We start from the raw sequence: 54325 nt of genomic DNA, 5'->3' as shown, positions 1-54325 counted from the left end.
TCGGGGGACCTGGGCTTGGTTGAGGGGATGGAACTCGACGCGGGTGCCCCGGCCCTGCCGGAGTGGGGCGGCTCGGGCCGCGTCAGCTGTGGTTCAGGGACCACACGACCTGGTCCTCGTACCAGCGGGCGGCGCTGACACCGTGCCGCGAGGCCGCTTCGGCGACCTGGTCCTCGTACCAGCGGGCGGCGCTGACACCGCGCCACGAGGCCACCGCGTCGACCTGGTCCTCGTACCAGCGGGCAGCACTGACACCGCGCCACGAGGCCGCTTCGCCCTCGTGGTCCGCAGCCCGTACGTAGCGCACAGTGTCCCGCCCACGGTGGTCGTCATCCGTGTGGTGGCCGGCTTGCTCGCTGCTGGTCGCGGAGGTGGCGGACACGTACTGCGTGTGCTGCACGGGAACCGCAGTCGTGGCTGCCGACGCCGAGCCGCCGGCTCCGAGAAGGGCTCCGCCGGCCAGTGCCGTGGTGGCGAGTGCGATCGAGACGCGCTTGGTCATGCTGTTCATGGTCATTTCCCTTGCGAGACTGCCGCGGTTTCGCCGAGCTGGCGGCCGCCGCTTCTATGTGAACCGAGATCCGGAAATCCCGGGTCAGTCGGCTTGCCGCAAGGTCATCCGGAGGGGTGCCTCACATTCGGCTCTGCCACCGTACCCGAGGGGTGCCTCATGTTTGCGGTGAAGCTCATCACAGCACGTCGGAGGGGCGAGATTGCGATCGGAAACGTGACAACAACCGAATTCGAGGGGGGCCTCATGTTACGCTCGAGCCATGAGCCACCACCACGCCCCGTCCGCGAAGGAGACTCCGACGAAACCCCTGCGCCGTGACGCACAGCGCAACAGGGACGCGATCGTGGCCGCCGCCCGCACGGCCTTCTCCGAGCAGGGTCTTGGGGCGTCCCTGGAGGGCATCGCCCGCGAGGCCGGCATCGCGATCGGCACGCTCTACCGCCACTTCCCCACCCGGCTCGACCTCGTCGAAACGCTCTTCAACGCGAAGTACGCGGAACTGCTCACCGCTGCAGAAGAAGCCGCGGCCATGGACGACGCCTGGGAGGGGTTCTGCCGCTACCTGGAGAATCTCTGCAAGCTGCAGGCCTGCGACCGCGCCTTCAACGACCTGGTCTCGGCACGACTGCCCCTTCACGTGGCCGGCCGCGAGATGTTCGAACGCACCAAGGACCTCTGCAACCAGATCATGCGCAACGCCCAGGAACAGGGCGTCCTGCGCAGCGACGTCACCGCGCAGGACATCGCCTTCGTGATCTGGTCCCAGGCCGGGATCATCCAGGCAACACGCACCGTCGCTCCCCAAGCCTGGCGCCGCCACCTCCACCTGATGCTCGACGCCTTCCGCACCGAGGGCGCCCACGAACTGCCCGAACCTCCTCTGACCAGCCAGCAGGTCGACCAGACCCTCGTCACTCTCGAGTGCACCGAAGAGGGCTGCCGCGAGCAGTCCTGACCACACGAGGGACGAGGCCACCGACAACAGCTGCGCATCACACCGGACCGGCGCCACACCGGACCGGTACCTCGGCCGACCGGCCGGGAAGACCCCGGACAACACTCCGGGCGGCACGACTACGGGCCGTCCGACCGTCATCTTCCGGCTGCTCCGGCCCTGCGCACCCTGGCGCGGCTCGCAGAAGGCCGAGCACAGCGTCAACCAGCGCCGGCTACGGCTCCTGCCGCTCGACAAGCGGCGCTAGATCGCGCACTTGAATGCGCTCGCACAAGTGCCACTGGCCGTGTGGATGTGGTGGGACGACTACGCGCCCACGCGGCAGGCGCAGCGGGCTTGGGTGACGTGGGTGGGGCGCGGTCGGCGCAGCCAGGAGGCGGCGCACGGGGGCGCGGCCGGTCTGCTGCAGCAGACCGGCCATCAGCTGGCTACCCAGACCGTGCGGACCCAAGGGCTTGCAGAAACAGCATGAACGGCCCCTTCTCCGGAGGGGGCTATTCCATGCCTAAGGCCATCCTAGAGAGGTCTCCAGGGCGTACAGCGGCTGCCGATCAGAGGTCGAGGACGGCGCGTAGGGCCTGGTCGACGCGGGCCATGGTGGCGGGGTCGACGGTGCCTTGGTGGGTCGCCTCGGCGAAGCGGACGGCGCGCAGTTGCTGGAGGTTCACGGCGACTGCGGTGCAGGGGATCGGGGTGTCGATGCCGACGGACATCGCAGTGTCGGGGTAGCGGCCGGCGGGGTGCAGCACGAGTCCGAGGACGGCTCCGTACGCCTCGTCGAGGCCGGACAGGGAGACGACCAGGACGTGGCGCTCGTCGGGCAGGGACCAGACGTCCCCGCGCTTGATCTCTCGGGTCACAGGGTGTCGCCCTCGCCCGCCAGGTCCTGGCCGAGGCCGAGCGCGGCGAGCTGGTGCCCGGCGTCGAGGGTCGCGGCGCGGCGGGCGGCGCGGACGATGTACGCGTTGGTGCTCAGCCCGGCCGCCTTGGCCGCCTGCTTGATCGCGGGCGCGAGCTCGTCAGGGACGCGGAGGGTGATCGGCGTAATCGACATGACACCACACTAGCCACCACAAAGTGGTGTCGCCAGGTAGTGGCAGCGATTGCCCGGCCCGGGTACCTTCGCCCGTGGCGGCCGGGCGGCCTGCGCTGTTTCGTCCTACAGAACGGGCCAACTACGGCGCTCAGTCACAGCCAGGCCCGTGAAGCTCGGGCCGGTGGCACGCGCAGGCCAGCCACTCCGCCACGGGTGAACTCTGCTTCCCCCTCGGACGGGGGTTGAGGCTCCCGGTGCACCGGACTCTGGGGCGGTCACAAGTCGCGGAAGTCCTTGGCGGCGGGATAGGTGACGTGGGTGCAGCCGCGTCGGGTGGTGATGTCGTCGACGTAGGCGCGGAACAGGGAGCTGAGCGCTTTGTGGCCGAGGATGTCGTCGTAGATGTGGTCGGTGCTGAGGGTGTGCAGGGCGGGCTTGCCGTCGCAGATCGAGGACGCCCACCAGGTGCCGTCCTTGCCTCCCGCCGTTCCCGGCTTGAGCATCACGGTGTCGCCGATGTCGTCGTAGCCCACGGACTCTGCCTCGGCACCGAAGTAGGACACCGTGCGTAGCCACCAGGGCGAGTGTGTGAGCGCGCCGTCGGCGTAGTCGCGCTGATCGGGATCCAGGCCGTCGGCGATGGCTCGGACCCGGCCGGGGCTGACCGCCAGCAGGCAGCCTTCGGCGGGGTTCGCCTCACGGGCGGGGATCGTCAGAGCGCGGTCGGGCAGCCGGCCCTGCCTCTGTTCTTTGACCAGGTGGTCGGCCCAGCGGCAGGAGCCGGTGGCCGAGGCGGCCGGGCGCAGCTTCGAGGGGACCGCGGTCATCTGGTCGGGCAGGGCCGGTAGTTGGGTCCGGCAGCCGATCCGTCGGGTGAGCTGCTGCGTGGCCGAGCGAGCTATGTGGGCCAGGCGCCGGAGGTCCTCGGCGGGGACCTCCGGGTACCGGGCCACGGCCGTGACGTTCAGCAGCCTCGGCGCAGCTTTGCCGCTGCCGGGGCCGCACTCGGCACGGATGGTGGTGCGGAAGTTTATGTATGAGCCCAGCGTGCCGTCGCCCAGCGGCCACGCCTCAGGCTCGCGGTCGGCGACTGCGGTGACGTCGTCCTTCGGCTGGTGGCCGTCCGTCGTGGTGAGGAACGGGGAGCCCCTGTCGCCGATCACGTTCACCGGCTCGGAGTCGTCGCTGCTCGCGACGATGAGCCGGAACAGGTCGGTGGTTCGGTGCGAGCCGCTCACCTTGTAGATGGTGCAGGCGCTCGGATGCCGTGCATCGAGCCGGTACTCGTCGTAGTCGCTGGACTTCGCTCGGACCATGCCGCCCTGTAGGTCCATCACCTGCGCCCCCGACACCAGGTGGTCGCAGGCCGCGGCGATGTCACGTTCGCTGGAAGCCCGGTCACGGATGTCGTCGACGGTCAGCATGCCCGCGTACAGGCTCAGCCCGATCCCGCCCACGGCCATCGTCTGCCACAGCCTGCGCCGGCCCGCACCCATCACGTTCTCCCCCGTTGCTCCCGTTCACGGCGGCCGCCGCGTCGAACACCGAGCGTAGAAGGCGCACGCCCGAGGACCACAGCCGGCCCGACCGGGCGCCAACCACAGCGCTCATTCACGCGCCTCCGCGGGGCGATGTGGGCTGCGAGTGTGACTGTGCACCGCAGTTGGCCTGTCCGGCCAACTACAGTGCTCACTTCTGCTGGTGGCCGCGAGCAATCGGTCGCCGTGAGGACGGCGTCGCAGTGGCGGCGTGGCGTGCGCCAGGTTCGGACTACTTGATCGCGGACGGGGCCCGGCCGGGATGTCCGTGAAGTTCATGAGCGTCAAGACCCGCTCGCTACGACCAAGGTGACTGGGGGCTCGGCAGGGTCCCTGATCTCATCGTCCCACCGCGTCGTTGGAGTACCAGGGCGGCAAGCGGGCCGCCCCGTAGCTTCCCAATGGAGAAGTCAACCGTCGTGAGTCAGATCCACTAGCCGAGCCTTCCCTGGTGGGTGGTCTGCACGGTGAGCACTGGGTTCATGGGTTCGATGAGTTGTTCCACGGCGACAGCCACAAGGTGAGCCGGGGCATCGGCCTGAAGCAACGCACTCACGTACTCGAGGGCCTGCGATGGAGACAGCATCGGCAGTCTCCGGCGCAGGATGCGTACCGCTTGCATGTGCCCACGCACGGCGGCAGCTTCGCGTATCTCATCGTGTAGATCGTCCAAAGGGGTGCGGACGGCCAGCCCGCGGATGCGAACGCGGAGTCAGCCTCCCAGGCTCCCTCAACCTCGGAGACCGCTCCAATTTGGTGCAGCCCTCCGTCGATGCGGTCGACCAGGTAGGGACCATGGCCGACCAGCATGGCGGCGTGGTCCCCGGTGCGGGCGTGGCGGGAGGTGTCGGGGGGTGAAAACGGAGTTGCGGAAGAGGCCGGTGATGTAGAGCTGCTGCCCGCCCGCACGGACCTCTTCCCAGGATGCGGCCCGGTTATCGCGGTGGAGCAGGGTGGCCTGTCTGCGGCACAGCCGGCAGATCCCCTCCGCATCCAGGGATGATCTGGCCCGTAATCGCGTGAACCTGAACAAGGTGATCACGCAGTGGCCGGACATGCTGAAGGTCGTCGGTTCCCCGCGTGCGGAGCCCAGCGAGGTCTCGGTGGCCGGAGAGCTGCTGGACGAGGGACGGCACCTCGAGCTCCGCCCGAGGCGGCGCCTGCAGCCCCTCCACGGACACGATCTCGACTGTTGGGCTCAGCACCGCCTGCCGCGTCCGGTTGCCCCGTTCGACCCGTGCGTCCGGCTGTGCCGTGGATATGCCTTTGCCTGCCACGCGGGGAACCTGGTGCGTGGCAGGCAAAGGCTACTCATCCACGGGGATCTGCGCCCACGGGGCACGTCCCTTTGGGGGCCGTTTGCCCGGCCCCCAGAGGTGCCGCTGAGGTCAGAAGTTGAGGAGGCTGCTCTGCCCGACGGTGTTGTTCATTTCGCAGGAGTTCGCAAAGGTGTGTTTCCAGGAGGTGCGGGTGCCCTGCCAGACGCCGTCGACCGTGACGGTGATGGGGGACCACAGTCTCGTGCAGGCCTGGCCGTGCGTGGTGGAGAGCAGGGAGTCAGGCCGGCCATCGGCGGCGCGCAGGTCGGCGCAGGCCGCGGCGGGGTTGGGATGGGTGCCGCTCGCGCCGGGCATGCAGCTCAGTGTGACGGCACGAGCTGCGGTGTCGGTCGATCCGCCGGGCTGGGAGACGGTCAGGACCAGTGCCGAGGGTGCGTACAGACTGGCGGGCGCCGCGGTGGCGGTGACCGAGGTCGCGATGAGTGCTCCGCCGATCAGGGCGGTGGCGGTGGCTGCGGTGGCGGCGAAGCGCATGTTCGTGCGCATGAGGGCTCCTTCAGGAGGGTCGGGGGCCTTGTGGGCCGGGAGCAGCTTCGCCTAAGCAACGGGGCAAGGCCACTTGACTGACCGTGTTTGAGACGTGCCCGACCTGTATGCATGGAGTGAATGCCATGTGTGCAGGTCATGGGGGCTGTGGCGCCTCGTGAAGATTTCCAATCAGTTCGAATAGGTGTGAATCCGACTAGTCTCGAGGAGGTGAAAGGCCAGGTCGCCATGGTCGTCGCACCGCACAGAATGGCCGGAAGCCAGGGGCTTTCTCGCTGGGGCGGCGGTTCGGTTTGGCTGGAGTACGCTCGCCGTTCACCTGATCGCCGGCCGTGAGGATGTGGTGGTCGTGACCCGGCCCCGTGTGGGTGTCGCCGTGCTGACCATGGGCGACCGGATGCCTGAGCTGCTGGCCCTGTTGGGGTCGATTGGCCAAGCAGGACGAACCGGCCGCCCGCATCGTCGTCGTGGGCAACGGCACGACCCTGGAGGGCCTGCCGGACGGTGGGACCGGGGTGGAGCTGGAAGAGAACCTGGGGGTGTCCGGTGGCAGGAACGGGCCAGTGACTCCAGCAGCGCCTGCATGGAGTCAGCAGCGGGCAGCAGCCGGGAGAAGTCGGTGAGCTCTCCGACACGGGCGCGGGCGCCCTCGAGGGACTCCTTGGTGAAGTCGATGCGTGCGGAGGCGATTTGATGCAGCAACATCGCGTGTCCTTTCGGTGGCCCCCGACCGGGCTCTGAACAACGCGGTGTTGTTGATTCGAGATCGAACAAGAAAAGAGAGTCGTCGCGAAGAAGGTTCCCGGCAACGTCCGCAGGTCGGATAAGACACCCGGAACTGGCCCCTCGATCGGGCCAGGCCGAAAGCGACGACAACGTCCCCTGCCAGCCAACTGCTCCCCCACGCCTGCGCACTACCCTCCCGGGTGAAGAACGCACGCAAAGCGTCACGCATCCGCTGCACGTCGAGGAGACCAGCCCTCCAGCCTGCAGGGGACCACTGCGAACTGCGTGAGCGTCACACGGTCATCCGCTACCGACCGGTCCGTGAACCCCGGCTCCCATCCCCGCCAACGCGAACCGGTCCACCAACTCCCTCTAAAGCCCCAGATGCCCCGAAGCCCGGTCGGCCTCCGGGTCGGACAAGGAACGCACCACCCGAAACGCCACACCCACCACCCCTCCCCCAGCCCCGTTTGGCTCTCTCCCTCTCTTCCTGGATACCGCTCCACCCTCAGGAATCCTGAAGCATCCCGAGCCAGGTCAACCGACCGAGTGAACCCCAACACCCCAGGCCAGACGACAGATCGACGTCTGCTACGCCCCCGCGAACCCAAGCCCTTTCCTACAGCTAAAAGCCACATCGATGCCGGCGGCACACTCCCCCACGGGCCCGGTGTCCTGGTCGTGCAGGGCGAAGACCTCGGCGCGTGGGTGCAGGCGCAGCGGTTGGGGTGGGACAGGCTCGGGGTGGCGCAGCAGTGGCTGCTGGAGAGCGTCCTGGGCATCGAAGAGGCGGAGCGGCCGGTACGCCGGACACAGGACGATAAATGGAACCTCAACCTGGCGGCTGCCCGCCGCTTCCACGCCCGGGAGGGGCATCTAAACGTGCCCAGGAAGCACGTCGAAGAAGTCCCGGCCGGGGTCGAGGGAGCCGGGGGCGGCACGAACGGCCAGGATGACGGCGCAGGCGGGGCGCTCGTGCAGCTGGGGATGTTCCTCGCCAACACACGCCGTCGAGCCGACAAACTCACCAAGCAGCGCCGGGCCGAACTCGACCAGCTCGACATGCGCTGGTAAGGGCTTGCCGTCCTCTTGGTGATCCGCGGCTCCTCACCGCGCCGTCTAATCCTACGAAGGGTGCAGCTCCTCTGAAGGGAAGAGTCGGCCAGGCGCTTTGCCAGGTCCGGTGGTTGGGCCCGGTGGCAGCGCCCCGGCGTTTCAGTAGGCGGGAAGCGGCTGCTGAAACGCGATGATCGCCGACGGCGTGCCGGATGGCAGCCGCCGGCCGCGGCGGCCGAGGAGGGTCACCTACCGAGGAGCCGACCGTAGGTAGGTGTAGGTCAAGGTTTCTCTTCAACGGAACTACACCCTTGGGCGTTTGTGGCGATGGCGAGTGCGGCTTGGACCAGGGCCTGCTTGCGAGCGGTGTCATCGGTGATTCGCTGGGCTGCCTGCTCGGCGCGGCGTGGATCGGACTCCATGAGCTCTGAGACGACGTGGGTCAGCAGCGGCTCTTGGTCGGAGCTGGGCAGCTGGTCGAGGAGTTGCTCGGCGGTGTGCAGATCTCTGACAGCCAGGGCTCGGAGAGGCCACCACGTCAGTTCGACGTACTCCTCGACTTCGGGTGGTCGGTGAACTGCCTGCCAGGCCCGTCGTACCAAGCTCTTCGCGTACTGCAGATCCGTGTCGGCCAGCGCCACGGCGGCGGTGACCAAGGCCAAGGCGAGGTGCCGCCGTGGCCCGGCATCGAGAGGCTCGGTGCGCGATTCGGCTTGGTCGACGAGTCGCACCGCTTGGGCCGGATCGACGGCGGCGATGTACTCAGCGACGATGACCAGCGTCCACACCTCCACGTGCTTTCCGAGGCTGGAGACGAGGTGTCGGGTGACCCCAGTGGCCAGGTCGTGGTCGAGGTCCGCGGCCTCTGCGGCGACCGCTCCCAAGGCTTCAGGGCGTCCGCTGTAGGGGCCCTTCGGGATCCCAAGCGCTGCCTCGTGGGCGGTTGCGAGCCACTGCCGTGCCTGGGCGGGGTCGGAGGCGGCCACCTGGCCTGCCATGCCGGTCAGCGCTTTGGCCCGAGCGGCGTGAGTGGTGATCCGCGACGCGAGGCGCTCGGCCCGGGAGCTGTCGGCTGCGGCTGCGGCGACCGCGATCCCCACGAGATCACTGGTGCTGTCCTCTTCCTCCTCTGTCTCGAGTTCTTCGATGAGTTCTTCGAGGTCGGCATCCATCGGATCGGGTTGGCGGGTTCTGCGCAGGCGCCGCCACCAACCGGAGGTGCGCTCCTCAGTCTGTGCCGGTGCCGCAACGGTTGGCACGGGTATCGATGGTGTGGCAGAGGTTGGCATGGCCGCCCGCGCCGGTCCGACAAGGGCCAGCTCAGCCGCGTCGATCAGGTCCGGCACATGTCCGCAGCCGGCCGAGACCGCTGCCTCGATGGATTCCTGCCATGAGTGGACCTGTTCGTACCGCTCGGTGATCATGCCGATGAGGCGTTCGGCCCGGTCGGGGTCGACTGGCGCCACCCCCGCACTGACTCTTCCCAGTGCCCAGTTCCTGTCCTCTTGTTCGTCGAGGCCAAGTGCGCGGTGCTCGGCGAGGTTGATCAGGCGCCGGGAGGCGTGCGGATCCGCGTCGCGGCCCTGCTTGGCGATCTCCACCAATTGATCAGGCAGGACCCATGTGTAGTCGGGGTTGGGGGGCAGGGTGTGGGCGGCCGACTCGACTTGCTCCATCAGCTGACGGGCCCCAGCAGGGTCGACTTTGGACAGCAGCCCAGCCGCTCTGCTCATATCTATGATGTGCTGCTGATGGCTCGCTGCCTGCTCTTCGGGGTCGGGGATCAGCGCGATGAGCGCTCCGGCTTGGTCGAGAAGACGTCGGGCCAAGACGGCGTCGGCCGCCTCAAGGGCCAGTTCCAACTGCAGCCCAAGGCGGTTCTCCGCGGACAGACGAGGCATGATCTCTTCGCGGAGCGATGGAGCGGAGACGCCCACGCTGTAAAGCGCACTCTCTCTTTCATCCGGGTCCCGGATGGATTCGGCGATCTGGATGGCGCGCTCAAACAGTTCACCCTGCGCGGTGGAGAGCGGCGGCCGGGGCGCAGGTGGTTCGGGTGCCGGGGCCGCGGTGCCTGAATCTTGGCCGTCTTCCAGCAGGGCCTTCGCCTGCGCGGTGGTGGGGCGGGCGTGAGCTTCTTTGTCCAGCAGGCGCATGATGGGCTCGGCCATCCAACCAGCCGATGCCGGCCGGGGCAGATCGTCCCTACCGATCGCTTGGATCGTGGCCATCAGCGAGTCACGGCGGAACGGTGATATGCCGCTGACGGCCTCGTACAGGGTCACGCCCAGAGCCCACAGGTCCCCGGTCGGCCCGTCATCGCCGTCGAACCGTTCGGGAGCCATGTACTCCACCGTGCCGACCGCCAAACCCGTCCGGGTGATCCTGGTGTCCGCGTGATGCTTGGCGATCCCGAAGTCGACCAGCAGGATGCTGCCGTCGTCAGCCAACATGATGTTCCCGGGCTTCACGTCCCGGTGTGTGATCCCGATCGCGTGCGCCGCAGCCAGAGCACCGAGGACCTGTAGGCCGATCCGCGCGGCGTGGTCAGGTTCGAAGCGCTCGCCCGCAGCGACGGCCTGTGCCAGGGAGCGCCCGGTGACCAGGTCCATCACCGTCCACGGGATCCCGTCGTCGTCCTCGACCACGTCGTGGACGGCGACGACGTTGGGATGGGCTCGCAGGGCAGCGGCGTGACGGGACTCCTTCTCCGCGTAGGTAAGGGCGGTCCGGCGCTCCTCAATGGTGGCATGCGGGTCCAGGATCAGGCGCTTGGCCGCGACATCAACCCTCAGCCGCTGATCCCTGGCCTTCCACACCTCACCCATGCCGCCGCCACCCAGACGCTCGGCCAGCCGGTAGCGTCCAGCGATCACAGTCCCCTTGGAAACCTCCAAAGCCCCACCCTTTGTCAGCCGCGCCCCATCAGACACTGAAAGCGTAGTTGCACGACAGCCGCCATGAGGTTGGCTTCGTCTACTTCCAGCGACAGCGTTTGTCGGTCTGATTGAGCAGCAGTCAGTGCCCAGCCTCGCCATGATTGTTCACGAGAATTGACGGCACCTCTGTCCGCTGGCGGTCGCCAACGTGTCGTAGCGCCGTGTCAACAGGTGGCGACAGCCAAGCTGGCTACGTAGTGCTCCTCGACCATCCGGTTCGGGAACACCTTGGCCAGGAGGTCGCGCTCCTTGGCAATAAAGGTGTTCGTCGCTTCCTTTCCGAGGACGAGGAAGTCGGAGTAGCTGGCGAGGTTGGCGAGGTGCATGTCGAGAGGAACGCTCCGGGTCCACGGCACGTGCCGGTGCCCGAAGCCGAGCTCGGGCGGCAGTTCGCGGAACCGGGCCGTGGGGTCGTGAGGGCTGTCGTCGGCACCGAAAAGTCGGCGCAAGCGCGCGTCCTGGTCGGCAATCCACGGAACGGTGCTGTCGGAGTCGTTCCACCAGAGGGCGAGTGCACCACCGGGGCGCAGGACTCGGAGAGCTTCCGGGACGGATTTGCGCTGGTCGGTCCAGTGCCAGGCTTGGGCGTATGTGAGAACGTCGATGGAGGCGGAGGCCAGCGGAAGGTTGTTGCCGTCCCCGATCACAAGGGGGACGTCGGGCAGGCTGAGACGGAACTGCGCGGCCATCCCCGGGCCGGGCTCGACCGCGATAACGCTCCCACCGCGAGCCCGGAGTAGCGTCGTCGCCAGTCCGGTGCCAGCCCCGATGTCGGCGACCCGGGCACCCTTCAAGGGGGAGCCGGTGAGTTCCTCGACCGCGTCGAGCAATTCGGACGGGTACGAAGGACGGTTCGCAGCGTAGCTGGCAGCGGCCGTGTCGAACGAGCGGGCCTGCGAAGTGATGGTCATACGAACATTGTTGACAGCTGCAGGTGCTCGGCGCCGTACCTTTATGTCTTTCTTCCGACAGCAGGTAGTCGCCAGAGCGTCGGTGGATGCACCAGCATGACGGCTCGCCGCCCACGTGAGAGCAACGAACGTTGAGACAGGAGCGTCGGATATCAGATGGCCTTGGCTTGCTCTTCGGCGCGAGCTCGTGTGCTGGCGAGACGGTAGGAGTCGGTGCCGGTTTCGATGATGGTGCCGTTGAAGGTGAGGCGGTCGACGATGGCCGCGCAGAGTCGGGGATCGGTGAAGGTCTTGGTCCAGTCGCCGAAGGACTCGTTGGACGCGATGGTGACGCTGTTCTTCTCCACGGCTATCCGGCGCCATCGGCTGAACCGTTGCCGCTTCACGTCCCACAGCCCGTGGCATCATCCGTCCGGCATCCCCACCCCCGGCCGCCCGAACGCCTCAAGGCGAAGGCCCGTCCATGCCGTTGGCCCACCAATCCGACCCGCTGAACCACCCCACACGAACGGCTGAACCACCCACCGTTCCCACCACAACCCGCAGGCCATACCGCTACGCCAGCACAACCCAGCCCAGCCTGCCTACAGAGGCGGCATCAAAACAACACCGGGAAACGACACCGGACTTCACCACGGAAACGACACCTGATACCACTCCCCCACCCCCAAAACCCCCGCCCACACCCCACAACCCACAACCAGCAGTGAAAACCCATGGCGTCACAACACTGAAAAACCCACGACGCCCATCAGGTCATCGCTCTCGTGCTCACCGGCTCCACTGACTACCTCGCACCCGTGATCGCGATCGGAGGCGCCGCGGCCGCCGGCGGCGGGACCATCCATGTCCCCCCACTTTCGCCGGCGTCGGCTCCAGCCCCAGAACCACCGCGATCTCCTTGGCTCGTGCCGACTCTTGGCCCGACCGGTTCGCCAACATGCCCAGGACCCGCTGGTAGTCCGGCGCGAGAACAGTCGCAGGCAGCCCTTCTTACCAGGACGGCACCGCCGTTCCCGGCAACGGCGCGGGCGCGGGCACGGATTCTGCCTCTGCCTCTGTCACGGCGGTGGCCTCGTCAGAGGACACGGCCAGCGCCTCGACAAGTTCTTCCCGCGCGATCACCCGCCGGTCCAGCTCGATCTCCGCGGCCTCCAGCACGGCAGCCGCCCGAGCTGCCACCTCCCGCAGATCTTCGACCCGTACACGAGCAGCCGCTTCCCGTGCCTCCAACAACCCCAGCACCGACGCCATCGCGCGCCCCTCACCGAACAATCGGAACAGAACGTCGGAACTCTCCCTCACCCCGCCCGAAACCATGCCTGACCAGGGAGAATCAAAAGATCACGTTCGGTTGAGATACATTCTGAGGCCAAGTCAGCCCCAGCCCTGGGTCCGGAGCAACTCTCGTACGAGATAGCGGTGTTCCTGACCTGTCACGCATACTCGGGCGATGCCATTTCAGCGTTGACGCGGGGGTAACAGGGCGATGGAACGCGGCGGGAGGATCGCCGACCGGTACGAGCTGGTCAAGCGGCTCGGCAGCGGTGGCATGGGCGAGGTGTGGGCCGGGCGGGACCACGACCTGCATCGCAACGTCGCGCTCAAACTGCTCATCCTCAACCAGGGAACCCATTCTGACCTGCCCAAGCGGTTCGAACGCGAGGCGGTGGCCGCTGCGCAGATCAACCACCCGAACGTAGCTGCCCTCTACGAACGTGGTGTCCAGGGCAACGTGCACTACATCGTTCTGGAGAAGGTCGAGGGCTCCAGCCTCGGCGACGTCATCCTTCACGACGGCCGCCTGGACCCCGCCCGCGCACTTGCCATCGCCGACGGGATCTGTGCAGCGCTGGTCGCCGCACATCGCGCCGGAGTCGTCCACTACGACATCAAGCCCCACAACGTGATGCTCACCGCTGACGGACAGGTCAAGGTGGTCGACTTCGGGATCGCCGGATTCAATCAGACTCCCTTGCCCCTGGCACGAACCACCGTGTTGGCCCCGGCCGGTACCGCCGAATACGCCGCACCGGAACAGTTCCTGGCCGAGCGCGGCGATGAACGCTCCGACCTGTACGCGCTCGGCGGAGTCCTGTTCGCGATGCTGACCGGCCAACCACCGTTCACCGGGGACGGGTTCATGGAGGTACTCCAGCGCAAGCTGGCCGAGGACGCACCGCGACCCGACACGATCCGCCCCGGTCTTCCGCCCGCTTTGACTGCGCTCGTCACCGAACTCCTGGATCGCGTCCCCGACCGGCGCCCACAGACGGCACAGCAGGTCCAGACGTACCTCAGCCGCCTCCAGAGGGGCCCAGGAGCTCCAGAAACCTCCGACCGTCCGCCCATCCAGGACGCCGGACCCGGCAGCACGGTCGCCATCAGCCCCGGCGGTCTTCAGTCTCCCCTCGTACAAGCCCTGGCGTCGGTCTCAGGGCCGCTGGAATTCGGCGCTCAACTGCGCGTGCTGCGGCAGCGGGCGGACGGCACGTGGACCGAAACGCGGATGGCCCATGCGGTGTTCTCGTCGGAGTGGCCCTTAGACCCCAACGACCAGGCGAGAGCCGACACCATCGTGGAGCGCTGGTTCAACGGCGCCAGCCTCCCCGCGCGCTGGGCCGCCCTTGAGCGGCTCGTGACCGCCCTCGGTGCCCGTGACGACGAAGTGTCGGCCGTCCGTGTCGCATGGATCCGTGTCATCTCGTCCCACCCGGACGTCCCGCTCACGCCCGACGGCTCCCTCGGACCGACGGCACCCCGCGCCACCCAGCCCGCACCCCAGCCGCCCTCCCGACCGCGTGGCCGTGTCTGGCGATGGTTGCGGTGAGAAGCCTTATCTCAACCGATCATGGAACGTGCGGTTCGAACAGGCTTCCCGCCCGGGTGATCTTCCCGTTGTACGCGGATGAAGACAGGGCCTCTCGGTAGCTCGGGGATGCGAATCTGACCGAGCAGTGCCGGGAGGCCCTGGTGTCCTTGTTGTACGTGTCCGAGCCGGTCCAGTTCAACTCGGCTGCTCCATCGTGTGATTGCCTCGCGCATGTGTACGGAAATGCGGCCGACCATCCCGACCGGGAACGCCTGTATCCGTCGGACATGACGGACGCGGAATGGGCGGCCATCCGGCCCTTGCTGCCCACGCCGTCCTGGCTGGAGGGCCGGGGCGGGCAGCCCGAGGGCTACTGTCACCGTCAGTCGGCATACCCCATCTCTACGCGCTCGCAAGACATCCGGATCGTCCACAAGGTCAACCATGCGCGACTACAAAACCCGGTCTGAACCACTCCGAGGCGATGCTCATCCTCGCCAGATGAGGAACTCGTGCGTTATCGCGATCAGGGCACGTGCCGCACGACTGGGCGTGCGCTCGGACGGAACGGCCAGGGAAAACGGCCAGTCCAGGTCGGCGTCGTCGATGGTCAGTGTGGCGACGTCTTCCGCCTTGGCGAGGGCAGGCCGTGGCAACAGCGCCACGCCCAGGCCGTTGCGGACGTAGGCCACGCCGGTGGGGACGTCGGTGATCTCGAGGGCGACGCGACGGGTCACGGAGGCGGCAGCGAAGGCCTGATCGGCAACGGTCCGGATGCCATAGCTCACAGGGAAGTCGACGAAGTCCAGGCCGGCTAGTTCGGTGATCGGCACGGTGCGACGTTTCGCGAGCGGATGGTCGGCCGGCACGACGAGGTCGAGCACCGAAGTGACGAGGTCGGTCAGCGTGATGCCCGTCGGGTGCGGTCCGGGCAGGGAGACGAAGGCGAGGTCGAGCCGCCGTTCGAGGAGGGCGTCGATCAGGCCCCGGGAGCCGGAGGCGGCGGCGCTGGTCTGCAGGAGCACACCGGGATGACGCCGGTGGAATTCACTGAGGAGCGCAGGAAAGTCGATGAGCCCCACCGTGGTCATCGTGCCCAGCCGCAGGGTGCCGCGCAGTCCTCCGCGGACCTCGGCCACCGCGTCTGCGGCCTCCCGGGCCGCATTGAGAGCGGCATGGGCGCGCGGGAGCAGGGCAGCACCTGCATCGGTGAGCAGCACGCGTTTGGTGGTGCGTTCCAGCAGCGGCGTGCCGAGTTCTCGCTCGAGGTTCTTGATCGTGGTGGAGACCGCGGACTGGACGACGTGCAGCCGTGCGGCGGCACGGGTGAAGTTCGCTTCCTCGGCGACGGCGACGAAATGCTCGAGCTGGCGCAGTTCCACCCTCCCAGTATCCCTCAGAGAGCCCCCCCACTTATCTCTCAGTGAGATAAGTGCAGTCTCTGACTTTCGTTGGACAGCGACCGTTACGGTCAACGATTATTTTCATCGGAGGAACTGCTCGAAGCAGGAATACTTGCTGGCGGGCACATCGTAACTGGAGGACAAGCACAAGGTGACCGCCACGATCAACAGGCTGGTCGCCGAGGCGCTCGATATCCCCCCGACGACATCTCCATCTCCCTGATTCGAACGAGAATTTCTTGTTCGGACGAGGGGAGCCGCGTTTGGCCAGCCCGAAGGTGCGCCGCGACAGTGAATTCCAAAACCTCCGGACGTCCCGAGCTCGGAAACACGCCGAATCAAATCTAGGAACGAGGAGACGACTGCCATGACCACACCGAACGAGCCCACCGGCAAGCTGAACAACCAGGCGCCGCACCTGGACTACTACCCGGAGTGGCTCGATAGTCTCGCCGCCGACGTCGTCCTCCAGGGCAATTTCGCCAACGGTGAAGTGATCGGCAAGGAAAAGGTAGGGAAGCTGCTGAGCTTCGCTCGAAGCAACTACGCTTTCCAGGACTTCCGCTTCTTCGGCAAGCGCGGCGAGCTCTTCCTGGAGGACTACCGCTCCACCATCCGTGGCAGCGAGACCTACCGTCCGGGTGGAATCGAGATTTACAACTTCGTCGTCGTGTACTTCAACGAGGCAGGCGAGACCAGTCAGCTGGTCATGAACCACCGGCCACAGTCAGCCGCCCTGCTGTTCTCGTCCTTGCTGGCGGAGCACTTCGGTGACGAGTTCGGCTCGGACCTCTTCTACAAGGGCGATGTCAGCGACCGACTGCTCGACCACGACCTGTCCCGCGGTCAGTGGCCCCCGTCGCAGTCCCACTGACTTGCGACGGCCGGGCTGTCCGGTCAAGGACGGGCTGTAACACCCGGGGTGTTACAGCCCGTCGGCGAGGCTTGAGGGCGCCAGCCTACGGCTGTTGTCACCGCGAGGCGGTAGGCCTGGCGGCGCTCGCCGCCATGGCCGCCGAGCGGATTCTCAACCCGCGATGGCCGGCGGGCGCAGTGCGACCAGCTTGTCCGACGCCACCATAAAGACGGTGTCAGCGTGCAGTCCGAGGCCGGGCCGTGCCGGCATGCCTTTGCTCCCGAAGCGCTCGTCCGGGCGGGGCGCACTCTGCCAGACAGCTCGGCGATCTGCTTGGCGTTGCAGCCTGGATCTGGCAGCAGGTCGCCCAGGGCGACGGCGTCCTCTTTGGTGGGCGCGACTGATAGCGCCGTGATCCACAGAGGCGCCCTGGTGTGTGTGGCGAGAGCGTGCGTGGCTGTGGGTAACCGGAGTCAGCAAATGGCCCGCTGAAAGGGGGTATAAGTGGCCCAGATGTTTGGGCTGCTTTCCTCCTAGGGTTGGAGCGTGACTACAACGGCGCCTGTCAGCTGTCCTTCGTCCGCCGCTGTGTGCGGTGGCGGACAGGGGCAGACGGCGCTGGGATTGGTCATGGTGGGCGGGCGGCCTCCTGCAGGGCCGATGCCTGCACCCACCAGGCGCGATGTCTGCTCCCTGAACGTCCCCCTATTCAGAGGAACCCCTCATGCAAGCCATCACCGTCCAGGACCGCGACGCCGGTGTCAGCGGCCTGAGCCTCTCCGAGCTGCCCTACCCGCACGCCGCCGAGAACGACGTGATCGTGGAGGTCCACGCCGCCGGGTTCACCCCGGGCGAGCTGGACTGGCCGGGCACCTGGAGCGACCGGGCCGGTCGTGACCGGACCCCGAGCGTGCCCGGCCACGAGCTGTCCGGTGTGGTCACCGAACTCGGCTACGGCACCACCGGCCTGACGGTCGGGCAGCGTGTGTTCGGTCTGACCGACTGGGCCCGCAACGGCTCGCTGGCCCAGTACACGGCGGTCGAGGCCCGCAACCTCGCCCCGCTTCCGGCCGATGTCGACCACGTCACGGCCGCCGCGCTGCCGATCTCCGGGCTCACCGCCTGGCAGGCCCTGTTCGACCACGCACACCTGGTCACCGGCCAGAGCGTACTCATCCACGGCGCCGCGGGCGGCGTCGGCTCCATCGCCGTGCAGCTGGCCCGCGAGGTCGGCGCCCGGGTGATCGGCACCGGCCGGGCCGGCGACCGCGACACCGCCCTCGGCCTGGGCGCGGAGGCCTTCGTCGACCTCCAGGCCGAGAAGCTGGAGGACATCGGCGAGGTCGACGTGGTGTTCGACGTGATCGGCGGCGAGATCCTCGAACGCTCCACCGCACTGGTCCGCCCCGGCGGCACCCTGGTCACCATCGCCGAACCGGTCACCGTCCACCCCCGCGACGGGCGAGCCGTCTTCTTCGTCGTCGAACCCGACCGGGCCCGCCTGGCCGGCCTCGCCCAGCGGCTGCGGGACGGCCGCCTCAAGCCGATCGTCGGCGCCGTCCGGCCGCTCGCCGAGGCAGCCTCCGCGTTCACGCCGGACAAGCGCACCCCCGGCAAGACGATCATCCGCGTCACTGAAGACTGAGCGAGAAAGCCCCTGCATCGTCACTTCGAGCAGGACGGACTTGCCGTAGGCACCGGAGCCGTAGAGGAACGGCAGGATCTGTGCGCCGACGTCGCCGGTAATGGAATAGCCCGATTAGCCGAGCAGCAGGTGTAGGAAGCGGGTGGCCTCGCGTCCCTTGTCGTCGCTGCCGAAAGCGTCGCGCAGGAAGCTGTCCCAGCGCGGGACCGGCATCTTCTGTGGTGCGACGGTGGTGGCACGATGGCCGCATGGGACACGGTCTAAGGACGGGTTCTTATCCGAAGGACGCCAAGAGTTCACGCTCTCTGTCCCGGGCGAGTCCCGCGCGGCGTGGCCGATGCAGTCCCTGCTCGCGTTCCCATCGCAGTGTGTCGGCAAGGAGGTCGATGCGGGAGCGGTGGCGCAGGCCCGCGGTAGTGGCGGCAGATCCGTCGCGCGCCGCCCAGCCCTCCCATCCTGGTTCGACCACCCACATGGGCAGTGAGTCGGGGCCCATGTACTGGCCCACTCCGTGTGCGAGGAGCTGCTGGGACGCCACCGTGATGACCGGTCCGGTGTGTCCGCCGACGCTGCGGGACAGCTCGATCCACTCGGCGAAGGGCATAGCCGGGCCGACCGCGTTGTACGTGCCTGTGACTCGGTGTTCTGCAGCGCCGAGGAGCCAGGCCGCCAGGTCGCGCACGTCGATGGTCTGCGTCGGGGCTTTCGGGGTGTCGGGGACAAGTAGCGGCGCCTGGGGGGCACGGGCTGCCCGGGCGACCCAGTAGCCGGAGCGGTCGCTGTGGTCTCCGGGCCCGCCGATGAGTCCGGCGCGTGCGATCAGGAGGCGGTCGGCCAGGGCCGTCTGGGTGAGCGTTTCGCAGGCGGACTTGGCCTCGCCGTACCTGTCACGGTCGACCTCTTCGTGGTTTGTGGCGGGCAGCAGGGCGGCGGACTCGCCCGCGCCGGGCTCGCCGTGGGAGGCGTATGCGCTGACCGAGGAGACGTAGATCCAGTGACGTGCCCGCGCGCCCAGGGCCGCAACTGCGTTCCGTACGAAGCCGGGCTGCCAGGACACCTCAAGCACAGCGTCCCATTTCCGGCTGGGCAGGGACGCGTACGCGGCGGGGTTGCGCCGATCTGCGGCTACCAGGCGCGCGCCTTCCGCCACGGGCCCGCTGTCGCCACGAGCCAGGCACGTCACGTGGTGGCCGCGGTCGAGGGCCTGCCGGGACACTTCACGCCCCAGCCAAGCCGTGCCGCCGAGAACCAGGATCTCCATGCGCTCCATGGCGGAACTCAATCAGCGTGGCCCGATCACGCCAAGAGGCTTCTGCTGTGGGCAGAGCCCGCATCTGCCCGCATCGTTTTCCTTACGTCAACCGCTCCACTGACACCACGAGAGGGGGTTCACGGACGGGCTTTCAGCGCTACCGAACACGTAGCGGCCGATGGGCGATGGTCTTGCCAAGCCCCTTGTCTTCGGCGGCTTCGACGAGCTCATTCACCCGGCCCGGCGGTGGTGGTGGTGGTGGTGGTGCAGCGGACGGTAGCCAGCCATGGCGGCCGCAGTTCCCACGCCGATGAGCAGGTGCGACTTTCCGGTGCCTGAGTCCCCGATCAGACACAGCGGGTAGCCCTTGGCAATCCAGTCGCAGGTAGCGAGGTTGTGGATGACGGCCAGATCGACGTTGGGGTTCGCACGGTAGTCAAAGTCGCGCAGGGACTTCTCACGGGGAAGATGCGCGGCACGGATACGGCGTTCGGCCCGGCGGCGGTCGCGGTCCTCGCACTCGGCCATCAGCAGCTCAGCGAGGAAACCCGCATCGCCACGCAGGGCCAAGCACCCCTGCCACAGAGTCTGTTGTGCCGGTACGCGCGCACGGTGATGACGGCAGTCTCCTTCCTGACGGCCACCGGCGCAGTCCTCTCCGTCGCGCGACAGACCTCGCGGCGCACCACCTTCGTCGGGGTCCTCAACCGCGCCCGCCTTCGAAAAGCAGCCGGGTGACCCATGCCCGGCCGCCGGTGACAAAGCTGTGACACGGGCGCGGACAACGGGTGGGCAGCGCCGCGGGTCGTATGCGGTGAGGGCGATCGCCCCGCAGACCAGCGAAGACGACGACACGGGGGAACTGACCATGCTGATCCGTACACGCACCCGGATGCGCCGGGTACTGCCGGCCCTGGCCGCCCTGGTGGCTGCCGCGTCGGGCGCCGCCGCGCTGACGACACCGGCCGCCGCGGCCGGTACCCCGCGCTTTTTGGCACCGTCCGAGTTGCCGCCGCACCCGGCGTCCGCCTGGTTCGCCGGCCCGGTCACGGCCGGGCAGCCGGACCCGCTGCCCATGTGTGTGGGCGAGGCACTGCCGTCGACCTCGGTGCACCGCACGTACCGCACCGACTACGACACCGGCGCGCTGCAGGTGACGGTCGTCGAGCGCAGTGTCGTGCGCGCCAAGGCATTCGCAGCGCTGCTGCGCAAGGACCTCGCCGGGTGCGCGAAGAAGGTGATGGAGCAGGATCCCGAGACCAGCGCGAAGCAGAAGTACTACGGGCGCCTCGCCGTGGAGGAAGGCGCGTATGTGTACGGGGTGCACACGACGACGACGTGGGGCGCGTCCGACATCAGTCTGTTCTCGGTCGGCCGTGACGGGAACGTCGTCACCGTCGTCCAGTGGGGGCAGATGGGCTCCTTCGCCGACGCCCGGGTGGCCGCCTTCAAGAAGACGACGGTCACCGCGGTGAACAAACTGCGCTGACGCAAGAACAGCCGTCCCCGCACCGCTTGTTCGCGCTGCGGGGACGGCTGTTGTGCGTTGAGATGCTGCGTCCGGAGGAACGTCCGCAGCTGTGTACCTGCTTCTGATCCTGGTGCGCCATGCTGACTCCACGACGCGCAAGGGGTGGGGGGCACCTGCCGCCTGGAGCGTGATCGCCTTGCTGTGTATGGGGGCGACCGCCTGGTCCGGGGCTCTGGGTCTCGTGCGGCTTTGACTGGCCGGAGACGAAGTCCGGGTCCGTCTTTCTCAGTGCCGGTCCGAAGGCGGGGGCCGAGGGAGAAGCTACGTCGAGTGCTCCGGCCGACCTGCGGGTGACGAGAGCACGGACACCGTGAAGGTGCACTACGACGGCAGGTCGGAAGAGGCGGTGTCCGCCGGCAGGACACCGTGCGGAAATCTTGAGGTGATCGACACGAGTTTCACGTCGCGGGGCGCGGCAGTTCTCTCTCCGCTGCTGCCCCTCGAAGTTGCGGTGCTAACTGCCCACCTCGCCTTGGGGGACACTCGCCGTACACCGAGACGGCTCTGGCCCACTTCGTGTGGTCGCGTGCACAGGGTGACTGCTGTTCTTCGCCTAATGGTGGATCTAGTGGTCATAGGCGGTCAGTGCGCACATGACTGGCTGGCCACGCATGAACCTGGCTCCCCTCATCAGGCCCCTTGGAATCGATCATCTAGGCTGGCGCGGTGACTGATGAGCAGGAGTGGGTGCAGCCGTCAGGAGTGTGGGCCACGGCGGTAGGGGTGGCCAGGGTGCGGGCGCTGGAGACCGAGCGGGAGAACGCGTTGTTCCGCGACCCACTGGCACAGGCCTTCGCCACCGCCGGCGGCCTGTGGCCCTCCTCGCCGCCGCCCGATGACGAGGCCGCGCGACGCCGTCGGCTGGCCGTGTCGTTCTCCATCGTCATCAGGACGAAGTTCCTCGACGACCTGTTGCAGCAGGCCTCCGCGTCCGGGGTCCGGCAGGTCGTGCTGCTCGGCGCCGGCATGGACAGCCGGGCCTTCCGGATGGACTGGCCCGAGGGCACCCGGCTGTTCGAGGTCGACACCGCCGCGCCACTGGACTTCAAGGCTTCGGTGCTGCGCCAGGAGCGGGCCGTCGCACGCTGCGAGCGGATCACCGTCGCGGTGGATCTGCGTGAGGACTGGCCGGGCGCGCTGGCCGCCGCAGGGCACGACCCGGCGGTGCCGACCGCGTGGATCGCCGAAGGACTGCTGATCTATCTGCCCGAGGACGCGGTGGAGCTACTGTTGGCCCGGATCAGCACGCAGTCGGCGGCAGGCAGTCGGATGGGGCTGACATTGGGCTCGCGCGGCGTCATCGAGCGCTTCGGCGCGGACGCCACGCCGGGATCGGCGGCGTCCATGTGGATCTCGGAGATGCCCGACGACCCGGTGGGCTGGCTGGTCGGGCACGGCTGGGAGGCAGACAGCCACACCCTGCGCGAGCGCGCTGCCGCCTACGGCCGCCCGATCAGCACCCCGCCGCAGCGCGAGGAGCGGCCCGGCGGACTGATCTCGGCGGTCCGCCGGTAGAGCGCCTCCCGGTTCCCTAGGTGATCGATTCCAAGGGGAGTGGAGCCAGGTTCATGCGCGGCCAGCCAGTCATGCGCGCGCTGACCGCCTACGACCACTAGAGGTCGCCCGAAAATCGCCTGGCTGGATGGTGGTGTGGTCGACTGTCCTTCGCCGTGAACGAAGTGCTGCCGCAGTTGAACGAGCTGCTGTTTTCCTCGGTCGAGGGCGTGTTGGTGGAATCGGTCGAGGTGATCGGCGCGGTCGTGCGGGTCGAGACCCGTACGACCGCAGGGCGGGCGGCCTGTCCGGGGTGCGGGTGCTGGTCGGGGCGAATACACGGCTCGTACCTGCGTTTTCCTCGTGATCTGCCGACGGCGGGCAAGTTCGTCGTGGTGTCGTTGCGGGTGCGGAGGTTCGTCTGCGGGGAGGTCTGCGGGGAGGAATCCTGCGAGCCCATGACCTTCGCCGAGCAACTACCCGGTCTCACCCACAGGTTCGGGCGACGGACCGAGCGGCTGCGGTCGACGCTGGTGTGGGTCGGTCTTGCGCTCGCGGGCCGGGCCGGCGCCCGGATGACGGACGCCTTCAAGATTCCGGTCAGCCGGAACACCCTGTTGAGGCTGATCGCCTCGCTTCCGGGCCCCGCCACCGCAGTACCCCGGGTGGTCGGCGTGGACGAGTACGCCCAGCGCAAGGGCCGTGTCTACGGAGCCGTGCTCGTCGACGTCGAGACACGTCACCCGGTCGACCTCCTTCCCGATCGGGAGGCGAACCCTCGCGGTCTGACTCGCCGAGCGACCCGGCATCGAGATCGTCTGCCGTGACCGGGCGCCCTTCTTCGCCGAAGGTTCCACCCGCGGCGCCCCGCAGCCTCTCCAGGTCGCCGACCGATGGAATCTCTGGCACAACCTGGGCGAAGCCGCCGAGAAGTGCGTCTACCGGCACCGTGGCTGCTTGCGCCCTACGCCGGCCCAACCTGAGGAGCTACAGGAAGAGGCGGAGCCATGTGCGTCGCCCTGGCCGACAGGGCACCGGTTCGCCGAACGCACCCGCGCCAAGCACGCCACCATCCACGCTCTCCTCACCGCCGGGCACAGCAAGCGGTCCGTCGCCCGGCAGCACGGGATGACCCTCAACACGATCTTGCATTTCTCCCGTGCTGCCACTGCGGAGGAGATGTTCACCGGGCAGCGGCAAAGCCGTGCGACCAGGCTCGATGACTACAAGCCCTACCTCGATCAGCGTTGGCAGGAAGGCTGCACCAACGCCTGGAAACCGTGGGAGGAGATCAGGGAACAGGGCTATCCCCGCGGCTACGGCGGCGTCCGTGACTACGTCAGCAGGACCCTTCGCGGCAAACCACAACCGGTCGGCCCCCGGCCGCCATCGGCCCGCGCCGTCACTCGCTGGATCCTCACACACCCCGACGCCCTACCTGAAAACGACCGGCTCCAGCTCAAAGCCGTCCTGGCCAACTGCCCCGATACGAAGACCGAACCCCGGTGGGGATCAGGAGCCGGGTCCGGCGGACGGGCTCACACTGCAACCCAGATCCACCGAGCCGACGGCGCGTGGCGACGAGCGGTCGCTGTTTCACGACACGGCCGCCGCCAATACAGATCTCCGGTCGCTTGGCGCCGATCCGGCGAAGCGACCGGAGACTTGCAGACCCATCACCGCGGCGTCGCGATCGGCGAGGGCGGCTGTCGTCGTGAGAGTGCGGTCAGGCTGCGAAGGAGGCAAGCAGCTCGTTGTACTGCTTGGCGGCGGTGGCCAGGTCGTTTTCGGAGAGGCCACAGGGGTGCCGTACAGCTTGACCATCGGCTGGATGTCGAACTGGCACAGCCGCACGGTGGCGTGCCAGTTGCTGAGAAGCGTCTCGATGGTGGCCTGGTTCGAGCTTTTGGGGGTGTAGTGGTCGGCGGGGACACCGGCGGTGACGGCGACGACGGCCTTCTTGCCGGCCAGCTGCGAGGCAGAGCCGTCCATGGTGAAGGCCCAGCCAAAGGTGACGATCTTGTCCTGCCACTGCTTGAATTCGCATGCTCGGTGAGATTGAGAATTGAGATCGAAGAGTGGAAGTGTCTCGCGGAATTGATCGAGAATACCTTTGACGACTTCAACCAGATCATGATTTTCGTCATCCTGGATGCGGCCGCACGGCGATGTCGATTCTCACTGTGCGTCAACATCGCCTCCGCCCCCGAGCTCAATGCCGTCGCCATTGCTGTGGCCGCGTACCCCCTTTGGCCTTGCTGTTGTCAGTCGGACTACTCAACCGCGCTTGCTTCCAAGCTGCCACATTTCATAGTTCCCACATTCTGCCGTGATCTCGGCCGTCGCCTGAGCCGCGGTGAAGAAGTCATCGACCACTGGCGAGGTGCGCGATGCCGCCGTCGCGAGGCACACCTGGTCGGGCGCCAGATCCGGGATGGGCACATAGATGACTTCCGGATGTGAGTAGAACACGGACGCCGAACGGGCCAGGAACGAGATGCCCCGGCCGGCCGCGACATGCTCGAGGGTCTCGTCCACCCCGCGCACCAGGTACCCGGCGTTAGGGTGCCGGCGCCTGGTGGGCTGCGTGCTCGGGTCGGCATGCCAGACCAGCGGTTCGCCGGCCAGGTCGGCCTCGGTGACCTCCTCCTTGCCGGCCAACCGGTGGCCGGCGGGCAGCACCGCCACCCGCGGCTCGGTGTACAGCGGGGTGACGCGCAGGCCGGCCTCATCGATGGGCAGCCGCACATAGCCGACGTCGATGCGGCCGTCGAGCAGCATCGCAGCCTGGTCGTCCCCTTCGATCCGCTGCACGTCCACGACCACGTCCGGGTGCCGGGCCTCGAACGCCCGCGCCGCCGGGATGACCGGGATGCCGGCCCGGAAACCGACCATCAGCCGCCGGCTGCCACGGGCTGCCACGGACACCCGGCGGCGGACCGCGTGCGCGGAAGCGAGCAGCGGACCGGCGTCGGCCAGCAGCTGTCGGCCCGCGTCGGTCAGCGCTACGCCGTGGCGATCCCTGGTGAACAGCGAGGCGCCGAGATCCTGCTCGAGCGCGCGGATCTGCCGACTGAGCACCGGCTGCGCGATATGTAGCTCATCGGCGGCGCGGCCGAAGTGCAACTGGTCGGCCACGGCGGCGAAGTAACGCAATTTGCGCAGGTCCAGATCCATGGCGTCTCCCAGTCCGGTGATGCCTTCAGGGTATCACCACGCCTAAAAGAAGTCTTGGACACCCACTCAGGCCAATGGCAACCTGAATAGGTACCTATCTGGGCCGAAGCGAATTCGGCACGAGAATTCGCTTCGGAACTTGATAACAGGGCCCAGGCCCAGAATGAGCACACTGTTTCGGATACCCATCAATTCAATGGAGTGATCGTGGGAAAGCTCGATGGCAAGGTAGCGGTGATCACCGGCGGATCCACCGGCATGGCACTGGCCGGCGCCAAACTGTTCGTCGAGGAAGGAGCGCACGTCTTCATCCAGGCCCGGCGGCAGGAAGCACTTGACGACGCCGTCAAGCTGATCGGCCGCAACGTCACCGCCGTCCAGGGTGACGCAGCCGAACTGGACGACCTGGACCGCTTGTACGACACCGTCAAGCGGGAAAAGGGCTCGATCGACGTGCTGTGGGCCAGCGCCGGGATGGGCGAACCCGCCGTCCTCGGCGAGATCACCGAGGAACAGTTCCACCGCGCCTTCTGGCTCAACGCGCGCGGCACCCTGTTCACCGTGCAGAAGGCACTGCCGCTGATCAACGACAACGGCTCGATCTTCATGACCGGGTCCAACGCCTCCCTCGGCGCCTTCCCCGGCTGGAGCCTCTACGCGGGAAGCAAAGCCGTCCAGCAGGCCTGGGCCCGCACCTGGCTCAACGAACTGCGCGACCGCAAGATCCGGGTCAACGTCCTGACCCCCGGCCAGGTCGCCACCGCCAAACAGGAAGAACTGTTCGACGAGGCAACCAAGGCCGCATTCGAGTCCCTCATCCCCCGCGGAAAGATGGGCCGCCCCGAAGAAATCGCCACCGTCGCCCTGTTCCTCGCCTCCGACGACTCCAGCTACGTCAACGGCCTGGAACTGGTCACCGACGGCGGCACCACCGCCATCTGAACCACACACCAGGAATGCCGCGGGCACACCCCACAACAACCCAGTCGCCACAACGAACTGATCTCGAACGCGGACATCCTCAACACGCCGAAGTGTTGCGCGGGCGCCGAATTCGCGTGCTGACGAGCCGGAGGTGCCGGGAAAGGCGCGGCAGTTGACCCAGAAACGTCGCGGCCGACGCCCTGCGCCTGACCCGGCACGAACGAGACAGAGCAACACCTCGAGAACAGGAAGAGAGCACACCTCATGAGCAGCATTACCCTCATCGGTACGGGGAACATGGCCCGTACCATCGGCACGCTCGCGGTGGCGGGCGGCAACACCGTCGAGGTCATGGGACGCGATCAGTCCAAGGCCGATGACCTGGCCAAGGCTCTGGGCGGCGGCGCGACAACGGGCAAGTGGGGCGCCGTCCCGGCCGGGGACATCGTCATCACGGCCTTGTTGTACGACGGTGTCGTTCCGGTCGTCGCCGAGTACGGAGACGCCCTCGCGGGCAAGGTCATCGTCGACATCAGCAACCCCTTCAACGCCACGTTCGACGGACTGGCCCACAGCGAGGAGACCTCGATCGCGCAGGAAGTCGCCAAGGTGGCCCCGGCCAGCACCAGCGTGGTGAAGGCATTCAACACCATTTTCCGTAATGTCCTGGAGAAGGGCCGGCCCAACGTCTTCATCGCTGGCGACAATGCGCAGGCCAAGGCGGGCGTGGCGGCATTCATCGAGAGCCTCGGGCTGTGCCCGCTGGACGTCGGCGGCCTGAAAATGGCGCACTGGCTGGAAGGAGTGGGCCTGGTCACGGTGGGCCTCGCCGGCAACGGGGTTGGCCACTGGGACTTCGCCCTCGGCGTCAACGAATTTACCGGCTGAGCCCCCGGTGTCGAGCAGTCGGCGAACAGGGCGCCGTGCGCCCTGACGACGGTTGATGGATCACCGACTCGCTGATGTCGGATATCAATGTTGGCGAACGATCCTGCCCGAGGAGACTCTCGCGATGAAGCTCGGTTTCGTGATTCTCATTGTCGGGCCCGCCGTCAGCGGCGCCCCCTGAACCGCTCCGGGATCGGTCGAGGCTCTACGCGTTGACCCCAGCCGCCGGTTGGGGCTGGAGTTGAGCGTAGTGGTTGGTCTCGTATTCGTGGGGCGGCGCGTCACCGATCGCGCTGTGGAGCCGGTGGTTGTTGAACCAGTCGACCTATTCCGCGGTGCCGCGTTCGACGGCGGCGAGGCCGTGCCAGGGCCGGCGGGGCTTGATCAGCTCCGTTTTGTGGAGGCCGATCTGGGACTCCATGAGCGCATTGTCCAGGGCATCACCGACGGTGCCGACCGAGGCGTCGATACGGCCTCGAGGAGGTGCGCCGTGAACGCGAAAGACGTGTACTGGGCGAGTTCAACCAGTCGTTGCAACACCGGGCTGTTGCAGCGAGCGGTGAAGTCGCGCCTGAGCAGCTCAGTCGCCCGCTCATGCCCGTCGTCGCGCACGGTGGTGCGGATCCTTTTGCCGCGTCGGGCGCCTTCCAGACCGAGCTCGCGCATCAGCCGGGCGACCGTGCAGCGGGCCACCGCTATGCGCTCGCGATGCAGCCGCCGCCAGACCTTCCGCACTCCGTAGACGCCGTAGTTCTCGGCGTGGACCCGGCTGATGTACGTTCTCACCGGTCTGCGCCGACCTGGTACGGCCGCCGATACTCGGCGCCACGTCACGACGTCGGACGCGTCCTCGCTACCGGCCAGACACACGCCCCCGCCACCCACCACAAGACGGAAACGAAACTGCGCCGAGCTACATAGCTGACAAGCTCACCGCATCGACGCGGTCGGCGGACGCTCGCGTAGGGCTCCGTAGGCGAGAAAGTACGCCGGCACCCGGTTCAGCCACCGCGATGTGGTGAGTAGCTCGGTCACCCGCTGCGCCCGCCTGGGGTCGCCGAAGGGCGGACGTCCCGCCAGCAGCGGTTCGATGACCCGCGTATGGGCGACCCGTTGCAGCGCCTGCATCCCGGCCGCGGTCGGCCAACGGCGGCGCTGGACGCTGCGTACGTCCCGCAGGCCGACCACACCCCTGCTCAGCGGTTCGACGAGATACCGCGCGGCGGCCACGGCGTCCTCGACGGCGAGGTTGATGCCAATGCCGAAGACCGGCGACATCGCGTGCGCCGCGTCGCCGATGCACAGCAGCCCCGGGCGGTGCCAGCGCCTGAGGCGGTCCAGCCGTACGTCGAGCAGCTTCACCTCATCCCACGACCGCAGTGTGTCCACCCGGTCGGCGAGCCACGGGACGGCTGCCGCGAAATCGGCCATGAACCTCTCGAGACCGGCGGCGCGGCGCTGGGCGTCGGCTCCCTTGGGGATCAGCGCGCCGCACTGCCAGTAGTCTCCACGGTCGATCATGGGGGCGAGGAACCCGTCGCCGACGCCTCCCACGAGCCCGTGCGGGTCGCCCTCCCGCCGCGGCAGCCGGAACCACCAGGCGTCCATCGGGCAGGTGAAGCTCCGCAGTCCCAGTTCGGGCAGCGACCGAGCCAGCGAGCTCCGGCCGTCGCAGGCCACCGTCAGAGTGGCCCGCAGCTCACCGGTACGGCCGTCGGACGTGCGGTACCGCACCCCTGCGACCCTCCCGCGCTCCACCAGGAAGGACGTCACCTCGGTACTCATCCGCAAGGAGAAGGACGGCTCCCGCCGGGCCTCGTCCGCCAGGAGGTTGAGAAAGTCCCACTGCGGCACCATCGCAATGTAGTTGTACGTGCCCCGAAGCGCGCCGATGTCTCCGACGGTAACCAGCGAACGGCCGGGGCCGAACGGCAACTGGACCGTCGTCACCCGTCGCTGCGGCAGCCGGGCGAACCGCTCGGCCAGGCCCAAGTCGTCCAGCAGCGCCAGGGTGGACGGATGCACGGTGTCGCCGCGGAAGTCGCGCAGGAAGTCGCCGTGCTTCTCCAGGACCGTGACCTCGACGCCGGCCCGGGCCAGCAGCAGGCCGAGGACCATTCCGGCGGGGCCGCCGCCCACCACACAGCACGTGGCACGCTCCATCGCATCCGCTCCCTTCGGTGAAGGCCCAGGATCGACCACACTGGGACATATAACTGCATGAGACGCACTTCGGGAGCATGATGAGCCGGCAGCCGGTCCTTTTGCCGTACGCTGACCCGGCGTTCGTGGCGGACCCCTGCCCGTTGTACCGGCAGCTGCGGGAGGAAGGACCGGTGCGGCGCACCGTCGTCGCCGGCGGCCTGGAAGCCTGGCTGGTCACGCGGTACGAGGACGGCCTCTCGGCGAAGAAGGACGGAGAGAACGTCACGACGATCGCCCACTCGCCGTCGGTCTGGATGTCGTGCAGTACCTCGGGCAGGCCGGTGATCCCTGGGTGTTCGGGGGGCCAGCTCTCAGGAGTGGACCGCCAGGCGCCGTCTGGCCAACTACGTGACATCCACCGGCACTTGGGCCAAGGACCTCAACCACTCACTCAGAAGCCGTCGGAAGCATCCTCATACCGAGGGTGTGGTGCCAGAGGCATCATGTCGCCGGCTATCGCCCATCGCTCGTGGTCCTGCCAGACCCCATCGATGAGCTGGAAGCCGGGAGAGTAGCCCTCGCGGCGGAACCCCAGGCGCTCAACCAGCTTCAATGAGGCTGTGTTCGCAGGCTGGATGTTGGCTTCCAGCCGGTGCAACCCCAGTTCGGAGAAGGCAAACCGTACAACGAGATCCAGTCCCTCAGTCATGTAGCCGCGGCCCGTGGTGGAGGCGTAGGCGACGTAGCCCAAAGCCCCGCTCTGCAGCGGCCCCTTGACGATGTGGTTGATGTTGACTCCGCCGACGATCTCCCCTGTCTGCCGCAGGCAGACGACGAACCCATCGTGGGTGGGTTGGTCGAATCGAGCCATGTATGAGGCGAACTCTTGGCGGGTGCTCCCGCGGCTGGGCACCCAGGGATGGTGCAACTTGGTGCTGGCCCGGGCCAGAGCGGTGGTCTCCTCGTAGTCCTGGTCGCAGACGCGCCGAATCGCCACTCGTGGTCCGTGGGAAAGGAAGGACGTAGGCATCCGGCGATCATAGAGAGCAACCTCCGCAGACGCCCCACGACTAGTACGACAGGCCGGCGTCGACGCGGCACTCCTCACCGCCCCTCCCAGCGAAGCGGAGTGCGCCCGTGGGTGACCGCAGCTACCGCCTCACTGTGACGACGACCGCGGACGGCACCGACATGGACGGCCGGTGGGCCGTCTCCGCGACCGGCGCGACCACGTGCGCGCACCACGGGCCCGGGTCGGGGACGGGTACCTGGCGGTCCCGTGTGGGCCGGTGCCGCCGAAGAGGGCGGTCATCGTCGCTGTCACGACCGGGTGCTCCTTCGCGTACGGGCAGGTGCAGGTCAGTGGCTGCTGCGGGTGCGGGTGGCGTGGTACTGGGTGTCGGTGACGTGCTCCAGCCACGTGGTCTCCGGGCGGTCGTCGGCCGGTGCGGTGCCGTCCCACAGTGCGAGGTGCTGCATGAAGTTCTCCTCGGTGGCGCCGTGCCAGTGGTCTTCGCCGGGCGGGCAGGTGACGGTCTCGCCGGGGTGGGCGGCGTACACGGTGCCGTCGCGGGTGCCGATGAGGGCGATGCCGGCGACGACGTGCAGGGTCTGGCCGACGGCGTGGTGGTGCCAGGCGGTACGGGCACCGGGGGCGAAGCGCACCATGTTGGCGCGGATGCGGGAGGGCTCGGTGCCGGCGTGGATGACGTCGAACCAGACGTCGCCGTTGAACCAGTCTGCAGGGCCCTTGCCGGTGGGCTGCGGCTTCACGAATTCCATGACGTGCTCCTTGGTGCGTAGGGGGGCCTGGATCAGGCGGCGTCGGTGTGGGCGAGGTCGCTGCCCAGGGCGCGGGAGGCGGTGGCCTGCGTGGAGATCTCCTGGCCCTTGGCCTCGGCGGTGGGGATGGCGTCGTCGCCCGCGACGAACCGCAGCGGTGGCTCGTTGAGGTCGGTGACCTTCAGCAGGGCGTCGGCGAGCTTGGCCGGGTCGCCGGCCTGCTGACCGTTCATCGACTGCCACATCGCCTTGGTGGTCTTGGTGCGCTCGGCGTAGTCGTCGATGGACAGCTCCGCCCAGCTGGTGGAGGCGTCCACGAGCAGCTCGGTGCGGAAGAAGCCGGGCTCGACGATGGTGGTGCGGATGCCGTAGGGCTCGACGTCGTAGCGAAGAGACTCCATCCAGCCCTCGAGGCCGAACTTGGAGGTGGCGTAGGCGACGCAGAATTCCTGGCCGACCAACCCTGCGATCGAGGAGATGGTGACGATGTGCCCGGAGCGCTGGGCCCGCATGACGGGCAGGACGGTGCGGGTGATGTTCATCGGGCCGAACAGGTTCGTCTCGATCTGGGCCCGCATCTGGGCGTCGGAGATCTCCTCGAAGTAGCCGGCCTGGAAGGCGGCGGCGTTGTTGATCAGTACGTCGATGCGGCCGAACCGGGTCACGGCGGCGTCGACGCCTGCCCGGGCGGCGTCTGTGCTGGTGATGTCCAGGGCGGTGACCAGCAGGTTGTCCTGCTCGCCACCCAGCGCTTCTAGGACTGTCTCGGGGCGGCGACCCGTGGCTACGACCTGGTGGCCGGTCGCCAGGGCCCGGCGGGCGATGTCGGTGCCCAGGCCGCGGCCGGCACCGGTGACGAAGATGACCTTGCTCATGAGAAAGGGGTTGCTTCTGCGTGAGAAGAAGGTGGGTCAGTGATGCTGCGGGGCGTCGGCGGACGCCCGGACGATCCTCGTCTGACCGCTCTGGTCGGCGAGTTGTCCGTTCAGGACGAGGACTTCCGCCAGTGGTGGGCCGCGCATCATGTCGCCACCCTCAGCGTGGGCACGAAGGTCCTCAACCACCCGGTCGCAGGCGAGCTCTCCCTGGACTGGGACACCCTGACCGCCAGCACCGACCCCGACCAGCAGCTCGTCGTCTGGACCGCCGAAGTCGGTTCCCCCACGCACGACGGCCTGCGCATTCTCGCCTCCTGGGCGGCCGACCGGCACCGGACCACCGCGGAGCCCGCCGAATGAGCCTCGTGTAGTCAGTCCCGGCGGGTCTGCTGCCCGGTGGCTTCCGGAGCAGGCTCAGGGCGTGGCGCTGACTGTGGTGCGGTCATGTCGAGCAGGAGCAGGGCGTCGTGATCGGGGGTGCCGGGTTCGGCGGTGTAGACGCCGATGCGCTGCCCAGGCGTTCCTTCCACGTGCAGGGACTGCGACGTGAGGGTGACTGTTCCGACCTGCGGGTGCTGGAACGTCTTGTGGGCGGGCTTGCGCCCGGTCACCTCGTAGCGCTCCCAGAGTCCCGCGAAATCGGGGCTTTTGAGGAGGAGTTCGCCGACGAGGTGGGTGAGGTCGGGGGCGTCGGGGGCGGTGCCGGCGATGGCACGCAGGCGGGCGACGCACGCGGTGATCTGCCGGTCCCAGTCGGCAAACAAATCCCGGGCAACAGGGTGGAGGAAGAGGTAGCGGGCCAGGTTGCGTTGCTTGACGGGCCAGTCGTCCAGGCCCGCGTACAGGGCGAGTCCGCCGGGGTTCCACGCCAGCATGTCCATGCTCCGGCTGATGACGTACGCCGGGTTCGGGCGGAGCGATTCCAGCAGCAGCTTGAGGTGGGGGCGCACGGTACGGCTGGGCGCAGGCGGCGGATCGGGGACGTAGCGGGCAGCCCGGGCCGCGAGCTCGCGCAGGTGCTGGTGTTCCTGGTCGTCCATGTGCAGGGCGCGGGCGAGCGAGTCGAGGACGGCGGGGCTGGGGCGGGTCTCCTTGCCGCGCTCCATGCGCACGTAGTAGTCGATGCTGATGCCGGCGAGGGTGGCCAGCTCCTCGCGGCGCAGGCCGGGGGTGCGCCGGATGCCGGCGCCGACGGTGAGTCCGACGTGTTCGGGGCTGGTCTGGGTGCGGCGGGCACGCAGGTAGCGGCCCAGCTCGGCGCCTTCACTGTGCGCGCTCTCGGATGCCATGACTCCAGTCTCACCCGCACATGACCTGGTCCGCAGGTGCGAGGGGGGCCCTGTCATTACCCCCGAAGAGCCCGCCCTGCCACACCGGAGCAATCCGGGCGAAGCTCAATGAGCAAGACGCGGACAGCCCGACTACGGCCGGCGCGGGCACGACCAGCCGGGCTGGGCGAGAGTGAAGAAGCCGGGCGGTGCCACGATGCGGAGAGGACGACATGCGTTACATCAACCTGCGTGACCTGGAGGTTTCCCGGATCGGTCTGGGAGCGATGGGGATGTCTCACGGCTACACCGGCTCCGGCACCGACGACGCGGAGTCGATCAGGGCGGTGCGCCGCGCGCTGGAGCTGGGCGTCACGCTCATCGACACCGCCGAGATCTACGGCCCCTATATCAACGAGGACCTGCTCGGGAAGGCGCTGAAGGGGCGCAGGGACCAGGTGGTGCTGGCCACGAAGTTCGGCCTGGTCTCGCACGGCGGCGAGGGTGCCTGGAACCTGGACTCCGGTCCGGCCAACATCCGTACCGCCGTGGAGGGCTCTCTGAAGCGGCTGGGTACCGATCACATCGACCTGTACTACCAGCACCGCGTCGACCCGAACACCCCTATCGAGGAGACCGCGGGCGCCGTCGGTGAGCTGATCGCCGCGGGCAAGGTGCGTGCCTTCGGCCTCTCAGAGGCCGGGCCGGACACCATCCGCCGCGCGCACGCCGTGCAGCCGGTCACCGCGGTGCAGTCGGAATACTCCCTGTGGACGCGGGGCATCGAGGAGCGCGTGCTGCCGGTGCTGCGGGAGCTGAACATCGGCCTGGTGCCGTTCTCCCCGCTGGGCCGCGGGTTCCTGACGGGCACGGTCCGCTCCACCGACCAGTTCGACGAGGATGACTTCCGCCGCGACAACCCACGCTTCACGGGCGAGAACTTCCGGCGCAACCTCGCCCTCGCCGACGAGGTCAAGGCCCTGGCCGCCGAGGTAGGCGCCACGCCCGCGCAGGTGGCCCTGGCCTGGCTGCTCGCCCAGGGCGACGACATCGCCCCGATCCCCGGCACCAAGCGCGTCAGCCGCGTCGAGGAGAACACCGCCGCCGACGCCGTCACCCTGACCGCCGAGCAGCTCGACCAGCTCTCCAGCCTGCCGCCCGCCGCCGGTGACACCCACACCGAGGCCCAGGCGCAGATGCTCGAACGCTGATCATCCCCACCGCCCAGCACGACCCCCGTTTTGGAGTAGTCCCTCTTATGCGTGCAGCAGTGATGTACGGAGCCGGCGACGTGCGCGTCGAGGACCGGCCCGACCCGAAGATCCTGAAGCCCGCCGACGCCGTGGTCCGCGTCGTCGCGGCCTGCGTGTGCGGCAGCGACTTGTGGCCGTACCAGTCGATGCCCGCCACCCAGACGGGCCGGCCCATGGGCCACGAGGTTCTCGGCATCGTCGAGGAGACCGGCGCGGACGTGCCCGGCCTGAAGACCGGTGACCTGGTCGTCGCCCCGTTCACGTACAGCGACAACACCTGCGACTACTGCGCCAAGGGCCTGCACATCTCGTGCCGCGACGGTGGCCGGTACGGATTCGACGGTGTCGACGGCGGTCAGGGCGAAGCCGTCCGCGTCCCCCACGCGGGCGGCACCCTGGTCAAGCTGCCGGTCGCCGCCGACACCGCGCTCCTCCCGTCCCTGCTGGCGCTGTCGGACGTGATGACCACCGGCCACCACGGCGCGGTCACCGCCGGCGTCGGCCTAGGCGACACGGTGCTGGTCGTCGGTGACGGCGCGGTCGGCCTGTGCGCCGTGATCGCCGCGAAGCGGCTCGGGGCCGAGCGGATCGTCCTCGCCGGCCGCCATGAAGCGCGTACCGGCCTGGGCCGGGAGTTCGGCGCCACCGACGTGGTCGCCGAGCGTGGGGAGGAGGGCATCGCCCGCATCCGCGAGCTGACCGGCGGCGTGGACAAGGTGATCGAGGCCGTCGGCACCCGCCAGGCCCTCGACACCGCCCTGGGCGCGGCCCTGGACGGCGGCACCATCAGCCGCCTGGGCGTCCCGCAGTACGAGCAGGGGCCGATCGGCCCGGCCGAGTTCATGCGCAACATCACCCTGACAGGCGGCGCCAGCCCCGCCCGCGCCTACATCGAGCAGCTGTTGCCCGACGTCCTGGACGGCTCGATCGCCCCCGGCCGCGTCTTCGACCAGGAATTCCCCCTCGACCAGGTGCCGGACGCCTACCGGGCCATGGCCGACCGCCAGGTCCTCAAGGCCCTCATCCGTCCCTGACCCCCACCCGCTCCCGCATCGCAAGGGAACACCCCATGCAGTACGTGACCCTGAACAACGGCGTCGAGATGCCGCTCCTCGGCTTCGGCGTCTACCAGATCCCCGCCGAGGACACCGAACGCGCCGTCGCCGACGCCCTCGCCGCCGGCTACCGCCTTCTGGACACCGCCGCCGCCTACGCCAACGAAGAAGCCGTGGGCCGCGCCATCAAGTCCAGCGGCATCCCGCGCGAGGACCTGTTCATCACAACCAAGCTCTGGGTCCAGGACGCCCCCGCCGAGGACAACACCAAGCGCGCCTTCGAGACGTCGCTGACCAAGCTGGGCCTGGACCACCTCGACCTCTATCTGATGCACCAGCCCTTCGGCGACGTCTACGGCCAGTGGCGCGCCATGGAGACGGTGAACCGCGAGGGCCTGGTCAAGGCGATCGGCGTCGCCAACTTCTACCCCGACCGACTCCTCGACCTGATCGTCAACAACGAGATCACCCCGGCGGTCAACCAGATCGAGACCCACCCCTTCTTCCAGCGCGCCGACTACCAGGCACTGATGCGCGAACACGGCGTACAGATCCAGTCCTGGGGAGGCTTCGCCGAAGGCAAGAACGACCTCTTCACCAACCCGTTGCTGGCCGATATCGGCAAGGAGTACGGCAAGTCGGTCGCGCAGGTCGTTCTGCGCTGGCTCACCCAGCGCGGCGTCATCGCCATCCCCAAGTCCGTGCGCGCCGAGCGCATGGCAGAGAACATCGACGTCTTCGACTTCCAGCTCACCGACGAGCAGATGGCCCAGATCACCACCCTCGACACCGGTGCCTCTCTGTTCTTCGATCACCACGACCCCGAGATCGTCGCCTGGCTCGCCAAGCGACGCCTGGACGCCTGACTCGAGTCTGCCCCGGGGCGAGCAAGGCCGCACCGTCGGCCGTCGCTCGCCCCTTCCCGATTCCGGATCCCTCTCGAAGGGCCCATCTGTCAACCAGCCAAACCGCAGTTCAGTCCGCCGCCGCACGTTCCTTCATGGGCAGCACGCGTACGAGACGCTCAAGTTCGGGGCTCACAGGTCCCATCCTTGCCTCATCGTGCGCGGTTCCAGAGGGTGAAGCTGCGGGTCGCACTGTCGCTGCCGCGCGGGCGCATCTGCAATCCCTGGTCGCCGTACGCTTCGACCGTCACGCCAAGAGGGATCCTCACATTGTCGCCAGCATAGTTGGGCGTCACGCTGTACTGGATGATCTCGCCGTCCCGGGCAGCGTTGCGCACCTGCATCTCGACCGTGCGCATGACCGGAGTGTTTGCGTACTGGTGCATGGTGACGAAGTGCGTGGTCCTCGTTGGATCCACCGATCATCGCGGCAAGCAGGTGGGCGCGGTTTTGGTGACCGTGAAAGGCGACCGGCCGCCCGGACATGCGGGCGGCCGGACCGGTGTCACACCGTCACACTCGGAGCGCCGTCCCTGGGCCACCGTTCCGTGTTGTTGCCATCATCCATGGCGGGCCAGGGGTTCCGTGCAGTCTGAGAAGCGGGAGCAGGTCAGGAGAGCCAGTCGGTGTAGCGGGTGGAGGCGAGGTGGGCGTTCTTGTCGGTGAGGACGTCCCGCTTGACGACGGCGAACATCCCCGCGGTGGGGTCGGTAACGACGGTGCGCTTGTCGCCCTTGTGGGACAGGGTGATGCGGCCCAGCTCGTCCATGGTGAGGATCTCGGGGCCGCCGATGTTGCGGATGCCGTTCAGCGGGGTGCCGGCGGCGACCTGTGCCACCTCGTCGGCCACGTCCTTGGAGGCGATCGGCTGGATCGGTGTGGCAGGCAACCGCACGGTGTCGCCGTCGGCCGTCCACGACAGAGCGGCATCCATGAACTCCATGAACTGCGTCGCCCGGACGATCGAGTAGGGAATCGACGCGTCCACAAGGAGCTTCTCCTGGAGCACCTTGGCCCGGTAGTAGTCCAGCTCCGGCACCCGGTCCACGCCGACGATCGAGAGGATGACGAAGTGGCCGACGCCGCCCTTGTGGGCCGCGGCCAGAAGGTTGTCCATGGAGGTCTGGAAGAAGGCCGGGGAGGCTTCGTCGAAGGTCGGGGAATTCGTCAGGTTGATGACGACGTCGGCTCCCGCCACCGCCTCTTCCACTCTCTGGCCGCTGATGACGTCGACTCCACTGGACTTCGAGTGCGGCACCGCCTCATGCCCGGCAGCGTTCAGATTCTTGACGACCTGCGAACCGATCAGTCCGGTACCGCCGATGACTGCGAACTTCATGACACGCCTTTCATGGGGATTACGTGCGCAACGTGGCACGTGAACGCGAATATGTGAGCGCGGCGAGAAGCGGCGCCTTGACCAGTTGAGGAAGTGGACGGCGTCACAGACCGTCGACGAAGGTGACCGTCTCGTCGAGCGGCGCCCGGCCCGTACGGGCGTCACTCACCGTGACGTCCTCGAAGCCGATCGACATGCCGCAGAAGAGCATGAGCTCGTCCGGGGGTGACAGGACCTCCGCGACGGTCCTGTGGAACTTCGCCCATGCCATCTGCGGGCAACTGTTCAGCCCTTCGGCACGGAGCAGCAGCATGACGGTCTGCAGATACATGCCGACATCGGCCCATTGGGCGGGGCCCATGTCGCGGTCGATGTAGCAGAACAGCGCGGCGGGCGCACCGAAGCAATCCCAGTTCGCGGAAGCGGCCCGCTGGCGCGCCTCCAGGTCCTCGCGCGCGATGCCGAGTGCACCGTAGCGCTGCTCACCAAAGGCGGACCGGCGCTCGTGGTAAGGGGACTTCAGCGAGAGGGGGTACTGCTCGTACTCCGGCTCGTCCCAGGGATCGCCCGCGGCCAGGCGCTCGCCGGCGCGCTTCTTCAGTTCGGCCAGCGGCCCGCCGGTCAGCACGTAGGCATGCCACGGCTGGATGTTCGACCCGGACGGCGACCAGGCCGCGGCCGACAGCACTCGCTTCAGCACCTCCCTCGGGACCTGCCGGTCGGTGAACCCGCGCACCGCCCGTCGGCTCGTGACTGCCTCATAGACGTCCATGACCGCCCGTCTCCCCGTCTGCTCGACACATTCTGTTACTACCGAGATAGTATCACTCAATACCATCTCGTGTTTGACTATCACCGAGCATGAATCCTCAGCCCCTGGCTCCCCGCCTCGGGCACTGCGCATTGGAGAAGCCCATGGCTACGCTGCTGCAAATCGACTCGTCCGTGTTGCCCGGGGAGGTGTCCTTGTCCCGTTCGGTCACGGCCGCCTTCCGCAAGACCTGGGAGGAGCAGCACCCGGAGGGCACGGTGATCTACCGCGATCTCGCGGCCAACCCTGTCCCGCACATCACCGCCGACGCCTGGTCCGCCGGTTACGTGGCCCCGTCCGAGCGCACCCCTGAGCAGTCGGCCGCGTTCGCCGCGCGCGTGAAGCTCATCGAGGAGCTGGAGGAGGCGGACGCCGTCCTGATCGGCGCCCCGATGTACAACTTCTCGATTCCCTCGACCCTCAAGGCGTGGCTGGACAGCGTGCTCCTCCTCGGCCGCACGGCGGGCGAGACACCCTCCGCCCAGGGCACCCCGGTCGTGGTCGTCGCCAGCCGCGGCGGCTCCTACGCGCCGGGCACGCCGCGCGAGGGCTTCGAGTTCGTACAGAACTATCTGGAGGCCGTCCTTAAGGGCACCCTCGGCCTGGACCTCGACTTCATCGTCCCGGAACTCACCATGGCCCCACGCAATGCGGCCATGGCAGACCTGATCCCCCTCTACGAGGCTTCCCGCAAGCGCGCCTTCGAGGACGCGACCATCAAGGCCAAGGAACTCGCGGAAAGCATCGCCGCGTAACCCGCCAGGCACAAGTCGCCGTGTGACGCCTCGCCCAAGGGCGTCACACGGCGACCTCGGCGTCTGCGCCCTCTCCGATGGTGCCTATGGAGCTGTGTACCTCGCGGCAGGTGGCCCGGCGCTGGGCGCGGCCGGGGGTTCGGCTTGTCAGCAGGGCGCGCACCGGGACAACGGAGATGCACAGGGTGAAGAACTCGCCGACCAGACATGCGGCACGGCGGCCGCCCGGACGACTCGACCCGTCGGCAAAGAAGCCCCGAGAGCCGCCTGCAGGCAGGCCGATGCATGAAGGTCGCAGCCCTCAAGATCGGGGTCGCGCCACAGAAGCCCTTTGCAACGAAGCGAGCCGGCGTGGCAGGAGACCGGTGCGCGCGGGCGCCCTTACACCTCGTCGTCTGCGGGATAGGCGAACCTGGTCAGCAGATCCCTCAACTGCGCGGACTCGCCGGGCCCCAGTTCTGCAACCAGATGCTCAGCCAGCGGCTCCGCTGCCACGTGTGCCGCATCGAAAAGCTCGACGCCCTGAGGTGTGATCTCCACTGCCCGCACCCGCCGGTCCCCCGGAACGGTCTTGCGTACGGCCAGCCCCATGCGTTCCAGATCGTCCACGACCCGCATGATTCCCGCCTTGTCCGACCCCGTCGCCGTCGCCAGGTCCCGCTGCACTGTGGGCCCGCGGTTGACCAGCGCGATCAGCACGGCGAAATGCCGCAACTCGATACCGAGCGGCCGGAGCGCCTCCCCCATTACAGCGGCCGCACGCCAGTGCGCCCGGCGCAGCAACAAGCCGAGAGCGAAAGGCGATTCGTCCCCAGGGCGGTCGGTCGCGCGCGAGGCAGTGGCTTGGTGAGGATCGTCGGCGGCCATAAGGGAACTTTACCAGTCGTGCACTCATTCGATACGGTATCGTTTGAAACTAGTATGGTCCCGTCTGCCGGGACTGCCCGCGCGAAGGGGTGCCCGATCCACCCGGCCGCCGCTGGGGCATCAGTCGGCCTTGCCGCATGCGAGGGTTCCAGCACCAAGACGGGGATCACCCCGGCCTTCCTGCCCCCGCCGCACATCTTCCCCATGACGCTCCACCAGCGGTTGTCCCGTCAGATCCGCCACGCGGTCGGTGACCAGCAGTTCGGCGGTGAAGTCGAGTTCCTCCGGCCCCAGGCGGCCAGCTGCCGGGCGACGCTCGAACGAGCCCCGGCGGCGGCTGCCGGGTAGACCGCCAGGTCCCTGGCAGCGACCTGGCGGTGTACGCGGCCTGCCCGCGGGCCTCGTAGAGCGGGCGCGCTTGACCACCCATCCGGCGACCGGGCCGTGTCGACCAGGTCAGGGTGCCCGGCGGCGACGATCGCGCCGAAGGCGCCGTCCAGGCCGCGCGCTCCACGACGTAAGCGGTGCGCATGGTGGAGACCTGAACGACGCCCGACGCGCGTACGGTCCACTCCTCACGTCCATGAGCCACGTGGCTGCTACCCGCCGGTCACCGTCGTGATGCCCGCGCTGCTGATGGAGTAGCTGGCCTTGTCCTTGCATGGTCCGAGCAGGACAGCGCTGGAGTAACTCCCCCGGTATGTACTGCCGTTGCCCTGAGGGTTGGAGAAGTAGGCCTGGGCGCGCGGGATCGAGTTGCAGTCGGTGACGGGCAGGAAGTATTCGACAAACAGAGTGCCGGTGGGCTTGAGCAGTCCCGCGGACGAGGAGACCGTCCAGCTGCCGATGTGTGTGGTGGCGCCCGTCACCGTGTCGTAGACGATGCCCTCCCACTTACTGCCGCCGACGTTCTGGACCTTGAGCCGGTACTGTCGCCCGACCTGGTAGGGGTAGGTGATGGCGCAGCTGACGCCCTCTCCGCCGTCGGCCCCCGGGGTGCAGTTGGGGTCGGTCGTGGACGTGCCGGCTCCGAAGATGCTGAACAGCGCGAGATCGTCGGCGCCAGGGCGCGGCTGCAGACCCATGTAGCCGACCTGGCCGTTCTTCAGGTAGAAGGCCTGCGCGAAGAAGACCGACTTCGTGTCGGGCTGGCTGTTCACGGTGATGTGGTAGCTGATGTCGGACAGTCCTGCGGACGGGGCGCCCGCGATGCTGTGGTAGGCGTTGATCATGTGTCCTGGTGTGACTGCCGCCGAGGCCGGCGCCGCGGTCTGCAACAAAGTTGCCAGGGCCCCCAGAAGAAGCCCCGCCCCGAATCTCCAGCGCTGCCTTCGAGTACGCCGTCCAGCGAGCATGAATCCTCCTGTGTTGAGGACATCCCGGTCGGGTGACGCCAGCAGAGTGACAGTAAGCGCTTGTCGTGCACAAGCCCACGGAGCGAGATGCACTTGGGCGACGCAGAGCCCGCTCCGGCACACACGGATATCGAGCCGCTCGAAGGCGCTTGCGTCGCAAGAGCAAAGATGTTGGAAACTGGCGGCGTCGTCTGGCTGCGCCCCCTATTTCGCCGGACCGTTGCGTGAACCCAGGAGCACGCTCCTCAACCGAAGTCCCCACGGAACGCCCACCGGGACATACCTCAGACGGAGCGGCATGTCTGTACGCGACATCGGATGCGCGAGTGCCGGACTACCGGGCTCCGCTCTCAGGAAGGCGGCAAGGGAATATCTCACCCGGGGCGCGACCTCCCGCACCGAATGCCCCACGCGACCATTTCGGCGAACCGCCACCGCACGCCCCGCGCCCTCCGCCTCACGCCCGGATGAGCCCAGGCACACGCTCCGGCGTGCTGATATATGTTCCCCATCGCAAGCGCAATCAGGGAAGCAACGCCAGCGGAACGCGCTGCGCACTCGTCGATGACCCCTCTGACAGTGCGATCCCATGAAGCGAGGATTCAGTAAGCGTGTTCTATCGCCACTGCTCAGCCTGCAGGACGCCAACGTGAGCCCTGGCCGACGTTCTGGCCGAGACTGGAAGGTGGTGCTGGTCAGTGAGCGTGTGTTTCTCCGGCGCCTGCGTCATTCGGCGTACCTGTGGCGCCAGTTGAGGGTGGCCTCGTCGCGGGGGTCATGACGGGCCCTTCTCCCCAGTCAGCACCGTCGAGCACTTCACCGAGGAGATCCCTGCCGCTCGCTGCCGGGAGCGAGGTCGGCCACCACCCAGCGCGTCATCATGGCCGACGGAGCGTCGGGGCATCCCACCCAACACCCGTCATTGCCATATCGTCCGGCGCGCCCCTCCACGTCAGCGCAGGCGGCACCTACTCCCCGTACGCGCACCGGCGCGCGAGGGAGCAGCGATCCTTCACAACGTGAGCGTGCCGTCGCGCTCAAGCCTTATGTCCACGCTTTCGCTGATCCGCGCGAGCGTCGTGCGTAGCCAGGCACGGTCCTGTTCCGGGGCGCATTCCAGCCGCATCCGCCGGGCCCGCAAGGGCACCATGCGCAGTCCCATCAGCCGGCCCGTGTCCGGGGCTACAGAGACGAAGTAGGCGACGCGGAGGTCGTCGCGATACTCCTCGTAGCCTGAGATGCCCTCGTAGTCGTCGATGAAATCGCCGCAACCGTGCAGGATCAGCCGGTCGCGATATACCTCGATGGGGCGAGGGTGGTGCGAGGAGTGTCCGTGAACGACGTCCACTCCACCGTCCACCAGGGCATGCGCGAAACGCACCTGATCCTTGGGTACGTGGTAGCCCCAATTGGAGCCCCAGTGCACGGACACGACGGCGACGTCGCCCGGTCGTCTCACCCGCTGTACCCGCTGGGCCAGTGCCTCGGCCGCCGCGGCCGTCGGCCCTGGAACATAGGCGACTCCGGCCCGCACTGCGGTCGCCGCCCAGGTCGACGGGATGCCACTGGACGGCATACCGACGGCGAACACCAGGACCCGAGCGGCCCGGCCCACCGGGACCACGGCGGGCGCGTATGCCTGCGCGGCGTCACGCCCCGCACCGGCACACCGCAGGCCCGCCCCGGCCAGCGCATCGAGCGTCTCCGCCAGCCCTGGACGGCCGAAGTCCAGGACATGGTTGTTCGACAGGACACACACATCAGGCCGAGCCACCGCCAGTGCTGCCACATTGGCCGGGTGCAGCCGGTAGTGGATCGCCTTGCCGTGCGCGAATTCCCCGTCACCGGTGATCGCCGTCTCCAGGTTCACGATCCGAGCGTCCGGGGCGGTCCGCTCCAGCAGGACGAGCGCATCACCCCACGGCCACTCCGGGCCGACCGGCGCGGGGATCGGGCCGCTGGCCTCCTTCGCCAGATCCACGTAGGACCGCGCGTCCCGCACGTAGTCCTCCCGCAGCTCGGGATCGCCGGGGTGCGGGAGTATCTGGTCGACGCCGCGTCCGAGCATCACATCACCGCACAGGAACAGCGTCACTACGCCGGAACCCACGTGAACAGCGTAGACCGGTCCCGGGCCCGTCACTCAGTCGTGCGGTGCAGCAACGGGACTCATAGCCCGGTCTGCGGTGAGGAACCGGTCGAGCACGTCCAGGCGGGAGAGCTCTCCACCTCGCCTGGACGAATAGGCAAGTCAGGTCCGGTCCCGCACCTTGTGGGGGGGGTGAATAGGTGGCTTGAAGTGGCCGGAACGGGGAACCGGATCTGTATGCGGTCCTAGAAGTGAAACCCTCGGCGACTGCTGGGTTGATGAACACGGCGTTCCGTGCCGGGTGCGGGGTCGGCGCCCCGACGTCCATGTCGATGCCGTCACCGCTGAGGGTTTGGGTGACTGCGGGCAGCGTACGACCACTCTTCGTGACCTACGGCTGCGTGCCACCTATGACCGCGAGTGCGCTGTGCCTTCCCTGGCTGTGGTCCGCCCGGTGCGCCACACGGCGACTGTCCGCGTGGTCGCCCGTCCTCCGAGGCCGTCGGCGCTTCTGTGGGTGGGACCGGCCCGATGGGAGCGAAGGGCCTGAACGGGGCCCAGCCGGGAATCGGCGCGTCCCGCGGTTTCCGTCAACCGAGGAGGGAATGGAGATGGCTCGCTCGGTCGGTATCGACCTCGGCACGACGAACTCGGTGGTCTCGGTCCTCGAGGGCGGTGAGCCCACCGTGATCACCAACACGGAGGGTGCCAGGACCACCCCGTCGGTCGTGGCCTTCACCAAGAGTGGCGAAGTACTCGTCGGCGAGGTCGCCAAAAGGCAGGCAGTGACGAACGTGGAGCGCACCGCGCGCTCGGTGAAACGGCACATGGGAGACCACGGCTGGCGGTTCCCGGAAGCCGGGGATATCGACGGCAAGCAGTACAGCGCGCAGGAGATCTCCGCGCGCGTGCTGCAGAAGCTGAAGCGGGATGCGGAGGCGTACCTGGGTGAGGACGTCACCGACGCCGTGGTCACCGTCCCGGCGTACTTCGACGACTCCCAGAGGCAGGCGACGAAGGAGGCCGGGGAGATCGCCGGTCTGAACGTCCTGCGGATCGTGAACGAGCCCACGGCCGCGGCGCTGGCGTACGGATTGGACAAAGAGAACGAACAGACCGTGCTGGTCTTCGACCTGGGTGGCGGCACCTTCGACGTGTCGCTGCTGGAGATGGGCGAGGGCGTCATCGAGGTCAAGGCCACGAACGGCGACACCAACCTCGGTGGTGACGACTGGGACCAGCGCGTCGTCGACTACCTGGTCCAGCAGTTCAAGAATGGCTACGGAGTCGATCTCTCCAAGGACAAGATGGCGGTGCAGCGACTGCGGGAGACCGCCGAGAAGGCGAAGATCGAGCTCTCGTCCTCGACCGAGACCACGATCAACCTGCCCTACATCACGGCGTCCGCCGAGGGCCCGCTGCACCTGGACGAGAAGCTCACACGCGCCCAGTTCCAGCAGCTCACGTCCGACCTTCTGGAGCGATGCAAGACGCCGTTCCACAACGCGATCAAAGACGCGGGCATCAAGGTGTCCGACATCCATCATGTGATCCTCGTGGGCGGCTCCACGCGGATGCCGGCCGTGACCGAACTGGTCCGCGAGCTCACGGGCAAAGATCCCAACAAGGGTGTGAACCCGGACGAGGTCGTCGCCATCGGCGCCGCCCTGCAGGCCGGTGTCCTCAAGGGTGAGGTCAAGGACGTCCTGCTCCTCGACGTGACCCCGCTGTCCCTCGGCATCGAGACCAAGGGAGGGATCATGACCAAGCTCATCGAGCGCAACACCACGATCCCGACCAAGCGGTCCGAGATCTTCACGACGGCCGAGGACAACCAGCCGTCCGTGCAGATCCAGGTCTACCAGGGCGAGCGCGAGATCGCGGCGTACAACAAGAAGCTCGGGATGTTCGAGCTGACCGGTCTGCCGCCGGCCCCGCGTGGTGTCCCGCAGATCGAGGTCGCCTTCGACATCGACGCCAACGGCATCATGCACGTGACCGCGAAGGACCTGGGCACGGGCAAGGAGCAGAAGATGACCGTCACCGGCGGCTCCGCCCTGCCGAAGGACGACATCAACCGCATGGTCCACGAGGCCGAACAGTACGCCGAGGAAGACCACCGTCGCCGCGAGGCCGCCGAGACCCGCAACCAGGGCGAGCAGCTCGTCTACCAGACAGAGAGGTTCCTCAAGGACAACGAGGACAAGGTCCCCGGCGAGGTCAAGACCGAGGTCGAGGAGTCCATCGCCGAGCTGAAGGAGAAGCTCAAGGGCGAGTCCGCCGAGGGCGACAACACTGCCGAGATCCGCACCGCCACCGAGAAGGTCGCCGCCGTCTCGCAGAAGCTGGGCCAGGCCATGTACGCCCAGGCGCAGGGCGCGCAGGCCGCGGGCGGTCCCCAGGCCGGAGCCCCGGGCGACGAGCACAAGGCCGCTGATGACGACGTCGTCGACGCCGAGATCGTCGACGACGACAAGCCGGAGGCGGGGTGACCATGGAGAAGGAACAGTTGCAGCTCACCGACCCCGAGCTACGGCGACTAGTCGAGGAGCGCACCGCAGACCTGCAGCGAGTGAAGGCCGAGTACGACAACTACCGCAAGCAGGTGCGGCGCGACCGCATGGCCGTGCGCGAGATAGCCGTTGCCAACGTACTGCGCGCGCTACTGCCCGTGCTGGACACGGTGGATGGCGCGTGCGCGCACGAGCCGACGACACCGGGCCTCAAGGAAGTCACCGAAACCCTGCGCGCCCACCTCGGCTCGCTGGGCCTTCAATCGTTCGGAGAGGCGGGCGACGAATTCGACCCCGTGTGCCACGAGGCCGTAACCCATCACGTCTCCCCGGAGGCCCACCGGCTCTTCTGTAGCCAGATCCTCTCCCCCGGATATCGGCTCGGTGACCGCCTGCTGCGTGCGGCCTACGTGGAAGTCACCGGGCCTCGCCCCGAGCGGAACCATGAGGGAGCGGAAGGCCGTGCCATCGGCGAGCGGGACAGCGAGCTGCCCAGTCGTCCACGCGCAGGACCAGGCGATCACAGCCGACCGTTGGCGCTCGGGTGAGCGTCGGACCTGCGTTGGAGACGCAGGAATTTCACAGGAGGAAGGTGTCGTCATGACCGGCAGGGGCGGCCTGGACAAGATCAAAGGCAAGGCCAAGGAGGTGACAGGCAAGATCACTGGCGATCGCCGCAAGGAGGCCGAGGGTAAGGGCGACCAGGTCAAGGGCGAGGCCAAGAGGGTCATGCGCGAGGTCCACGACCGGGCGCGCGGCGCCCGGGACTCCCTCAGGCGCCGGCACAACTGACGCGGCCGAAGCGCGGACAGCCCCGGCGGGGGCTGTCTGTGCAGGCCCTGACGTGCTGCTTCGGCACGTGAAGCCATCAAGGCGGGGAGGATTTGGTGGCCATGAGGCCTCGCGGCCCCGTGGCATGCGTCGAATTCTGGCCCTCTGCACGTTTCTGCCTCCTCGCCGCCTCCGTACGGGCAGAACCAGAAGCCGAGGCCACGACGGAATCGATACGCGGAAGTGCACCGAAGATCGACAAATCCACGCCTTGGCGTCAACCGCTGCCAGTGCCTGAGGAAACGGCACGAGGACAGGCCTACCGCCCACGCTGCAACCACGCCTTCGCAATCTGGAGCGGGTCCGATTCTTGGGCGACGCCAGGACGACGCCGGCAGTACGACCTGACGCGACAGACGAAGTCCTCGATCATGGAGCGCCTGCCTCCCTGCGTTGCCTCTACCCGCACCCGCCGACCCTCACGACGGAGTGCTGCTGAACGGCCTTCGGTCCACAACTCGACCGCGGACCGAGCCGCGGGAAGGGCGGGGCATCGGCCTGCGCTGGTGACCGTCAAGCGGTACCTCGACACGTGAACTCCCAGCACGCGCCTACGCCTTCAAGCCCCAGCAGGCCGACTGAGCTAGATCCTTTTCTACGATTTCAAGGCCCGCACACGGCGTCCCGGGTGGCCGTTGAGCCGGAACACCGAGAGGCAGGGTTGCGGAATCCAGACCGCCACCCGCCTCGGGGTGTAGTGGCGGGCTCAGATGAGGCCGAGCTGCCGCATCATGCCGAGTTCGTCACTGCTAGCCCAGCGCTCGACGAGCTTGCCGTCCTCGAAGCGGCTGATCTGCATACCGCGGAAGCTCACCGACTTGCCGGTCGGCGCGTGCCCCGCGAGTTCGCCGCGGTGGGTGCCCGTGATGGTGTATGCGAAGGCCAGCTCGTCCTCGGTCGCCAGCAAGCGCTCGACCTCGACGTGCAGGTCGGGGAAGGCGCGCCTGAGGTCCCGGAACATGGCCTGATACCCCTCGGGGCCCGGGCCCTGTCCGAGGGCGGCGTCGTGGTCGATCGAGCCGGGAGCGACGATGTCCACGATGGCGGCGAGATTCCCGCTGTTGACGGCCTCGCCGAAGGCGGTCTGGGCGGCGATGTTGTCCTGCTGGGACATCGCGCTCCTCGGTCTGTGAAGGCATCCGCCTGGCCTGCCACTCCCCTGGAACGGCCCGCCACGGCCACCGATCCTCTGCAGGCGTTCCGGAAGCGCCGCCCGACACGCCAGCAACCACCCCGTTACGGGCCGCCCCATACGCCCGTCCGCCCCAACGCCACCCCGTACGTACAGACGCTCCTCCCCCACCCGTCGGGCCGCACACCCGCCCGCCGCCCTGTTGAGCAGCCCGAGAGCTCACCGGCGCGCGCCGGTGTTGCCGATGCGGCCGGGCACCCCCGAGCGGCGCAGCTTCGCCTACATGCGGCACGGCACCATCGACCCGTTCGCCGCGCTGAACTCGGCAACCGGAAAGGTGATCAGCCGCCTGTCCGCACAACACAGGCAGTGGACTGGGCTTGGCCGAGATCGACCGCCAGACCGAGCCCGGCATGGCGGTCCATGTCATCTGCGACAACTCTCCGCCCACAAGGCACCGGTGGTGCACAAGTGGCCGCTCGCACACTCCAGGTTCACCCTGCATTCCCCCGACCTACTCGTCGTGGATCAACCAGGTCGAGCGGTGGTTCGCCGAACTGCAACGACACTGTCTGGAACGTGGCGGCTTCTGCTCACTCGACGATCTCAAGACCGCACTCGGCGAATGGATCAAGATCTGGAACGCGGCCGCCAGGCCTTTCAAGCGGACCAAGACCGCCGACCAGATCTGCCACTGCTGCGACAGAATCTCCGGACCGACTCGCTAGGCGCTGTGCCGCGGCTTCCGTGCCGCCGTCTTCAGGGCGCGGCACCCGGCTCCACCGTCGCCGGCCCCCTGCGCAGTCGCGCAGCTTCGGCCGATGGCCTGACGTTCCTGTGACCGGCGCGGTGACGACTGCCGGAGCGGGTAGGGAAATCGTGCGTTCACCGTCGACGCAACTCGACTACCGGGCGGCCGCGGTTTCACGGGAAGTATGGAGATGATCAGCAGACGAACCTTCGGAAAAGTCGTCAGTACGGGAGCGGTTGCGTCCTCAACGGTCGGCCTTTCCGTGGCGTGCTCGACTGCCATCTCCGGCGAAAACGATCATTTTCCGCAGACGAACGAGCAAGTAAAGGAAAACTCAGGGTTCGGCTCATTGAAGCAGGTCGAGGCTGGCGTCCTGAATGTGGGATACGCAGAATTGGGCCCGGCCCATGGCCCAGTGGTCGTTCTTCTGCACGGCTGGCCCTACGACATTCACAGTTACGTCGCTGTGGCGCCGTTGTTGGCGGAAAAGGGATACCGGGTCATCGTTCCGTATCTGCGGGGCCATGGCACGACGCGCTTCATTTCGAGCGGGACGTTCCGGAACGCACAGCAGTCGGTATTTGCTCTCGACATCATCGCCTTGATGGATGCGCTGCGGATCGACAAGGCGGTCCTCGCAGGCTACGACTGGGGATCGCGGACGGCGGACATCATTGCGGCGCTCTGGCCGGAACGGGTCAAGGGCTTGGTCTCCGTGACCGGCTATCTGATCACGAACCTGGAAGCCAACAAGAAGCCGTTGCCGCCGAAACTCGAGTGGGCATGGTGGTATCAGTTCTACTTCGCCACGGAGAGAGGCCGACTCGGCCTCGAACAGAACCGGCATGATCTGGCGAAGCAGATCTGGAAGTTCAACTCCCCGACATGGGGTTTTGATGACGCCACGTTCGACCGCACCGCAGCTGCGTTCCGCAATCCGGATTACGTCAGCATCGTGATCGACAATTATCGCTGGCGGCTGAGCCTGGCCAAGGGCGACCCCCGTTACGACGACCTCGAAAAGCGGCTCGCCGCAAGTCCCGTCATCACCGTGCCCGCGATCTCCCTTGACGGCGAGGCCGATCCCTTCACGCCTGTGGGCGGCGGCTCTTCCTATCGCGACAAATTCACCGGTCACTATGCGCATCGAACCCTGAAGGGTATCGGTCACAATCTGCCCCAGGAAGCGCCCCGCGAATTCGCGCAGGCCGTCGTGGACGTCGACCATTTTCCCGCAGCCGGGCGGACGTCATCCCCATGACCGCGGGGCCGCGGGCCTCGCCGAACCCTCTGTCTCACCCTCTCATCGCCACTCCTCGTCGCGGGGCACAGACCACGTGCAGTCAGATTGCCGTCCTGGCCGGAAGATCGGCGCGATCGCGTAATCACCACCAAGAAGCCGCCATTTCTAACCGCTTCAGCGCCGAAAATCCAAGACTCCCGGGCGACGCCACCCGACTGGACCTGACCGATTTGAACGGGTTCCAGGCGCTGGCCGACCCTGGCAAGACCGTGCCGATCATGAAGGTAAGCCCGTTCATGACCGAGTCGGAATTCCATCCCGACGCGGTCTATCGGCTCAACATCGACGGCGACGCGCACGCCGACGCCGCTTTCACTTTTGTGTTCTCCCAGCCCGCCGACGCTACCCAGACCGGGACCGGCCAACTACGTCACCGGCCTTCAGTCCCGCCAGGCCGAGCCCGCCGGCGATGTACTCATCCAGATTCGACTCCTACCGAGTGCACTCATCGGACAGTGTCGGGAACGACTACTGACTTCATCTTTAGCGTCCGTCGTCGAATGGCAGGTCGAACTTGATCACTCGGTTCGGTAACTGGCGTACGCGGAAGCGGCCTTCGGCTGAACTTGTGCTCCGGCCAAGGAACACATACGTCCAGCGCGAAGGCCGTAAGGATGAGTCTGCTGCATCAGCACACCCGATCGGAGGCATTGGCACAACTGTCATGCTTCCGAGGCGAGTTCCACTGTTGACTGACCTCCCGTTCGGACGCGTTGTCAAGCTGACTGATGCCGTTCTGTGCGGCGATGGGCCGGCGAGCTCGCTCGCCGAGCTGTCGCTGGTGGGCGAACACCGTCGCGGCCATGGAGGGCTCTACGCGGCGGCGGTCCGTGGCGCATCGGTGCCGGCCCACGAGGCGGGCACAGGCCGAAGTGCCCTTGCCGCGGGCTGCCGATGGCCGGCTGGTCCTGGCACCGACGGAAGTGGCCTGGTCAGGTGCTACGTGTCTGCACGAGGGGCGCTCGGCAGGCTATGTTCCCGCGGCGCAGGCGAGAGGCCTTTCGCAGCTGCGAGCGAGAGCAGGCCCTGGATCATCACCGGCCCATTTGGGTTGAGCAGACGCGCATGTGGTGTGGGGCAGACAAGAGTGGGTCCTCCGACTGAGACTGAGCTTGCGGATGGCCAATCGAAGTCTGCTGTTCGGAAACAGAGATGACGAGGCGCAAAGTCACCGCGGTCAAGGAGCCAGCCCTGCCTGGCTTTGTTCACGAGAACCGGTTCTGGCTCAACTTCTGTGGAGCTGTGCTGTGTGCGTGCGTGACCGCATCGGGTCAACGCACTGACCTGTCGGTTCCATGCATGCTCCGACCTGATCTACCGAGCGTCCGGGCGTAACCACAGACGTCGAGCCGGAACCCGAGAACCGACAGCACCTGGACACGAGATCGGGCAGCACCAGAAGCACTGCAGAAATCGAACAGCTCACGTCTTCGGGCAGCGCGGGCCCCTGCCGAGTTGGCAAGGGCCCGCGGCACAGACAGCAGAGGAGAGCCGGGACCTGCCCTCGACGAGGAGCATCCTGGCCAACACGGCTTACCGTCTGCTGGTGGCCTGACGGCCCGGCCTCACCTCAGGTGCCGGGTGAAGAACTGGGCCGCGGCGTCCCCCGCGAACTGCGGAACGCCGGTGTGCCCGCCCATATTGGCGTTCAGCGTCTTCTCCTTGGAGCCGAAGGCGTCGAACAAGTCCAGGGCCACCTGCCGGTCGTTCCCTTCGTCGTCCCACTGCAGCAGGACATGCAGCGGAATGGTGACCTGGCGGGCCTCCTCGAAGATGGCGCGAGGCACGAAACTGCCGGCGAAGAATCCGGCGGCCACGATGCGCGGCTCGACCACCGCAAGCCGGATTCCGATGGAGATCACTCCCCCCGAGTACGCGACCGGGCCACCGATCTCGGGCAGCGACAGGAGGCTGTCCAGGGCAGCCTGCCATTCCGGGACCGCCCTGTCGACCAGCGGCAGGATGAGGGCGTCGACGATCTCGTCGCTGACCGGCTCGCCGGCCTCCATAGCCCGGCGCAGGTCAGCGCGGGCCTGCTCGGCGGCGGGCCAACGGGGCCGGTCGCCGCTTCCGGGGAGCTCGATGGTGGCCGTGGCGAAGCCCTCCGCCGCGGAGTGCCGGGCCCGGGCCACCAGTCGGGGGTACATCTTGCGCAGCCCGAGGGGAGGGTGGCCGAGCAGGATCAGCGGCGCCGGTGCGGATGTGGACGCGGGCGTCCACAGGATGCCGGGGATCTCGCCGAGGGTGAATTCACGCTCGAGGACACCGTCGTCGAGACGCTGTTCGGAAGTGAAGTGCATGGTCGTGCCTTTCGGGAGTGCACTGGAACGGCGCTCCCGGACGACCTGTCTATCGCCCGACCGTGACCCCGGAGGGGAGCACCCATGTCGATACTGTGTTCACGGGTACCACCTCCTCGTTCTCTAGCACGGCCTCCGGAAACGTAGCAGTGGTCGCGGTGGTCCGCCAAACGGATTCTCGCGACGGTTCCGTGGCCGGATGCCAAGGAGACGGCACACTACGCAGAGGTACTTCGGCCTCATCACGGCTTCCCGAGGCGAGGCCCTGCTACGGCGGGGCGCGTTGGGGGCGCTGTCGTTTCTCATGAACGTCGAACACGACGCGCCGCCGACGCCTCCCCATCTCATGTACTGGTGCTGTCGGTTCTCGGGCTCTGGCTCAGCTCATACGGTGCTGTCGCGCTGAGTGATCCTTCATCGTCGTGGGAACCCCACGAACTGCGAATCATGAGGTGACGGAACGCCAGACGCGCGTCAGCCCCGGACGCGTAAGGGGCGGCCGGCGGCAGCCCGTGCCACCGGGACGACTCCCGTACGTTCAGGTGACGCCTGATCACATCCTGTCCACGACGGTGTTCGTTGGTCAGCTGCGGGCTGGTCAGTGACGCGCCCCGTCAGCGGGACGGATCCCTCAAGGAGGCATCGCGAACCAAGCGGCGTCGCCACGAGCTCAGGCGAACGGCGTGACCGGGGACCGCAGGCCGAGCCACTGCTCGGCGTCCCAGGCCTGGAACCGCTCTACCTCGGTGAACCCCAGCTTTGCCGCGAGGCGCATCGAGCCGACGTTGGCGGTCTGGGTGGTGAGCACCGCCGGCTCGCCGGGAAGGGCGCCGTCGAACCAGTCGAGTGCCGCCGCGCACGCCTCGGCGGCGTACCCGAATCCCCACGCCCGCGGCAGGAACAGGTAACCGAGATCGGCCTTCCCCGCGGCAGCCGGGCGACGGTGCTCCGTTGCTCTCCTGAGCAGGATCTGGCCGATCATCGCCCCGTCGAGATCAACGACGAAACTCCCGGGCCACCGCTCGGGTACCTCGGGCATCTCGCGCTCAAGCTCGTCACGCGGCCGGGGGCCGCCGAGGTAGGTATGCACCTCTGGCGACGACAGCAGCTCGATGAACGCCGCACGGTCCCGGGCCTCGGGCTCACGGAGCACGAGTCGCTCGGTCTTGATCGGGGCAGCCGGCCAGGCGACGGGGCCAAGTTCAGTCATGCCGACCAACTAATCAGCAGGCTCGGCAGCGATCAAGGCTCGCGGACCGATCAACCCAACGGCCCGGGCCCCACACTCACCAACGGGGCCGTGCAGGCCCGATCCGATCCAACCGCCAGTCACCAGGCATGGGCAAAACCTACATTTTGGTGATCAAGGACCGCTCTCCGCTCCCCATCTCCCCCAGACAGTTCAAAGACCAAGCATGTGGGGCGAGGAGCGGCCCCGGCCGTTTTCAAGGCTCTGTCTGGAGTTCCGTGAATCCCCAGCTCAGAGGGTGCATGCGGGAACGTTCCTCCC

At 67.6% G+C, this 54325-nt stretch carries 47 protein-coding genes and 7 pseudogenes; 24 read left to right on the top strand and 30 right to left on the bottom strand.

The features are described from left to right. Nucleotides 1-82: 82 nt before the first annotated feature. Nucleotides 83-511: a hypothetical protein gene (locus CG723_RS44055; protein WP_159032696.1), complete on the bottom strand. Its 429-nt coding sequence runs from the start codon at nucleotides 509-511 to the stop codon at nucleotides 83-85. Between the two features lie 262 nt (nucleotides 512-773). Between CG723_RS44055 and CG723_RS44050 the strand changes: the two genes are divergently transcribed. Beyond that, a complete protein-coding gene (locus tag CG723_RS44050) occupies nucleotides 774-1469 on the top strand; it encodes a TetR/AcrR family transcriptional regulator (protein ID WP_100599186.1) in 696 nt (231 codons plus the stop codon). 551 nt (nucleotides 1470-2020) lie between these two features. On the opposite strand, the gene CG723_RS44040 is transcribed toward CG723_RS44050, so the two are convergent. The 4 genes from CG723_RS44040 to CG723_RS44020 form a co-directional block, all read right to left on the bottom strand. Beyond that, nucleotides 2021-2329 (bottom strand): hypothetical protein, encoded by a 309-nt coding sequence (locus CG723_RS44040; RefSeq protein WP_234374853.1) that lies wholly within the window; start codon nucleotides 2327-2329, stop codon nucleotides 2021-2023. Beyond that, the gene (locus CG723_RS44035) at nucleotides 2326-2523 is read right to left on the bottom strand and encodes a YlcI/YnfO family protein (RefSeq protein WP_234374852.1); all 198 of its coding nucleotides are present in this window, start codon (nucleotides 2521-2523) and stop codon (nucleotides 2326-2328) included. The genes CG723_RS44040 and CG723_RS44035 overlap by 4 nt, the downstream gene beginning before the upstream one ends. Before the next feature lie 257 nt (nucleotides 2524-2780). Continuing rightward, nucleotides 2781-4001, bottom strand: a complete 1221-nt coding sequence (locus CG723_RS44030) for a hypothetical protein (protein ID WP_100599184.1) — start codon at nucleotides 3999-4001, stop codon at nucleotides 2781-2783. 1430 nt (nucleotides 4002-5431) lie between these two features. After that, on the bottom strand, nucleotides 5432-5869 hold the full coding sequence (locus tag CG723_RS44020) for an SSI family serine proteinase inhibitor (protein WP_100599182.1): 438 nt from the start codon (nucleotides 5867-5869) through the stop codon (nucleotides 5432-5434). 349 nt (nucleotides 5870-6218) lie between these two features. Between CG723_RS44020 and CG723_RS48455 the strand changes: the two are divergent. Then, nucleotides 6219-6426: pseudogene (locus CG723_RS48455) on the top strand (glycosyltransferase family 2 protein); the annotation flags it as partial. Nucleotides 6427-7276: 850 nt separating this feature from the next. After that, nucleotides 7277-7669 (top strand): helicase associated domain-containing protein, encoded by a 393-nt coding sequence (locus CG723_RS48450; RefSeq protein WP_234374851.1) that lies wholly within the window; start codon nucleotides 7277-7279, stop codon nucleotides 7667-7669. 263 nt (nucleotides 7670-7932) lie between these two features. Here the strand turns inward: CG723_RS48450 and CG723_RS44005 are convergent, their stop codons facing one another. From CG723_RS44005 to CG723_RS48445, 4 genes and pseudogenes are all read right to left on the bottom strand, one after another. After that, nucleotides 7933-10548: a serine/threonine-protein kinase gene (locus CG723_RS44005; RefSeq protein ID WP_159032695.1), complete on the bottom strand. Its 2616-nt coding sequence runs from the start codon at nucleotides 10546-10548 to the stop codon at nucleotides 7933-7935. A 206-nt stretch (nucleotides 10549-10754) separates the two neighbouring features. Then, complete coding sequence (locus CG723_RS44000) at nucleotides 10755-11501, bottom strand: class I SAM-dependent methyltransferase (RefSeq protein WP_100599179.1); 747 nt, start codon at nucleotides 11499-11501, stop codon at nucleotides 10755-10757. A gap of 152 nt (nucleotides 11502-11653) precedes the next feature. Further along, nucleotides 11654-11845: pseudogene (locus CG723_RS43995) on the bottom strand (ATP-binding protein); the annotation flags it as partial. A 649-nt stretch (nucleotides 11846-12494) separates the two neighbouring features. Beyond that, nucleotides 12495-12755, bottom strand: coding sequence for a hypothetical protein (locus tag CG723_RS48445; protein WP_234374850.1), 261 nt, complete (start codon nucleotides 12753-12755; stop codon nucleotides 12495-12497). Between the two features lie 235 nt (nucleotides 12756-12990). On the opposite strand from CG723_RS48445, the gene CG723_RS43985 reads away from it, so the two are divergent. Beyond that, the gene (locus tag CG723_RS43985) at nucleotides 12991-14331 is read left to right on the top strand and encodes a serine/threonine-protein kinase (RefSeq protein ID WP_100599178.1); all 1341 of its coding nucleotides are present in this window, start codon (nucleotides 12991-12993) and stop codon (nucleotides 14329-14331) included. 215 nt (nucleotides 14332-14546) lie between these two features. After that, nucleotides 14547-14699 (top strand): annotated as a pseudogene (locus tag CG723_RS43980) (transposase); the annotation flags it as partial. A 102-nt stretch (nucleotides 14700-14801) separates the two neighbouring features. Here CG723_RS43980 and CG723_RS43975 read toward each other — a convergent pair. Beyond that, nucleotides 14802-15695 (bottom strand): LysR family transcriptional regulator, encoded by an 894-nt coding sequence (locus CG723_RS43975; protein WP_100599177.1) that lies wholly within the window; start codon nucleotides 15693-15695, stop codon nucleotides 14802-14804. Between the two features lie 388 nt (nucleotides 15696-16083). On the opposite strand from CG723_RS43975, the gene CG723_RS43970 reads away from it, so the two are divergent. Further along, nucleotides 16084-16590, top strand: a complete 507-nt coding sequence (locus CG723_RS43970) for a hypothetical protein (protein ID WP_100599176.1) — start codon at nucleotides 16084-16086, stop codon at nucleotides 16588-16590. A 706-nt stretch (nucleotides 16591-17296) separates the two neighbouring features. Next, a complete protein-coding gene (locus CG723_RS43965) occupies nucleotides 17297-18217 on the top strand; it encodes an NADP-dependent oxidoreductase (RefSeq protein WP_100599175.1) in 921 nt (306 codons plus the stop codon). Nucleotides 18218-18229: 12 nt separating this feature from the next. Here CG723_RS43965 and CG723_RS43960 read toward each other — a convergent pair. The 3 genes and pseudogenes from CG723_RS43960 to CG723_RS43950 form a co-directional block, all read right to left on the bottom strand. Further along, a pseudogene (locus tag CG723_RS43960) lies at nucleotides 18230-18457 on the bottom strand (DNA primase); the annotation flags it as partial. Between the two features lie 34 nt (nucleotides 18458-18491). Then, nucleotides 18492-19478 (bottom strand): NAD-dependent epimerase/dehydratase family protein, encoded by a 987-nt coding sequence (locus CG723_RS43955; protein ID WP_100599192.1) that lies wholly within the window; start codon nucleotides 19476-19478, stop codon nucleotides 18492-18494. A 172-nt stretch (nucleotides 19479-19650) separates the two neighbouring features. After that, a pseudogene (locus CG723_RS43950) lies at nucleotides 19651-20018 on the bottom strand (ATP-binding protein); the annotation flags it as partial. 319 nt (nucleotides 20019-20337) lie between these two features. On the opposite strand from CG723_RS43950, the gene CG723_RS43940 reads away from it, so the two are divergent. The 3 genes from CG723_RS43940 (at nucleotide 20338) to CG723_RS43930 (ending at nucleotide 23321) form a co-directional block, all read left to right on the top strand. Then, entirely contained in the window at nucleotides 20338-20958 is a 621-nt protein-coding gene (locus CG723_RS43940; protein ID WP_100599191.1) for a hypothetical protein, read from the top strand. A 744-nt stretch (nucleotides 20959-21702) separates the two neighbouring features. Beyond that, nucleotides 21703-22515, top strand: a complete 813-nt coding sequence (locus tag CG723_RS43935; protein WP_199842122.1) for a class I SAM-dependent methyltransferase — start codon at nucleotides 21703-21705, stop codon at nucleotides 22513-22515. Nucleotides 22516-22670: 155 nt separating this feature from the next. Continuing rightward, nucleotides 22671-23321: a transposase family protein gene (locus tag CG723_RS43930; protein WP_159032694.1), complete on the top strand. Its 651-nt coding sequence runs from the start codon at nucleotides 22671-22673 to the stop codon at nucleotides 23319-23321. Between the two features lie 769 nt (nucleotides 23322-24090). Here the strand turns inward: CG723_RS43930 and CG723_RS43925 are convergent. Next, nucleotides 24091-24486, bottom strand: a complete 396-nt coding sequence (locus tag CG723_RS43925; protein ID WP_234374849.1) for an NAD(P)H-dependent oxidoreductase — start codon at nucleotides 24484-24486, stop codon at nucleotides 24091-24093. A gap of 285 nt (nucleotides 24487-24771) precedes the next feature. After that, nucleotides 24772-25671 carry a LysR family transcriptional regulator gene (locus CG723_RS43920; RefSeq protein ID WP_100599171.1) on the bottom strand — a complete coding sequence of 300 codons (900 nt, stop codon included), beginning with the start codon at nucleotides 25669-25671 and terminating at the stop codon, nucleotides 24772-24774. 207 nt (nucleotides 25672-25878) lie between these two features. Between CG723_RS43920 and CG723_RS43915 the strand changes: the two genes are divergently transcribed. Further along, entirely contained in the window at nucleotides 25879-26613 is a 735-nt protein-coding gene (locus CG723_RS43915; protein WP_100599190.1) for an SDR family NAD(P)-dependent oxidoreductase, read from the top strand. A gap of 246 nt (nucleotides 26614-26859) precedes the next feature. Next, complete coding sequence (locus tag CG723_RS43910; RefSeq protein ID WP_100599170.1) at nucleotides 26860-27483, top strand: NADPH-dependent F420 reductase; 624 nt, start codon at nucleotides 26860-26862, stop codon at nucleotides 27481-27483. A 602-nt stretch (nucleotides 27484-28085) separates the two neighbouring features. On the opposite strand, the pseudogene CG723_RS49460 reads toward CG723_RS43910, so the two are convergent. The 5 genes and pseudogenes from CG723_RS49460 to CG723_RS43880 form a co-directional block, all read right to left on the bottom strand. Further along, nucleotides 28086-28260, bottom strand: a pseudogene (locus CG723_RS49460) (IS3 family transposase); the annotation flags it as partial. Between the two features lie 153 nt (nucleotides 28261-28413). After that, on the bottom strand, nucleotides 28414-29646 hold the full coding sequence (locus CG723_RS43900) for an FAD-dependent oxidoreductase (RefSeq protein WP_100599168.1): 1233 nt from the start codon (nucleotides 29644-29646) through the stop codon (nucleotides 28414-28416). 433 nt (nucleotides 29647-30079) lie between these two features. Next, nucleotides 30080-30658, bottom strand: a complete 579-nt coding sequence (locus tag CG723_RS43890; protein WP_100599167.1) for a GNAT family N-acetyltransferase — start codon at nucleotides 30656-30658, stop codon at nucleotides 30080-30082. Nucleotides 30659-30987: 329 nt separating this feature from the next. After that, nucleotides 30988-31410, bottom strand: a complete 423-nt coding sequence (locus tag CG723_RS43885; protein ID WP_100599166.1) for a (R)-mandelonitrile lyase — start codon at nucleotides 31408-31410, stop codon at nucleotides 30988-30990. 32 nt (nucleotides 31411-31442) lie between these two features. Then, nucleotides 31443-32285 (bottom strand): SDR family oxidoreductase, encoded by an 843-nt coding sequence (locus CG723_RS43880; RefSeq protein ID WP_100599165.1) that lies wholly within the window; start codon nucleotides 32283-32285, stop codon nucleotides 31443-31445. Between the two features lie 42 nt (nucleotides 32286-32327). Here CG723_RS43880 and CG723_RS43875 point away from each other — a divergent pair, with 42 nt between their 5' ends. Continuing rightward, entirely contained in the window at nucleotides 32328-32648 is a 321-nt protein-coding gene (locus tag CG723_RS43875) for an MmyB family transcriptional regulator (protein WP_267893776.1), read from the top strand. Nucleotides 32649-32659: 11 nt separating this feature from the next. Here the strand turns inward: CG723_RS43875 and CG723_RS43870 are convergent, their stop codons facing one another. Beyond that, a complete protein-coding gene (locus CG723_RS43870) occupies nucleotides 32660-33577 on the bottom strand; it encodes a helix-turn-helix transcriptional regulator (protein ID WP_100599164.1) in 918 nt (305 codons plus the stop codon). Nucleotides 33578-33789: 212 nt separating this feature from the next. On the opposite strand from CG723_RS43870, the gene CG723_RS43865 reads away from it, so the two are divergent. Genes CG723_RS43865 through CG723_RS43855 form a run of 3 tightly spaced genes read left to right on the top strand, consistent with a single transcriptional unit; the run spans nucleotide 33790 to nucleotide 36730 of the window. Beyond that, a complete protein-coding gene (locus CG723_RS43865) occupies nucleotides 33790-34767 on the top strand; it encodes an aldo/keto reductase (protein ID WP_100599163.1) in 978 nt (325 codons plus the stop codon). Between the two features lie 47 nt (nucleotides 34768-34814). Then, the gene (locus CG723_RS43860) at nucleotides 34815-35843 is read left to right on the top strand and encodes a zinc-binding dehydrogenase (protein ID WP_199842121.1); all 1029 of its coding nucleotides are present in this window, start codon (nucleotides 34815-34817) and stop codon (nucleotides 35841-35843) included. A gap of 35 nt (nucleotides 35844-35878) precedes the next feature. Then, the gene (locus tag CG723_RS43855) at nucleotides 35879-36730 is read left to right on the top strand and encodes an aldo/keto reductase (RefSeq protein WP_100599161.1); all 852 of its coding nucleotides are present in this window, start codon (nucleotides 35879-35881) and stop codon (nucleotides 36728-36730) included. A gap of 191 nt (nucleotides 36731-36921) precedes the next feature. Here CG723_RS43855 and CG723_RS43850 read toward each other — a convergent pair whose 3' ends face one another. The 3 genes from CG723_RS43850 to CG723_RS43840 all read right to left on the bottom strand — a co-directional run bounded on the left by CG723_RS43850 (nucleotide 36922) and on the right by CG723_RS43840 (nucleotide 38880). Continuing rightward, on the bottom strand, nucleotides 36922-37128 hold the full coding sequence (locus tag CG723_RS43850; RefSeq protein WP_159032692.1) for a hypothetical protein: 207 nt from the start codon (nucleotides 37126-37128) through the stop codon (nucleotides 36922-36924). Nucleotides 37129-37379: 251 nt separating this feature from the next. Continuing rightward, nucleotides 37380-38108 carry an SDR family oxidoreductase gene (locus CG723_RS43845; RefSeq protein ID WP_100599159.1) on the bottom strand — a complete coding sequence of 243 codons (729 nt, stop codon included), beginning with the start codon at nucleotides 38106-38108 and terminating at the stop codon, nucleotides 37380-37382. A 103-nt stretch (nucleotides 38109-38211) separates the two neighbouring features. Continuing rightward, nucleotides 38212-38880: a nitroreductase gene (locus CG723_RS43840; RefSeq protein WP_100599158.1), complete on the bottom strand. Its 669-nt coding sequence runs from the start codon at nucleotides 38878-38880 to the stop codon at nucleotides 38212-38214. Between the two features lie 143 nt (nucleotides 38881-39023). On the opposite strand from CG723_RS43840, the gene CG723_RS43835 reads away from it, so the two are divergent. Continuing rightward, nucleotides 39024-39674, top strand: a complete 651-nt coding sequence (locus CG723_RS43835; RefSeq protein WP_100599157.1) for an FMN-dependent NADH-azoreductase — start codon at nucleotides 39024-39026, stop codon at nucleotides 39672-39674. Between the two features lie 381 nt (nucleotides 39675-40055). On the opposite strand, the gene CG723_RS43830 is transcribed toward CG723_RS43835, so the two are convergent. After that, nucleotides 40056-40541, bottom strand: a complete 486-nt coding sequence (locus tag CG723_RS43830; protein WP_100599156.1) for a MarR family winged helix-turn-helix transcriptional regulator — start codon at nucleotides 40539-40541, stop codon at nucleotides 40056-40058. A gap of 204 nt (nucleotides 40542-40745) precedes the next feature. On the opposite strand from CG723_RS43830, the gene CG723_RS46680 reads away from it, so the two are divergent. Next, the gene (locus CG723_RS46680) at nucleotides 40746-40889 is read left to right on the top strand and encodes a hypothetical protein (RefSeq protein WP_159032691.1); all 144 of its coding nucleotides are present in this window, start codon (nucleotides 40746-40748) and stop codon (nucleotides 40887-40889) included. Nucleotides 40890-41140: 251 nt separating this feature from the next. On the opposite strand, the gene CG723_RS43820 is transcribed toward CG723_RS46680, so the two are convergent. Next, nucleotides 41141-41773: a DUF3472 domain-containing protein gene (locus tag CG723_RS43820; RefSeq protein WP_100599154.1), complete on the bottom strand. Its 633-nt coding sequence runs from the start codon at nucleotides 41771-41773 to the stop codon at nucleotides 41141-41143. A gap of 1135 nt (nucleotides 41774-42908) precedes the next feature. After that, a complete protein-coding gene (locus CG723_RS43815) occupies nucleotides 42909-44006 on the bottom strand; it encodes a CapA family protein (protein ID WP_100599153.1) in 1098 nt (365 codons plus the stop codon). Nucleotides 44007-44596: 590 nt separating this feature from the next. On the opposite strand from CG723_RS43815, the gene dnaK reads away from it, so the two are divergent. Genes dnaK through CG723_RS43800 form a run of 3 tightly spaced genes read left to right on the top strand, consistent with a single transcriptional unit; the run spans nucleotide 44597 to nucleotide 47290 of the window. Continuing rightward, a complete protein-coding gene (dnaK, locus tag CG723_RS43810) occupies nucleotides 44597-46477 on the top strand; it encodes a molecular chaperone DnaK (RefSeq protein ID WP_100599189.1) in 1881 nt (626 codons plus the stop codon). A gap of 2 nt (nucleotides 46478-46479) precedes the next feature. Beyond that, nucleotides 46480-47046, top strand: a complete 567-nt coding sequence (gene grpE, locus CG723_RS43805; protein WP_100599152.1) for a nucleotide exchange factor GrpE — start codon at nucleotides 46480-46482, stop codon at nucleotides 47044-47046. Nucleotides 47047-47098: 52 nt separating this feature from the next. Further along, entirely contained in the window at nucleotides 47099-47290 is a 192-nt protein-coding gene (locus tag CG723_RS43800; protein WP_100599151.1) for a CsbD family protein, read from the top strand. A gap of 745 nt (nucleotides 47291-48035) precedes the next feature. On the opposite strand, the gene CG723_RS43795 is transcribed toward CG723_RS43800, so the two are convergent. Next, nucleotides 48036-48443: an ester cyclase gene (locus tag CG723_RS43795; protein WP_100599150.1), complete on the bottom strand. Its 408-nt coding sequence runs from the start codon at nucleotides 48441-48443 to the stop codon at nucleotides 48036-48038. 398 nt (nucleotides 48444-48841) lie between these two features. Between CG723_RS43795 and CG723_RS43790 the strand changes: the two genes are divergently transcribed. From CG723_RS43790 to CG723_RS49095, 3 genes and pseudogenes are all read left to right on the top strand, one after another. Next, nucleotides 48842-49189, top strand: coding sequence for a hypothetical protein (locus CG723_RS43790; protein WP_234374848.1), 348 nt, complete (start codon nucleotides 48842-48844; stop codon nucleotides 49187-49189). A 213-nt stretch (nucleotides 49190-49402) separates the two neighbouring features. Further along, nucleotides 49403-50473 (top strand): alpha/beta fold hydrolase, encoded by a 1071-nt coding sequence (locus CG723_RS43785; protein ID WP_100599188.1) that lies wholly within the window; start codon nucleotides 49403-49405, stop codon nucleotides 50471-50473. A gap of 734 nt (nucleotides 50474-51207) precedes the next feature. Then, nucleotides 51208-51447, top strand: a pseudogene (locus tag CG723_RS49095) (NF041680 family putative transposase); the annotation flags it as partial. 633 nt (nucleotides 51448-52080) lie between these two features. On the opposite strand, the gene CG723_RS43775 reads toward CG723_RS49095, so the two are convergent. Both CG723_RS43775 and CG723_RS43770 read right to left on the bottom strand, forming a co-directional pair. Further along, complete coding sequence (locus CG723_RS43775; RefSeq protein WP_100599149.1) at nucleotides 52081-52815, bottom strand: alpha/beta hydrolase; 735 nt, start codon at nucleotides 52813-52815, stop codon at nucleotides 52081-52083. Between the two features lie 670 nt (nucleotides 52816-53485). Beyond that, nucleotides 53486-54025 (bottom strand): GNAT family N-acetyltransferase, encoded by a 540-nt coding sequence (locus CG723_RS43770; protein WP_100599148.1) that lies wholly within the window; start codon nucleotides 54023-54025, stop codon nucleotides 53486-53488. Nucleotides 54026-54325 lie beyond the last annotated feature (300 nt).

Origin of the sequence: Streptomyces sp. CB01635 (genome assembly GCF_002803065.1) — a bacterium.
Classification (GTDB): domain Bacteria; phylum Actinomycetota; class Actinomycetes; order Streptomycetales; family Streptomycetaceae; genus Streptomyces.
The sequence above is the reverse complement of the archived record's forward strand: the minus strand, read 5'-3'. Positions and strand labels throughout refer to the sequence as shown.

Excerpts from the sequence above, each read along its gene's own strand:
- CG723_RS44055 (WP_159032696.1), bottom strand. The coding sequence starts at position 511 with ATGAACAGCATGACCAAGCGCGTCTCGATCGCACTCGCCACCACGGCA.
- CG723_RS44050 (WP_100599186.1), top strand. The coding sequence starts at position 774 with ATGAGCCACCACCACGCCCCGTCCGCGAAGGAGACTCCGACGAAACCC.
- CG723_RS44035 (WP_234374852.1), bottom strand. The coding sequence starts at position 2,523 with ATGTCGATTACGCCGATCACCCTCCGCGTCCCTGACGAGCTCGCGCCC.
- CG723_RS44030 (WP_100599184.1), bottom strand. The coding sequence starts at position 4,001 with ATGGGTGCGGGCCGGCGCAGGCTGTGGCAGACGATGGCCGTGGGCGGG.
- CG723_RS44020 (WP_100599182.1), bottom strand. The coding sequence starts at position 5,869 with ATGCGCACGAACATGCGCTTCGCCGCCACCGCAGCCACCGCCACCGCC.
- CG723_RS44000 (WP_100599179.1), bottom strand. The coding sequence starts at position 11,501 with ATGACCATCACTTCGCAGGCCCGCTCGTTCGACACGGCCGCTGCCAGC.
- CG723_RS48445 (WP_234374850.1), bottom strand. The coding sequence starts at position 12,755 with ATGGCGTCGGTGCTGGGGTTGTTGGAGGCACGGGAAGCGGCTGCTCGT.
- CG723_RS43985 (WP_100599178.1), top strand. The coding sequence starts at position 12,991 with ATGGAACGCGGCGGGAGGATCGCCGACCGGTACGAGCTGGTCAAGCGG.
- CG723_RS43970 (WP_100599176.1), top strand. The coding sequence starts at position 16,084 with ATGACCACACCGAACGAGCCCACCGGCAAGCTGAACAACCAGGCGCCG.
- CG723_RS43965 (WP_100599175.1), top strand. The coding sequence starts at position 17,297 with ATGCAAGCCATCACCGTCCAGGACCGCGACGCCGGTGTCAGCGGCCTG.
- CG723_RS43955 (WP_100599192.1), bottom strand. The coding sequence starts at position 19,478 with ATGGAGATCCTGGTTCTCGGCGGCACGGCTTGGCTGGGGCGTGAAGTG.
- CG723_RS43940 (WP_100599191.1), top strand. The coding sequence starts at position 20,338 with ATGCTGATCCGTACACGCACCCGGATGCGCCGGGTACTGCCGGCCCTG.
- CG723_RS43925 (WP_234374849.1), bottom strand. The coding sequence starts at position 24,486 with ATGGACGGCTCTGCCTCGCAGCTGGCCGGCAAGAAGGCCGTCGTCGCC.
- CG723_RS43920 (WP_100599171.1), bottom strand. The coding sequence starts at position 25,671 with ATGGATCTGGACCTGCGCAAATTGCGTTACTTCGCCGCCGTGGCCGAC.
- CG723_RS43910 (WP_100599170.1), top strand. The coding sequence starts at position 26,860 with ATGAGCAGCATTACCCTCATCGGTACGGGGAACATGGCCCGTACCATC.
- CG723_RS43900 (WP_100599168.1), bottom strand. The coding sequence starts at position 29,646 with ATGGAGCGTGCCACGTGCTGTGTGGTGGGCGGCGGCCCCGCCGGAATG.
- CG723_RS43890 (WP_100599167.1), bottom strand. The coding sequence starts at position 30,658 with ATGCCTACGTCCTTCCTTTCCCACGGACCACGAGTGGCGATTCGGCGC.
- CG723_RS43885 (WP_100599166.1), bottom strand. The coding sequence starts at position 31,410 with ATGGAATTCGTGAAGCCGCAGCCCACCGGCAAGGGCCCTGCAGACTGG.
- CG723_RS43880 (WP_100599165.1), bottom strand. The coding sequence starts at position 32,285 with ATGAGCAAGGTCATCTTCGTCACCGGTGCCGGCCGCGGCCTGGGCACC.
- CG723_RS43875 (WP_267893776.1), top strand. The coding sequence starts at position 32,328 with ATGCTGCGGGGCGTCGGCGGACGCCCGGACGATCCTCGTCTGACCGCT.
- CG723_RS43870 (WP_100599164.1), bottom strand. The coding sequence starts at position 33,577 with ATGGCATCCGAGAGCGCGCACAGTGAAGGCGCCGAGCTGGGCCGCTAC.
- CG723_RS43865 (WP_100599163.1), top strand. The coding sequence starts at position 33,790 with ATGCGTTACATCAACCTGCGTGACCTGGAGGTTTCCCGGATCGGTCTG.
- CG723_RS43860 (WP_199842121.1), top strand. The coding sequence starts at position 34,815 with ATGCGTGCAGCAGTGATGTACGGAGCCGGCGACGTGCGCGTCGAGGAC.
- CG723_RS43855 (WP_100599161.1), top strand. The coding sequence starts at position 35,879 with ATGCAGTACGTGACCCTGAACAACGGCGTCGAGATGCCGCTCCTCGGC.
- CG723_RS43850 (WP_159032692.1), bottom strand. The coding sequence starts at position 37,128 with ATGCGCACGGTCGAGATGCAGGTGCGCAACGCTGCCCGGGACGGCGAG.
- CG723_RS43845 (WP_100599159.1), bottom strand. The coding sequence starts at position 38,108 with ATGAAGTTCGCAGTCATCGGCGGTACCGGACTGATCGGTTCGCAGGTC.
- CG723_RS43840 (WP_100599158.1), bottom strand. The coding sequence starts at position 38,880 with ATGGACGTCTATGAGGCAGTCACGAGCCGACGGGCGGTGCGCGGGTTC.
- CG723_RS43835 (WP_100599157.1), top strand. The coding sequence starts at position 39,024 with ATGGCTACGCTGCTGCAAATCGACTCGTCCGTGTTGCCCGGGGAGGTG.
- CG723_RS43830 (WP_100599156.1), bottom strand. The coding sequence starts at position 40,541 with ATGGCCGCCGACGATCCTCACCAAGCCACTGCCTCGCGCGCGACCGAC.
- CG723_RS46680 (WP_159032691.1), top strand. The coding sequence starts at position 40,746 with ATGACGCTCCACCAGCGGTTGTCCCGTCAGATCCGCCACGCGGTCGGT.
- CG723_RS43820 (WP_100599154.1), bottom strand. The coding sequence starts at position 41,773 with ATGATCAACGCCTACCACAGCATCGCGGGCGCCCCGTCCGCAGGACTG.
- dnaK (WP_100599189.1), top strand. The coding sequence starts at position 44,597 with ATGGCTCGCTCGGTCGGTATCGACCTCGGCACGACGAACTCGGTGGTC.
- grpE (WP_100599152.1), top strand. The coding sequence starts at position 46,480 with ATGGAGAAGGAACAGTTGCAGCTCACCGACCCCGAGCTACGGCGACTA.
- CG723_RS43800 (WP_100599151.1), top strand. The coding sequence starts at position 47,099 with ATGACCGGCAGGGGCGGCCTGGACAAGATCAAAGGCAAGGCCAAGGAG.
- CG723_RS43795 (WP_100599150.1), bottom strand. The coding sequence starts at position 48,443 with ATGTCCCAGCAGGACAACATCGCCGCCCAGACCGCCTTCGGCGAGGCC.
- CG723_RS43785 (WP_100599188.1), top strand. The coding sequence starts at position 49,403 with ATGATCAGCAGACGAACCTTCGGAAAAGTCGTCAGTACGGGAGCGGTT.
- CG723_RS43775 (WP_100599149.1), bottom strand. The coding sequence starts at position 52,815 with ATGCACTTCACTTCCGAACAGCGTCTCGACGACGGTGTCCTCGAGCGT.
- CG723_RS43770 (WP_100599148.1), bottom strand. The coding sequence starts at position 54,025 with ATGACTGAACTTGGCCCCGTCGCCTGGCCGGCTGCCCCGATCAAGACC.